Raw genomic sequence first — 44,949 nt, 5'->3', positions numbered from 1 at the left:
CAGACATTCACGGCGCGTTCCTCAAACTCGGTTGCTGTCTGATCTGCTGGAATACCCTTCGGCGGGCCGATCAGTCTTTATGAAACCGTCTCTAAGGGACAACTGTCACTGTCGTTCATGGCGGCTCCTGTACGGTGTTCCGGGGAACACGGTTGACCGCCGTCCGGCGTGCGGGCCGGCATTCGCGCGCCCGGGAAACGGATGCGCGAACGCGGCCGCCTGCCAGGCGGCGGTGAAACCGGACAACGCATGCGAGAACGCATCACGCTAACCGGCGCGAATCAGGGTGCACGTAGGGAGTTGCTGCGGAAATACTGCTGCGCGCACCGTTTGCCCGGGAGACAAACGGCGGCTTCGATGAGGCGCGGACGTCGGTCGCTCAGGCGGAAATTTCGTTCGAAGATCGACTACTGCAGGCGTCCAAGGCGGCGGCCCCAAGAGTGAAGATGGCGGATTCTATGGACCGCGCGAAAGTGAAGTCAACCCCTCGAAACCCCGTTTTTCGAAATAAATTTCCCGCATGACGCAACTGAAAGATTTGCCCTTGAATTGACGTACCGAAACCTTTCAGCGGGCGATGACGCGATCGCGCGCCGATGCGTGCAAGCAACGGTGCGGCGCAACGCGCAACCACCCGCTTTGCCGTTGCCGGGCGGGCGTGTGGCGGCCCTGGCCCGCCGCGACGCGCGCACCACACGGCGCAACCGTCATGCGTTTTCTACTTGCGCCGCAGCAAAAGTCGCGACTACAATCCGCCCCAATTCATCACGGGAGTCCCTCCGTGGATACATGCTCTAGTTGCAGTTCGATGCCGGTCCAGGCCGGCCAAGCCATCGCGAGATAGCAGCCAGACGCATGTCTTTCGCCGCTAGCTCGCACTCGTCGGGTTAGCGCGCCTCCATCCGGGCCGGCCATCGCCGGTTCGGCAGTCGCACGCTCCGTTATGTTCCATCCTCCGATCGCAGGCCGCGTCACGCACCCGCGCTCGATCACGTCGTCCGGCGTCCGCCGGACGGAACGGAGGCAGCGTCATGTTCGTTCAATCGTTCGCGGTCAAGCTCAAGCGCGTCGTACACGTCGCGTGCGACCGCTCTTTTTCCGGCCGCTCGCCGCTCGCCCGGGCATTCAGCCGCTGGCGCGGCCGGGCCCTCGCCCACGTGCCGACGGCGCCCCGCCCGCTCGATTGCGTGCTGATCGCCGCGACGGCGGCCGCGCTCGCGCTCGCCGCGCTGCTGTGCTCGGTCGCGCCGCGCGTCGGCTTCGCGCAGGTCTGGCGCGTCGGCGGCTGGCTGCCGTAAGCCCTGCTCCGTGCGGGCCGTCTCGCCATGCGTCCCGCATCACGTTCCCGTTTCTTCAGCCAAACTAATCAAACTGCCAACGGAACCCAAATGAAGAATCACCTCGCACCCGTCCCGCGCAAGCGCCGCCTCGATGCGCTCACCGCGCTGCTGCTGTCGCTCGCCGCCGCGCCCGCATTCGCGCAGGCATCGTCGCCCGCCGCTGCCGAACCGGCAGCCGGCGCGAGCGATGCCGCCGCCCCCGCGCAACAGGCCGCCGATGCTGCCGCGCCCGCTCCGACCGGCTTCTGGGAGCGCTCGAACCTGCTCGGCAACATGGGCGGCCTGCGTGACGTGCTCGACGAGCACGGCGTCACGCTGAGCCTGCAGGAGACCAGCGAGTACCTGTACAACACGTCCGGCGGCACGGGTCGCGGCGGCGCATACCAGGGGCTCACGCAATTCGGTTTCAACATCGACACCGGCAAGGCGGTCGGCCTGCCGGGCGGCACGTTCAACGTGTCGGGGCTGCAGATCCACGGCACCAACCTCACGCAGCGCTACCTGCAGACGTTGCAGACCGCCACCGGCATCGAGGCGAACTCGACCACACGCCTGTGGGAACTCTGGTACCAGCAGTCGCTGCTCGACGGCAAGGTCGACGTGAAAGTCGGCCAGCAGAGCGTCGACCAGGAATTCATGGTGAGCCAGAACGCGGCGACGTTCATGAACGCGACGTTCGGCTGGCCCGTGCTGCCGTCCACCGATCTGCCGTCCGGCGGCCCCGCGTACCCGCTGTCGTCGCTCGGCGTGCGGCTGCGCGTGAAGCCGGCCGATGCGTGGACCGCGTTGGTCGGCGTGTTCGACGGCAACCCGGCCGGCCGCAGCGACGGCGACGCCCAGGTGCTGAACGCACACGGCACCAACTTCAACCTGCGCAGCGGCGCGTTCGTGATCGGCGAGGTGCAGTACGCGCTGAACGCGCCGCCCGCCGACCCGAAGGCCCCGCAGCCGGCCGGCCTGCCCGGCACGTACAAGCTCGGCTTCTGGTATCACTCGCAGCATGCGAACGATCCGCGCTACGGCACCGACGGGTTGTCGCTCGCCGATCCGGCGAGCAACGGCACGCCCGCCACGCATCGCGGCAACTATGGGTTCTATGCGGTCGCGGACCAGATGGTGTGGCGGCCGTCCGCCGACAGCCCGCGTTCGGTCGGCATGTTCGCGCGCGTGATGGGCTCGCCGGGCGACCGCAACGTCGTCGATTTCGCGGCCAACGCCGGCGTGACGCTGAAGGCGCCGTTCGCCGGCCGCGACAACGACGTCGCCGGCATCGCGATCGGCTACGCGAAGATCGGCTCGCATGCGCGCGGCCTCGACGGCGATACCGGCGTGTACACGACGCCCGGCTATCCGGTGCGCCGCGCGGAAACCGTCATCGAAGCGACCTACCAGTACCAGGTCGCGCCGTGGTGGCAGGTGCAGGCCGACCTGCAGCACTTCTTCCGTCCGGGCGGCGGCATCCCGAACCCGAACGCGGCCGGCGCGCGCATCGGCGACGAGACGGTGGTCGGCGTGCGCACGACGATCACGTTCTGACGCGCGCCGCATGAAAACGCGGGCCGGACGACCGCTTGCGCGACGGTCCGGCCCGTGCGATTGCTCGCCGTGTGGGCACGCGGCCCGCACCGCGCACCGCACCTTACTCGCCGTACAGCCCGAGCAGTTTCAGCGTGACGCCGTTGGTCCAGCCGAAGCCGTCCTGCAACGGATATTCGCCGCCGCCTCCGCCGCCCGTGCCGGTACCCTCGACCACGTACTTCTCGACGAGCTTGCCTTCGGTCGCATACACATGCTTCACGTCGGACAGGAAACGCGTGCCGATGTCCTTCGCGAGCGCCGGTTCGCCATAACGGCGCAGCCCGTCGATCGCGATCCACTGCAGCGGCGCCCAGCCGTTCGGCGCATCCCATTGCTGGCCCGTGTTCTCGGTCGTCGTCGCGAGACCGCCCGGCTGCAGCAGCGTCTTGCGCACTTCGCGCGCGGTCGCCTTCGCACGCTCCGGCCACGCGACGCCTGCAAACAACGGATACAGCGCGGCCGCCGTCACGCCGTCGCGCGGCTTGCGCAACTGCCAGTCGTAGTCGCCATAGTAGCCGCGACGGTTCCACAGGTAATGATTGATCGCAGCCGCCCGCTTGCCCGCGCGCGCTGAAAAATCGGCCACGCATGCGATATCGCGCGTGACCGCACAGCCCTTCACGATCGTCGTCTCGAGATGGAACATCAGGCTGTTCAGGTCGACCGGCACGATCGACGTCGTGCGGATCGTCGCGAGCGTCTTGCCGTCGCCGAACCACCGCGAGCTGTAGTCCCAGCCGCTTTCGGCGCCCGCGCGCAGGTCGCGGTACACCTCGTTCGCCGGACGGGACGGCACCGACTTCGCGGTCGTCACGTCCTCCAGATACGACTCGTCGCGCGGCGTATCGCTCGCATCCCAGTAGCGGTTCAGCACGGCGCCGTCGGGCATCGCGACCACGTGGCGCGCCGCCTGCCCGCGCGGCGTCGTGGTCTCGCCCTGCATCCAGTACGCATGTTCCTTGCGCAGCGCCGGCAGGTATTTCTGGTAGACCTTGTCGCCCTCGACCTGCGCGGCGAGCGTGACCATGTACGCGAAGAACGGCGGCTGCGAGCGGCTCGCGTAGTACGTGCGATTGCCGTTCGGGATGTGGCCGACCATATCGATCAGGTATGCAAAGTTGTCGAGCATGTCGTCGACGAGATCCTCGCGCCCCGACACCTGCAACCCGAGCATCGTGAAATAGGTATCCCAGTAGTACCCTTCGCGGAAACGGCCGCCCGGCACGACGTACGGCTTCGGCATCGGAATCAGCGAACTGTACTGGGGCACCGTGACGCTCGTGCGCGTGAGCTGCGGCCACAGCCAGTCGATGTGCTGGCGCAGCGTCTGGTTCGGCGGCGGCGTCACGCCGCCTGCCGGGGGCGGCGTGAAATGCTGGTCGACGAACGCCTTCAGCGAGAAGCCCGGCTGCGATTTCTGTTGCTGATACAACTGCACGATCGTCGCGGGGTCGGTATCGGGCGTTGCGTCGACGAAGGTCTTCTGGTCGGGATAGAGCTGCGCGGTCTGCACCGCGACGAACAGATCGCCGTAGAGCTGGCTCGGCGGCGGCAGCGTGCCCGACGCGGGAGCGGCAGCCGCTGCGGTGGTAGCCGGTATCGCGGACTGGCCGGCCGCTTGCGCGGCGGCCTGGTTCGCATTGTCGGCCTGCGCGGCGCAGCCGGCGACGGCGAGATACGCGATGGCCAGTGCGGCGGCCCAGCGCAGACGCGGCGCGGGCGGTGACTGACGCGACGAGAAGCGAGATGCAAGCGGTGCGGCACGACGTGACGTCATGGCGTGTCCCCTCCTTTCGATGGTGAGTGGATCGGCACGAGGTCTCGTTCGCGCGCGCGTTCGTCTCGATGGCCTTCGATCGATACGCGTCATGTTGTGGTGCGAATGGGTCCGACTGTCGCACGAAACATGCATCTCAAGCAAGTTTCGATTCGCGCGATTCCCGGAGATAACCGCGCACCGCCCGCCACGCCCGCGCTTCGAGCGCGTGCGCATCGGTTTCGCCGCGCGCGCCCGCCGCATCGACGATGCCTTTCACGATCGCGAGCAGATCGTGCGCAATCACGTCGGGCGCGGCGACGCGCGGCGCATCGCGCAACCCGAGCGCATGCAGCAAGGTCGCGTGGATGCGGTCGACGACGCGCGCGTTGCGCGCACCGAGCGGCAGCCGCGCCTCCTCGAAATCGATCAGCCGCGCGAGCACCGGCCGGCGCATCTGGTGCGCGACGGCCCCGCGCACCAGCGTGCGCAGCACGTCGTCGCACGACGACAGCGCGGCCGCCCGGTCGACGTCGTCGAGCAGATGCGCACTCTCGCGCTCGACGAGCGCAGCGGTCAGCGCATCGCGGTTCGGAAAGTATTGATAGAGCGAGCCGATGCTCACGCCGGCCAGCGCGGCGACCGCGTTCGTCGTGTAACCGTCGAAGCCGTCGCGCTCCAGAATGCGCGCGGCGGCCTCGACGATCGCATCGACGGTGGCCACCGAGCGGCGCTGGCGCGGCGCCTTGCGGGGCGACAGCGGGATGCGCGAAGACGAGTCGGACATGGCGGGAATGCGAGTTTCGAATATGAGCAAACGCTCATATTCTAGAAACGCACCGCCACTCCGTCAAAAGGAATCGCCATACCGGGCAGACGTCGGTCCCGCTCATCGTGTTCATGCGCGTCGACACGCACGCCGAATGGCGAAAGCGCGGGCGACGCACCGCGCGAGAAGCCGTTCCCCGATCGCAATGTCGGGCGCGTCGACCGCCTGCCCGGCATCGAAAACGCACGCGCGCCCGGCAACGGCGATGCTGCGTCGTTCACCGGTCGGACAACGCATTCGACACGCACGAGCAATGCGCCGCTTGCCCACGCACAGTCGTTCTTTCCGCCCCATCCACAGGAAAAGACGACTGTTGCAACATGCGGAACAACTGTTGTCGTACGTGACGCAACGGTCACATTGTGGGCATAATGACGTCTTTACCGCGCGCCCAGCCCATGTCGCCCGTCTTTCTAGCACCGCTCATCGTTGCCTGTGCGTTGTTCATGGAAAGCGTCGACGCGAACATCATCGTCACCGCGCTGCCCGCGATGGCGAGGGACTTCGGGCACAGCCCCGTCACACTGAACATCGCGATCACGGCTTACGTGGTCGGCCTCGGCGTGTTCATCCCGATCTGCGGCTGGCTCGCCGACCGCTTCAGCGCGCGCGCCGTGTTCCGCACCGCGATCGGCATCTTCGTCGTCGGCTCGCTGATGTGCGCGGCGTCCAACTCCCTCGGCGTGCTCACGTTCGCGCGCTTCATACAGGGCGTCGGCGGCGCGATGATGGTGCCGGTCGGCCGCATCATCATCTTCCGCGCGGTGCCGCGCTCCGATCTCGTGCGCGCGATGAACTACCTCGCGATTCCCGCGCTGTTCGGGCCCACGGTCGGGCCGCTCGTCGGCGGCTTCATCACGACCTATCTGCACTGGCGGATGATCTTCTTCATCAACGTGCCGATCGGCATCTACGGGATCTACCTCGCGAGCAAGCACATCGCGAACACGCACGAGCCCGATCCGGGGCCGCTCGACTGGTTCGGCTTCCTGCTGTCGGCCAGCGGCGCGGCGCTGCTGCTGATGGGCCTCACGCTGATCGACGGTTCGCTCACGTCGCGCTCGAACGCCATCCTCATGTGCGCGGCCGGCGCCGCGATGCTCGCGCTGTACGTGCCGTACGCGCGCCGCAAGGAGCGCCCCGTGCTCGACCTCAGTTTCCTGAAGATCCCGACGTACCACGCGAGCGTCGTCGGCGGGTCGCTGTTCCGCATCGGCCTCGGCGCGGTGCCGTTCCTGCTGCCGCTCGCGCTGCAGGAAGGGCTCGGCATGAGCGCGTTCCATTCCGGCCTGATCACGTGCGCGTCCGCGCTCGGCGGCGCGGTCAGCCGCTCGACGGCCACCCATACGCTGCGCCGCTTCGGCTTTCGTACCGTGCTGATCTACAACGCGGCATTCGCGGGCCTCGCGATCGCCGCGTATGGCGTGTTCCATCCCGGCATGGCCACCTGGGCGATCTGGATGATCGTGCTCGTCGGCGGCATTTTCCCCGCGCTGCAGTTCACGAGCCTGAATTCGATGATCTACGCGGACATCTCGCCGCGCGACGCAGGCCGCGCGACGAGCCTCGGCAGTGTCGTGCAGCAGATGTCGCTCGGCCTCGGCGTGACGGTGGCCGGCCTCGTGCTGCACGTGTCGCACTGGCTCCAGGGCCATCAGGCGATGGTGTGGTCGGATTTCTGGCCGGCATTCGTGGTGGTCGGGCTGTGCTCGTTCGCATCGATTCCGATCACGCGGCGGCTGCCGCCCGGCGCCGGCGACGAGGTCGCGCGCGGCAAGCGGGCATAGTCGGCCAACGGCCGACGCAGCGAAATCATTTTCGCCGCAATCGATCGTCCGCGTATTGCATCGCTTTTATTTTTCAATTCCGAAATTTATTCAATCGCGCGAAACGCACGAGGCACTCGCCGAATCCGCATGTCGAAATAACCTCGGCCCGAAGATCGACTGCGCATCACCGCTTTCGATATCGGCAGACGCGCCGCCACGCCTGCTCGGTCGCTTGCGCTGGCGCGTTCCGATATCGGGCATGCGAACGACTTGAAAATCCGAAATCCATTGATCAATAATGATCACTCGCATCGGCGCCAATATTGTCCCCGCGCCGAATTGCAGCAGTCGTCATAACCTCCCATCCGCTGTTTCACGTTTCGATCGCTATCTCGCCTCGAAGGGGTCTCCATGACTCAAGAGCTGATTCTGCGCGCGCCGGAAACATTCATCACCGACTCGCCCGCTGCACTGGATACGGCCCGACCGCCATTGCCGACGCATCTCGCCGTCATCCTCGACGGCAACCGGCGCTGGGCGGACCGCCTCGGCCTGCCGGCCGCCGACGGCTATCGGGCCGGCGGGCGCAACGTGCACGCGCTGCTGTCGTGGTGCGAGGAAACCGGAATCCCGTTCGTGACGCTGTGGCCGCTGTCCACCGAGAATCTCCAGCGCGACGCCGGGGAATTGCGCGACCTGCTCGCGGTGATCGGCGACGTCTTCGACGAGCTTGCCGCCTGCGGCCGCTGGCGCCTGCACGTGATTGGCGACCTGACGCAGTTGCCGCCCGCCACCGCCGAGCGCATCCGCACCGCGCAGCAACGCACGGCCCACGCGCGCGGGCTCGACGTGAACATCGCGGTCGCGTACAGCGGCCGCCTCGACCTGCTGCACGCGGTCCGCTCGCTGATCGCGGAGCATGTCGCCGCCGGCACCGTCGAGCAGTTGCTCGCGCAACTCAGCCCGGAGCTGATCGCGAGCCGGCTCTACACGGCCGGCCAGCCGGAGCCGGACCTCGTGATCCGCACGTCGGGCGAGCAGCGCCTGTCGAATTTCATGCTGTGGCAAACCGCTTTCTCGGAGTTCTATTTCACGCCGACGTGCTGGCCCGATTTTGGACGCGACGATTTCGAACAGGCCATCGATGCGTACGGCAAGCGCGCGCGCCGGTTCGGCAAGTAGCGCCGGACCGTCCTTCATGACACCCGTTGTCACCCGCCATCCGCGAGGCACGCCATGTCCACCGTTGAAACCGTTACCGCCGAAGCCGCCGCGCCCGCGCTCGTGCTGCCGCACCTGTTCCACCCGTTCGACACGCCCGTGCATCCCGACGCCGACCGCGCCGAAGCCGACCTGCTCGCGTGGATGAACGCCCATGGCTTGCTCGACGATCCGCGCTGGGCCAACGGCATCCGTCACGGCAAGGTCGGCGAATACTGCTCACGCGTCTATGCGCACGCGACCTTCGACGGCCTGTGCACGACGAGCCGCGCGTATGGCTGGATCTTCGCGATCGACGACGGCCTGTGCAGCCTGCACGGCGTCGCGCGCGCCCCGGGCGAGCTCGGCGCGCTCTACCTGTGGCTGTACGAAATGATCGCCGACCCGACCGGTCATGATCCGGCGCCGCTGCGCGCCGCGCTCGCGGGGCGCCTGCCGCACCTGGCCGCGTTCCTGCCCGCCCTGCAACGGGCGACGCAGGACATTTGCGCGCGTATCGCCGCTGCATCCACACGCGTGCAGTACGCCCGCTGGGTGGCGGGAATGATGACGTTCCTGTTCTCGACGCTATGGGAAACCGGCCGGTTCGCGACCGACGTCGTGCCCGGCGAGGCCGAGTACCTGTCCGGTCGCACCTATAACGGCTGCGGCGAAGGCGCGTTCGCGCTGATCGACATCGCCGCGGGCTACGAAGCGCCCGCCGCGTTCTACGCAGACGAAGAAGTCGAGCGCCTGCGCAAGCTATCCGGCCTGATCCTGTGCCTGTGCAACGACATCTTTTCGTATCCGAAGGAGGCCGGCGAATCGAGCAGCAATCTCGTCTGCGTCCTGATGCACGAACGCGGGCTCGCGCCGCAAGCCGCGCTCGACGCGACGGCGGACATCCACAACGGCTGTCTCGCGCGTTATCTGGATCTGGAAAAAAAGGTGCGTGCGCGCACCGACGATCGCGCGTCGCTGCGCCTGCTCGACGAGGCCCGCACATACATTCGCGGCAACTACGACTGGCACTTCGGTTCGCCGCGTTACGGTGCGGCGAAACACTACGACCTGTCCCGTGCGCTGCGGCCCGGACAGACGAGCGCCGCGACATGACCTGTCGCTCGGCGACGGATGAAAACCGGAAAAGCAAAAAAATCAGCGAACATCCACACGGGGCCGGTGCACAGCCGCGTGGATGTTCGCTCAGGGCTCCGGGTCTCCCGATGGGGGTTGAGAGTCCCGGATTCGCTTCCTGCGTGCCATGGACATATGTGCGTCGGAAGCGGAATCGTTGCGCGCACTTGTCGTCGCGCCATGAACTGCACTATAGGGAAACTTGCGAAACGCATCTGTCAACCATTGTCAGACGCGTTGCAGCCGCACGTCGCACGCGCGCGCCGCTTTCGCGCTAAAGTGGTTCCCGATCGCCACCCTCGACCGTCCTGCCGATGCTCACGCTCTCGCCCGCCGCCGCCCGCGCACTGCATCTCGCCGCACAGGGCCTGCTCACGCCGCCCCGCCGCAAGGCCACCAAGTCCGACGTGCTCGACACGATCCGCCGGATGGCGCAGTTGCAGATCGACACCATCCACGTCGTCGCGCGCAGCCCGTATCTCGTGCTGTTCAGCCGGCTCGGCGATTTCTCGCCGCAGTGGCTCGACGAACATCTCGCCGAGGCGCGCCTGTTCGAATACTGGTCGCACGAAGCGTGTTTCCTGCCGATCGAGCAGTTCGGGCTGATGCGCTACAAGATGCTCGATCCGTCGGGGATGGGCTGGAAATATGCGGCCGAATGGCATGCGCAGAATCGTCCCGAGATCGAACGGCTGCTCGCGCGGATTCGCGCGGAAGGCCCGGTGCGGTCGGCCGATTTCGCGCGCGAGGACGGCGTGAAGGGCAACGGCTGGTGGGACCGCAAGCCCGAGAAGCGTCACCTGGAAGTGCTGTTCACGACGGGCGACCTGATGGTGTCGGAGCGCCGCAATTTCCAGCGTGTGTACGACGTGCGCGAACGCGTGCTGCCCGGCTGGGACGATACGCGCGACCTGCCGCCGCGCGAAGCCGTGCTGCCCACGCTGCTCGACTACACGTGCCGCGCGCTCGGCGTCGTGCGCGCGGACTGGGTGGCCGACTACTATCGGCTGCCGCGCCGCTCGTACCGCGCGGAGCTGGAACGGCTGGCGGAGACCGGCGACCTGATTCCGGTGCAGATCGACGACTGGAAGGAGCCGGCCTACGTGCATCGCTCGCTCGATGCGTGGCTGCCGGCCGCCGCGGCCGACACGTTGCGCTCGACGGTCACGACGCTGCTGTCGCCGTTCGATCCGGTCGTCTGGGACCGGCGGCGCGCGTCGACGCTGTTCGGTTTCGATTACACGATCGAGTGCTACACACCCGAGCACAAACGGCGCTACGGCTATTTCTGCCTGCCCGTGCTGCATCGCGGCCGGCTGGTGGGCCGCGTCGATGCGAAAGCGCATCGCACGCTCGGCACGTTCGAACTGAAGGCCGTGCACGTCGAGCCGGGCGTGCGCTTCGGCACCGGGCTCGCGGCCGACGTCGCGAAGGCCGTGAAGAAACTCGCGGCGTGGCACGGCACGCCGGAGGTGACGGTCAGGCATGCACCGCCGGAACTGGTGAAGGCGCTGGCCGACACGTAACGCGCACAGGTTCGCGCGGCCGGCCTGCGCGGCGGCGTACGCGCCGCCGGCCGCCGATCAGTCGCGCAGCTTGCGAAAACGCGGCGTGCCGTCTTCGAGACTGCCGTTGAACATGGCTTCCGGCCGCACCCACAGCCCGCGCGCATGCGGCCACAGATGCTCGTAGACGACCACCGATTCCTCGGTTTCGGAATGGCGGGCAACGCCGATGTAGCGGTACAGGCCGCCCTTGTAGTGGCGGTGCGTCGCGAGCTGTTCGGCTTCCTGTTCGGTCATGGTGTGCTTCTCTTCGGCAAAAACGGAAAGCGCGTATTGTATGCGCTGCGCCGCCCGTCAGCGTGTCGTGTAGATGTCGGGGCGGCGGATCTCCATCAGCCGCTCGGGGTTCGCCGGCGGGCCGAAACCGACCGGCCGGTACAGCGCGTGCGCATCGGTCGTCGCGAGCATGATGCGGCGCAGCCGCCGCACCATCTCCTGCGCGAATATATGGTCGATCAGCGCTCGGCCGTAGCCGTTGCCGCGTTCGGCCGGCAGCACAAACACGTCGCACAGGTACGCGAACGTCGCCTGATCGGTGACGAGCCGCGCGAACCCGACGAACCGGTCGCCGACGTACGCGCCGAAGCACAGCGAACCGTCGATCGCGCGCTCGACCACGTCGCGCGGAATGCCCTGCGACCAGTACGCGTCGCGATGCAGGAAATCGAAGATCGCGTCGATGTCGAGTTCGCGCTTGTCGGTGGAAAATCTCAGCGTGGCGGGAGTGGCTGCGGGCACGTCTGTTCTCCGGTCGGGACGGAAGGCGGAGCATCGACGATACCGCGCTGGCGAGTGGCGGACAAGGGGCGCCACGATCCACCGCGGACGAACGGTCGTACTCTGCCGGCTTCGATTCGGTGACAATGTCATCGCCCGATAAACCTGCCACGCTGCATCATGACCTACCGCCTCATCGCCTTCGACTTCGACGGCACGCTCGCCGATTCGCTCGACAGTTTTCTCGCCGCGCTGTCGGAAGCGTCGCGCCTGCACGGCTTTCGCGACGCCACGCCCGAACTGCGCCCGGCGCTGCGCGGCATGTCGGCGCGCGACATCATCCGCGCGCTCGACGTGCCGATGTGGAAAGTGCCGCGCGTGACGATCGACATGCGCCGCCTGATGCAGCCGCGTGTCGCGCACGTGCGGCTGTTCCCCGGCGTCGACGAAACGTTCGACGCGCTCGCCGCGCGCGGCATCCGCATCGCGATCGCCACGTCGAATACCGAGGCGATCGTGCGCGACCGGCTCGGCCCGCGCGCCGGCGCGCGCGTCGACCATTTCGCATGCGGGATTCCGCTGTTCGGCAAGGCGCGTCGTCTGCGCGCGCTCGTTCGCGAGGCCGGCGTGCGCGCCGACGAGGTGCTGTACGTCGGCGACGAAATCCGCGATGCCGACGCGGCACGGCGTGCACGGATCGCGTTCCAGGGCGTCGCGTGGGGCTATACGGCGCCCGACGCGTTGCAGGCGCATTGCGCGACGCCGTTGCTGCCGCGCCTCGACGTGCTGCTCGAACGCGTGTAACGCGTTCGCCGCGCCACGCGCGCATGCAGCCACGGCAGCCGCCACGACAACATCACGTCGATGAAATGCGGATGACACGCACCTGCATCTCATGCATTGCATGCGCCACGCGCGCGCAAAAATTGCCGCCACCGCACGCGCATCAGGTACGCGCTACCTGCCTGCGCGCATGCCCATCGATTCGTCTTACCAACCGTTACACAAGCCACAGCACGGTTGCACCTGCTACCCGAGCGCTCTCCTAGAATCAGTCGGGCCGGGAAACACTTCGAACGCCGCCGCGGCAGAGTGGCCATCGAATCCGGCCCGGGCGCGCCCGGTCTCTCGCACAGCGACGGATCACACGATCCGTTTTTCAACCAGAGCCCCGATCGAAAGGAGGTCCCATGAACCGCTTTCCCCCCATCTCGCGCCTTGCCTTGTCTGCCGCCGGCCTGCTTCTCGTCGCCGTGACGGCGACCGCGCAAACCGCGCAACCGGCCCCCGCCGCGTCCGCCGCGCCGGCTGCCACCGCGACGCGCATCCACGAAGCCGACCAGACCTTCATCACGGACGGCACGAAAACCGTGTCGACCCAGCACGACGCCGCGCGCATCGCCGATTCGCGCACGTCGGACAGCCAGGTCAAGGCCTTCGCGCAACGCGTGTCGACCGACGATGCGAAGATCATCCAGGCGATGCGCGCGGCGAGCCCGCGCGGCGTCGACGTGCCGGCCAACGACCCGGACACGACCGTGCTGAACAGCATCAAGAGCTTGCGCGGCGCCGACTTCGACAAGGCCTACATCGAACAGGTCGCGCTCGCCGGCCAGCAAAAGGCGATCTCGGCATTCCAGGCCGAAATCGCATCGGGCCGCGACACCAAGCTGAAGGAAGTCGCACGCCAGGCGCTGCCGATCCTGCAGGCGCACTATGCAGACGCGCAGAAGCTCGCGCAGCGTCATCACCTCGCATCGGCGCAGTAACACGATGCAGCGCCGCGCATCGTGCGCGGCGCACCGCCCCCTGTCGCGTCGCCGCCTCCCCTGCCGGCGGCGCGGCACACGTTACGTCGCCAGCTTCGCGTCGAGCCGCGCACGCACTTCCGGCCATTCGTCGTCGATGATGCTGAAGCGCACCGAATTGCGCTTGCGGCCGTCCGGCATGATCCGTTCGTGACGCACGATGCCCTCCTGTTTCGCACCGAGCCGCAGGATCGCCGCGCGCGATTTCTCGTTCAGCTCGTCCGTCGTGAACTGCACGCGTACGCATCGCATCGTGTCGAACGCATAGGTCAGCAGCAACCACTTCGCTTCGGTATTCGCCCGCGTACGCTGCGCCGATTCGCTCAACCACGTATGGCCGATCTCCAGCTTGCGATTCGTGCGATCGATCTTCCAGAAGCGTGTACTGCCGATGGCGCGACCCGATGCGCGATCGACGATCACGAACGGCATCACGGTGCCGGCCGCGCGGCCCCGCAACGCCGTGTCGATGTAGGCGTCGACCGTCTGCGCGCCCGGCACGACCGTGACCTTCAGGTTCCACAACTCGCCGTCGGCTGCAGCGTCCAGCAGCGCTTGCCGGTCGGACACGTCGAGCGGACGCAGGACGACACGTTCGCCGACGAGGGTCGGTTGTTCGAGGGAAGACGATGCGTCGGTCATGACGGGATTCCGGAAAATGAGGACGATGGCGGCGAAACGCCCATCATACGGTGCCGCTAGCCGAGGTGCGCGGCGAGCCGGCGGCGGATCGCCTTCGCTTCGCCGCGCAATGCATCGGCGAACGCATCGACGAGCAGGCTCTTCGGCCGGTGCTCGGGCACGATCACGCTGACCCGGTACGGAAACGAGCGCGTCAGCGGCCGCACGTGCAGATCGCGGCCGACGAAATCGAGCGCCGTGAGCGGGTTGACGATCGCGGCCCCGAGCCCTTGCCGCACGAACGCGCACACCGACACCGCCGATGGCGTATCGACCACCGAGCGCGGCGCGACACCGAGTTGCGCGAACGCCTCGTCGATCAGGATGCGGTACGGATCGTTCAGCGACAGGCTCACGAACGGGCGGTCGGCGAGATCGAGCAAGTCGATCGCGTCCTGCGCGAGCAGCGGATGGCCGTCGGGCAGCACGCACACTTCATCGACTTCGAGCAGCGGCGTGAGCACGGTGCCGGCCGGCGCGACGTCGTGCTCGGTCAGCCCGAGGTCGTAACGCTGCGCGGTGAGCCACTCCTCGAGCACCGGCGACTCCTGCGTCGCGACCGACACGCTGACACCCGCATGCGCATCGTGAAAGCGCCGGCACGCGCCGGGCAGGATCGCGTGCGAGAACGCCGGCAGCGCGATCACCGACAGTTGCCCGTCGCGGAATTCGCGCAGGCGCGCGGCCGTCGCCGCGACGCGTTCGAGCCCCACATACGCGAGCCGCACGTCGTCGAACAGCGTGAGCGCGGCCATCGTCGGGCGCAGCCGGCCGTGCGCGCGTTCGAACAGCGCGAAGCCGACGACCTGCTCCATCCGCGCCAGTTCGCGGCTGATCGTCGGCTGCGACGTGTACAGCATCTCGGCCGCGCGCGTCGTGCTGCCGGTGACCATCAGCGCACGGAACACCTCGATATGACGGTGCGTCAGCATGATCGTATATATCAGAAATGAATCGAATGAAGATAAATCTGCATTTTACTGTATAGCCGATCAGGCGCATCATCCCGCTATCCGTTCATTCCATCCGGTTCATCCGCCATGTCTCTCGATTCCCGCCAGCTCGCGACGCTCGCGCAGCAATACGGCACCCCGCTGTGGGTGTACGACGCCGACGTCATCCGCGACCGCATCGCCCAACTGCGCCAGTTCGACGTGATCCGTTACGCGCAGAAGGCGAATTCGAACGTCCATATCCTCAAGCTGATGCGCGAAGAAGGCGCGTGCGTCGACGCCGTGTCGCTCGGCGAGATCGAGCGCAGCCTCGCGGCGGGGTTCAGCCCGGCAGGCGAACCGGAAGGCGTCGTATTCACGGCCGACCTGATCGATCGCCCGACGCTCGCGGCGGTGCTCAAGCATGGCGTGACCGTGAACGCCGGCTCGCTGGACATGCTCGCGCGCATCGGCGAGCACGCGCCCGGCCACCGCGTGTGGCTGCGCGTGAATCCCGGGTTCGGCCACGGCCACAGCAACAAGACCAACACCGGCGGCCCGCAGAGCAAGCACGGCATCTGGATCGACGACGTACCGCGCGCGATCGAGATCGTGCGCCAGTACGGGCTGAAGCTGGTCGGCATCCACATGCACATCGGTTCGGGCGTCGACTACGGCCACCTGTCGCAGGTGTGCGATGCGATGGTCGATCTCGTCACGTCGCTCGGCCACGACATCGATGCGATCTCGGCCGGCGGCGGCCTGTCGATCCCGTATCGCGACGGCGAACCGCGCGTCGACGTCGGTCACTACTTCAGCCAGTGGGACGCCGCGCGCAAGCGGATCGAACGGCATCTCGGCCACCCGGTGCGCATCGAGATCGAACCGGGCCGCTTTCTCGTCGCCGAAGCCGGCACGCTCGTCACCGAGGTGCAAGCCGTCAACCGTCGGCCGAAGCACGATTTCGTGCTGATCGACGCGGGCTTCAACGACCTGATGCGCCCGTCGATGTACGGCAGCTATCACGCGGTGTCGGTACACGCGCACGATGGCGCGCTGCCCGCCGGCCGGCCGCTCGTCGACCTCGCGATCGCGGGGCCGCTGTGCGAATCGGGCGACGTGTTCACGCAGGATGCAGGCGGCGTGGTCACGCACCGCAAGCTCGCGCAGCCGCAGATCGGCGACCTGCTGTTCCTGCACGACGCGGGCGCGTACGGCGCGTCGATGTCGTCGAACTACAACAGCCGGCCGCTCGCGCCGGAAGTGCTCGTCGATCGCGGCACGCCGCGACTGATCCGCCGCCGGCAGACGATCGGCGAATTGCTCGCGCTGGAAACGTTCGAGTAACCCGCGCCCGGCGTGACGAACGCCCAACGGCCAGGCTTGCCGCTACCGGCAGCCTGGCCGTTTTGCCTTGGGCCGCGTCATCGGGTGCAGGATCGGGCGCACGTCGCGATCACGCGTATCGGCGGCAATCGGCTTACGGCCAGCCTCGCACCGGAGGGCGTCGGCCTGATGCGCGCCCCACCGCTGCCCCTGCGTCACCCCGCACGCTGCACGGGCGCCATCTTCGAGAAGTACTTCGCGCCCGCCACGCAGCCGACCACGACGACCGTCACGACCACCATCGACGGCGGCACCGTCTCGTGCAGCAGCCCGGCCGCGAGCAGGAGGCCGAAGAACGGCTGCAGCAGCTGCAACTGGCCGACGCCCGCGATCCCGCCGAGCGCCAGCCCGCGATACCAGAACACGAAACCGATCAACATGCTGAACAGCGACACGTACGCGAGCCCCCACAGCGCGGCGGCGTCTACTCCGTCGAACGACGCGGGCCAGGTCAGCCACGTGAGCGGCAGCATCAGCGGCAGCGACAACACGAGCGCCCACGAGATCACCTGCCAGCCGCCGAGCTGGCGCGACAGGCGCGCGCCTTCCGCATAACCGATCCCGCACGCGACGATCGCGGCCAGCATCAGCGCATCGCCGACCACCGACGCCTGCCCGCCGTTGCGCAGCGCGAACGCGGCCACCGCGCCGCTGCCGACGATCGAGAAGATCCAGAACGGCAGCCGCGGCCGTTCCCCGCCGCGCCACACGCCGAACAGCGCGGTCGCGAGCGGCAGCAGCCCGACGAACACGATCGCGTGCGCCGACGTCACGTGCTTCAACGCAAGCGCCGTCAGCAACGGGAACCCGACCACGACACCGAGCGCGACGATGGCCAGCGACACGGCCTCGGCGCGCGACGGCCGCCGCTGCTTCAGCACGACGAGCAGCAGCAGGCCCAGCGCACCGGCGATGGTCGCGCGGGCGAACGTCAGGAACAGCGGGTCGAGCCCTTGTACCGCGACACGCGTCGCGGGCAGCGAGCCACTGAAAATGATGACACCCAGCAGGCCGCTGAGCCATCCGTCGGTCGTCTTTTGCACGGTCGATCCTGAATGGGGAAATGGATGATGGATGACCGATGATCCGCCGCCGGCGAAAACGGCGTAAGCTACAGCCCAATACAATTCAGACAAACTGTACTGGACAACCGGCCGTACAGTTCATCGTTCGCCATGAACCATTCCGCCCCGATTCCCGCTCCGCCCGCGCCGTCGCGCACGCGCGTGGAAACCGTCATGGATACGTTGCGCGCGCGGATCTCGAGCCGCGCGCTGATGCCCGGCGCGCGCGTGCCGTCGATCCGGATGATGGCCGATGCGCTCGGCGTATCGAAATCGACGGTCGTCGATGCGTACGAACGGCTCGCGAGTGAAGGCGTGCTCGTCGCCCGACGCGGTTCGGGCTTCTATGTATCGGGGCACGCACCGCCGCTCGCGCTCGCGGAACTCGGCCCGCGCCTCGATCGCGCGCTCGATCCGCTGTGGCTGTCGCGTCAGTCGCTCGAAGCGGCGCCGACGTCGGTGAAGCCCGGCTGCGGATGGTTGCCGTCGTCGTGGCTGCCCGACGAAAGCCTGCGGCGCGCGTTGCGCGCCGTGTCGCGCGACGAAGCCGATGCGCTGACCGACTATGCGACCCCGCTCGGCCTGCCCGCGCTGCGCCAGCAGCTTGCGTGGCGGCTCGCGCAGCACGGCGTCCACGCGGAACCCGCGCAGATCATGCTGACCGACGGCGGCACGCACGCGCTCGACCTCGTGTGCCGCCTGCTGCTGGAGCCCGGCGATACGGTCGTGCTCGACGATCCGTGCTACTTCAACTTCCAGGCGCTGCTGCGCGCGCATCGCGCACGGATCGTCAGCGTCCCGTTCACGCCGAACGGCCCCGATCTCGTGCGCTTCGAGCAGGTACTCGCCGAGCACCGGCCGCGCCTGTACATCACCAACGCCGCGCTGCACAACCCGACCGGCGCGACGCTCGCGCCGCCCGTCGCGCACCGGCTGCTGACGCTCGCGGCCGAGCACGGGCTGCTGATCGTCGAGGACGACATCTTCGCGGATTTCGAGAGCACGCCCGCACCGCGCCTCGCGGCGTTCGACGGGCTGTCGCGCGTCGTGTCGATCGGCAGCTTCTCGAAGACGCTGTCGGCCGCGATCCGCTGCGGCTATGTCGCCGCGCGTCCGGAATGGATCGACGCGCTCGTCGACCTGAAGCTCGCGACGTCGTTCGGCAATGCACAGATCGGCGCGAACGTCGTGCACCGGCTGCTGATCGACGGCACGTACCGGCGCCATCTCGACAGCCTGCGCGCGCGTCTCGCGGACGCGATGGGCGAAACGATCCGGCGCCTCGCGCGGGCCGGGCTCGGGATCTGGACGGAGCCGCGCGGCGGGTTGTTCGTGTGGGCGCAATTGCCGGACGGGCTCGACGCCGCGCGCGTCGCGCGTCATGCGCTGGACCATGACGTGGTGCTCGCGCCCGGCGACGTGTTCAGCGCGTCGCGCAGCGCGACGTCGTACATGCGCTTCAACGTGTCGCGTTGCAAGGGTCCGGCGGTGTTCGATGCGCTGGCGCGGGCGATGGAGGCGGTGCGGGTGGTCGAGCGCGGCGGCGCGCCGGCGAATGCCGGCAGCCGTGTACTGGCCGGCAAGTGACGCGAACCTGCCGCGCAGCGGCGGGATGGCCCGCCGCCTGCGTCACACCTCCCCCGCATGCGCCCTCGCCCGGACCTCGGCGAACGACGTATCGACGAGCAAACGCCCGGTGTCGAACACCGTCTCGAGCGCCTCTTCCCATTCGCCTTCCAGCACGCGATCATCCCACGCAACCGGCAACGTCACCGTCCGATATTCCCCGGTGCGCCAATTGCGCAGCAACGTCAACCGCCCCTGCTTCGAGCGCTTGCCCCGATCGGTGACCGGATCCTTGCGAACGTCGTGCCATACGCCATCACGCCGGATGGCCGAACACTTCATCGCGAAGCGCTGCGTATCGCGGTTCACGCGCTGCAACAACGCACCGCCCATGCCGAACACCACGTTGCCGGCCGCATAGCCGGCATCGTCGAGCGCGGCGAGGATCGCCTCGATCGACTGCTCGTCGACACGGTCGCCCTGGATCACGCGCACGCGGTTCAGCACGCGCCGCCCCTTGCCGTTCACGGTCGAACCGAACGACGCGTCGAGCGCGCGCACGGTCTGCAGCACGATCGTCACCGGATCGCCGGAATCGGGACGCACGACGAGCGTCGCGCCCGAATCGAGCACCGCCTGCCGCAGTTCGCCACCCCATAGATCGAGCGCGGCGAACAGATCATAGGAGTCCGACACGACCGATACGATCGCACCCGGCAAACCGAAGCGCCTGATCATGTTGCGGTACGCATCGGCCTCGCCTTCGCGCCCCCACGACGTGATCGTGCTGTGCTCGGCCGCCGGCACCGAGTAGGCGGCCATCGGCTCGCGATAGAAGCGGTTCGCGGCCAGCACGCCGAGCACCGTGTCCGAGCCCATGAAGTTCACGAGGTGCGCGGCGCCGCCGATCGCGGCCGATTCCGCGCTCGACACGCCGCGCGCGCCGAAGTCGTGCAGCTTGAACGGCAGTTGCGCGAGATCGTCGTCGGTCCGTTCGAGGAAGCGGCGAATCGTCTGCCGCAGGTGCCAGCTGCGGGTCGCCACCGTCACCGGATACCAGATGCGCAACAGCATCGTCTCGAGATACGACGCGAGCCAGAACACCTGCGGATCGTCGCATTCGACCGTCATCAGCACGTTGTTCACCGGCACGATCGAGCCTTCCGGCACCGCGCGGATCCTCACCGGCAGGTAACCGTCGTAGTGCTCGACGACATAGCGCCATCCTGCTTCGTTGAACGGCTCGCCGTGCACCGTGAAGAAATCGCGCGCGTCGTCGATCATCGCGTGCGTGACCGGCTTGCACAGGTACTGCTTCAGCAACATCTGCAGGCCGAAGAACAGCGTGCGGTCGTAACGGCCGCCGCGCGATTCGACGTACGAGAACATCGCCGATGCGTCCGGCGGATACTGCAGGAAGTGGGAAGCCTTGTACGAATCCGTGTTGAGAATCGGATTGGCGAGAACCGCGGCAAAGCCGCCGGGATCGTTTTGCATGGCTAGAGCTCCTCTAGGCCGTTGAAGTGCCGCCGCGTCTGTCGCGGCGGACCGATGCGGGGAATCAGCGCGTCACAGCTTCCCCAGGAAGTGATACGCGATGTCGAAGTGATCCTCGAACATCACGTTGCGCATCTGCGCGAATTCGTTGAGCGGGACCCAGCGCGCCTTGTCGGCGTCGTCGCTGCCCTTCACGCGCGGCAACTCGCCGGTCGGGAAGTTGAACAGGCACGCATGCGTGATCGTGCGGCCACGCAGCGAACGCGTCGGGTGATCGAACACCTGGCGATCCTTGATCGAGCCGCGCAGCACGGGTTCCGGCAGCTTGAGGCCGGTTTCCTCGCGCAGCTCGCGGATGCACGCCGCATCGAGCCGCTCGTCCTGGTTCACGAAGCCGCCCGGCAGCGCCCACAGGCCGCGGCCCGGTTCGCTGCGGCGGCGCACGAGCAGGATATGCCCCGAGTGCACGACCACCGCGTCGACCGTCACGAACGTGACGGGATACGGCGCGGCCGCCCACGCCTTGCGATACGCGGCGATGAATTCGGCTTCCGACTTCAGTTGCGCGAATTCCGGCTGCGTGCGAAAACGCTCGAGCCAGCCGAACACGGGTTCCGGCACGGCCCACTGCACGAAGCTGTTGGTGCGTTCGGCGAAATACTGGTCGCGGATCTCGGTGGCGGAAATGTCTTCCGTCGCATCGACGTCGACGAGCTCCCATTGCGGGAACATCCGCAGGTAATACGAGGTGGCGTCCTTCTCGTGGCCGATCAGCCCGACCTTGCGTTGCGCGACGTCGCCGAGCGCGACGGCCACCGCATCCTGCACCCAGCGTACCCAGTCGCCGTCGTTGTAGGTCGAATCCTGCAGCGGGGCAATCGTCACGCGATCGCGCTCGGACGCGTCGAGCAGCGAAGCCAGCATCTGGCGACGCTCGTCGAACGAGAACGGATCCTTGATGGTGCGGGGCTTGTCGGTCGATCCGATCAGCACGCACACGCGCTCGGCCCGGCTCAGTGCCGACTTCAGCACGTTCAGGTGACCACGATGCGGAGGCTGGAAACGACCAATGAAAACGAGCGCGTCGAAGCGCCGGTTCTGTTGCGTACTCATGAGGCTCCCTCAAGAGATTGAAACGCTCCGGGTCTGTCCCGAAGGGTTGAGATGAATCCTAGGGGAATTCCCGAGGGACGTCAATCGAGCCGATTCGAGCCTGCGCTCGACTTGACGAAGTCTGACGAAACACGCGTTATTGGCGAGTTACACTCGATTTCATCCCAATCCGCGCCACGGCGCCCGCCCTCATGAGGATCTCCGTCAGCCGGACCGTCGGCGTCGATCGCAGACGCCTGTTCACGTGGTCGCAGGACTACGGGCGGCGGCTCGTCTGGGACAACTTCCTCATCGATGCCTATCTGCTCGACGGCACGACCGCCGACGTCGGCGTCGACGCGTTCTGCCGCAGCCAGTCGGGCGCGACGATGGTGTCGCGCTACATCTCGTACCGTCCGCCGCAGGTCGCCGCCGTCGAAATGGTCGAAGGGCCGAAGGTGCTCGAACGCTTCAGCGGCAGCTGGAACTTCACCGAGCGCACGGCCGGATCGACCGAGGTGAAGTTCACGTACCACTTCCGCGCCCAGCCGTCCTGGCTGCGCTGGCTGCTCGAACCGCTGATCGGCGGGTTCTATCTCGTGCAGACGCGCCGGCGTCTCGATTCGTTCAAGCGCTGGGCCGAAGCCGAAGCGCTGCCGCGCTGACCGGCGTAAGCCGGCTGCGCCATCGGCTATTTGCCAGATTCGCCGAAGCCGGGGAAACGACAGGCGGCCGCCACCCCGCCGCGCGCCACCTGCTGCCGGACCTGCGCGTGCGTGCCGAGCGCCGCGGCGATCGCATCGACCGCGTCGGCGGCACGCGCCGCGCCGCACATGAACGCATCGACGGCCGCGAAGCGATGCTCGGGCCACGTGTGGATCGTGATGTGCGACTCCGCCAGCAGCACGACGCCCGTCACGCCATGCTCGCCGCCGAAATGATGGAAATGCGCGCCGATCACGCGCGCGCCGGCCCGTTGCGCCGCGTCGGTGAGGATTGCTTCGAGCCGCGCGGCGTCGCGCAGCAGCGCCGCATCGATGCCGGCCAGGTCGGCCAGCACGTGCGAGCCGAGCGTCGCGTCCGGCGACACGCTCCCGTCGCGTGCGGTCATTTGTGCGACCCGTACGACGAGTAGCCGCTGCGCGCCGACGAACTGCCCCACCCGCCGCCGCCCGAACCGCTGCCGCCGATCGAAGAACAACTGAACAGCGTGACGACGATCAGGCCGTAGATGCCGTAGAGAATGTACCGGATCACGCGTTGCCCCCGTCCGGCGCAAACCGCTTCCACAGCCATTCCGGCAGCCACAGCACCAGCAGGCCGACCAGCACGTAGACGGAGCGGCCGGTGAACGAGAACAGCGAGCCCATGTTGAAGATCACGAGCAACGCGCTGAACATGAACGGCAGCGGCGCGAAACTGTGCGGCCCCTTTCGGCCGAACAGGCCCATCGATTCGGTGGCGCCGGCGGCCGCCGGCGTGGCCGCCGCGAGCGCGGGCGTGCCGAAGCGCTCGGCGAGCGCGCCGGCCGACAGCGGGCGCGCGCGCGACCAGACGATCTCCGCGTCACTGCGCTCGCGCGTGAGCTTGTCCTTCTGCCAGCCGTAGTCGATGATCGACGTGCGATCGCCCGCCTGCACGCGCCAGTTGAATGCACCGACCACGTAGACGACCTCCGATTCGTATTCCTCGCGCAGCCGGTAGGTCTTGCCGTCGTCGGTCACGTTGCCGGATTCGCCGCCGATCGTCGGCCAATGGTCGAGCACCTGCACCCGTTCCCAGCGCCCGTCGCTCTGCACGAGCCACAGGAAGCCGCGTTTCGGGTTCAGCAACAGGTACTCGTCCCACGTCTCGTCGTCGCCCGGCACGCGGCAGCGCATCATGCCGATCACCGTGTACTTCACGCCGTCGAACGTGCCGATCGCGCCGAGTTCGAGCGCGCCCTTCACCGATTCGAGCTTGCGCCGCGCCGCGAACACGGTCTGCTGCTCCGCCGTGCACTGCACGCCCGCGTGACAACTGCCGCACACAACGTAGTCGGCCACGTTCGGTGCATACGACAGCGGCGCGCCGCAGCTCGGGCACGCGAACGGCACCAGCTCCGCGCCGCGCTTGTCGCGCGTATCGTTTTCGGTGTCGCGCAGCCCGGTGAACGCGAGCGCGTCGAATTCCAGCGCCTCGCCCGCATAGACGGCCGGGATGCCGCCGTTCGGTTCGGCGTCGGAATAGTCGTAGGTCGCGAATGCATTGCCCGTGCGCAGGTCGGCGACGCGCGCCTCCCAGCCGGCATCGACGCGAAACGGCAGCTCGCCGTCGCCGCCCGTGCAGCGCGCGGTGCGCACGTCGGACACCAGAAACGCGCGGCCGCCGTGGTCGATCCGCATGCCCGGTTCGAGCGAGTCGAATGCGGGCCACGCGCGGCCCGACGCATCGTCGGGTTCGCGCACCGTGATCGCGTACTGGCCCGACGCATCCGACAGCCAGCCGAACGCGCCGTCGTCGAACACGACGTACCACTCGCTCCATGCACCGGCGTCGTAGGTCATCTGGATGCGCCCGAGCACCGTGAATGCGCGCTTGTCGTAGCGGCCGGCCGTGCCGATCTGGATCGGCGACGCATCGTCGAGCACCGTGGCCAGTTCGCCGATGCGCTCGACGTCGGCGCCGCGCTTGAGCAGCGTGCTGCGACAGAACGCGCAGACGGCCATTACCGCCGCGGCCGAGCGAAACTCGACCGGCGCGCCGCACTGGGGGCACGAGGTACGGAACATGCGCGACGCTTACCGGGTGAGCTTCGCGAGGATCTCGGCCTTCGCGCGCGAATATTCGTCTTCGGTCACGAGGCCCTTGTCGAACAGCACCTTCAATTGCTCGAGCCGCTGCACGTAATCGGTGCTCTCGGTCGGCGCGGCGGCCACCGGCGCGGCAACGGGCGCGGGCGGTGCGGCCTGTGCCGGTTGCGCGGCGCCCGCGATCTGGCCGGCCATCGCCTGCCCGATCGCCGCGCCCGCGGCGAGCCCCGCGCCGACCCCGGCGATGCCGCCCGGGTTTTGCGCGGCGAGCGGAATCGCCTGCGCGGTCTGGTATTGCGTGGCGCGCGCGAGATCGCCGGCCATCCCGGCACCGATCCGCAGGTCGAGCGCCTTCTGCAGTTCGGCCGGCAGCGACACGCTCTCGACCGCGAACGCGTCGAGCGCCAGCCCGTAGCGCGTGAACACCGGCACCAATGCCTCGGCGACACGCTGCGACAGCAGCGACTGGTTCGCGGCCATGTCGACGAACGGCACGTCGGCCGAGCCGAACGTGGTGCTCATCGCGGTGACGACCAGGTTGCGCAGTTGCTGCTCGAGATCGTCGACCGTGTATGCCGCGCGCGTGCCGCTGACCTCGCGATGGAACGCGGCCGCATCGACGATCCGATACGAGTAGATGCCGAACGCGCGCAGTTGCACGAAGCCGAATTCGCGGTCGCGGATCGTCACCGGCTGCGCGGTGCCCCAGCGCCGGCCCAGCTGCAGCCGCGTGCTGAAAAAGTAGACGTCCGACTTGAAAGGCGACTGAAAGAATTTGTCCCAGTTCTTCAGGTTCGTGAGCACCGGCAGCGTGCGCGTTTCCAGCGTGTAGAGGCCCGGCTGGAACACGTCGGCGACCTTGCCTTCGTTGACGAAGATCGCGACCTGCGTTTCGCGCACGGTCAGCTTGCCGCCGTACTGGATTTCCTGGTCTTCCATCGGATAGCGCCAGGCCAGCACGCCGTCGGTGTCTTCCGTCCATTGCAGGACGTCGATGAACTGCTTGCGGATGAATGAACCCAGACTCATGTCGGTCTCCTCGGAACGCGTGGCGCGTCAGGTCAGGCAGGCGGCATTGATGATGCCGACGACGAGCGACGCGGTGCCCATCAGGCCGCCCATCGCGACGTTGCGATCCTCGATCGCATGATTCATGCCGGGCATCACGCGCGTCAGCACCGCGTAGGCGATCAGTTGCACGATCATCGCGCCGATGGCCCAGATCACGACTTCGCCGAGCGTCGCGTTGTGCGCGATGCTGGACGCGAGCGTCAGGCAGAAACCGATCAGTGCGCCGCCGAACGACAGCGTCGCGGCCGCGTTGCCGTCGCGGATCAGCGCCAGTTCGTCGAACGGGGTGACCTTCAGGTACACTGCCGCGAACACGAGAAGCAGCACGAAGGCCGACAGTAAATGAACCGCATAAAGATAGGCACTATTCATTCTTTTCCTCGGATTTTGTGCTCGGTTCGCTGCCCCGTCGCCGGCCGGCCCGCACGGGGCCGCCAGACGAAAATCCGCGCCAGTATATCCACATTGCCGAACACTGCACAACGGATGCGCGATGCTGCATAAGCGCGCGCTCGTCCTGTCGATTCTCGTGCTCGCGTCCTGCGGGCTCGGCTACGAACTGATCAGCAGCGCGCTGTCGAGCTACCTGCTCGGCGACTCGATCCTGCAGTTCTCGTCGGTGATCGGCTGCTACCTATTCGCGATGGGGATCGGCTCGTGGCTCGCGAAGTTCGTCGAGGACGACGACGTGCTCGACCGCTTCGTCGACATCGAGCTGCTCGTCGGCCTGCTCGGCGGCGTGTCGGCCGCGCTGCTGTTCGTCGTGTTCGCCTGGCTCGCCGCGCCGTTTCGTGCGGCGCTTTACGCACTGGTGCTCGCGCTCGGCCTGCTGATCGGGATGGAGATTCCGCTCGTGATGCGCGCGTTCCAGCAGCGACGCCAGGCGTTCCGCCATACCGTCAGCGAGGTGCTGACCTTCGACTATCTCGGCTCGCTGGCCGTGTCGCTGATCTTCCCGCTCGTGCTCGCGCCGCGTCTCGGCCTGCTGCGCACGAGCTTCCTGTTCGGCCTCCTGAACGCACTCGTCGCACTGTGGACCACGCACCTGTTCCGCGACGAGATCCGCAACGTGCGCGGCAAGCTGATGCGCGCATCGCTCGTGATCGGGCTGCTGGTCGCCGGATTCGCGCTGTCGGACCGCATCACGCATTGGGCCGAGCACGGCGTGTACGGCGACGAGACGATCTATTCGGAAACGACGCCGTACCAGCGCATCGTGCTCACGCAATGGCACGACGACATGCGGCTGTACCTGAACGGCAACCTGCAATTCTCGTCGCGCGACGAGCACCGCTATCACGAAGCGCTGATCCACCCGACGATCGAGGCGCTGCCGTGGGCGAAGCGCGTGCTCGTGCTCGGCGGCGGCGACGGCCTCGCGGTGCGCGAACTGCTCAAGCACCGCAACCTCGAACAAATCACGCTCGTCGATCTCGACCCCGCGATGACGAAGCTGTTCTCGACGTCCGTGCCGCTCGTCAAGCTGAACCAGGGCGCGCTGAAGGACCCGCGCGTGCACGTGATCAACGACGACGCGGTGCGCTGGCTCGAATCGAATGCCGACGTGTACGACGCGATCGTCGTCGATTTCCCCGATCCGACCAACTTCGGGCTCGGCCGCCTGTACTCGGTGCCGGTGTTCCGGCTGCTGGCGCGCCACCTGTCGGAGAACGGCTACACGGTGATCCAGTCGACCTCGCCGTACTTCGCGCCGCACGCGTACTGGACCATCATCGCGACGCTGCACGAAGCCGGGCTCAACACGTGGCCATACCACTGCTACGTGCCGTCGTTCGGCGACTGGGGTTTCGTGATCGCCGGCAAGCGCCGCGACTTCACGGTGCCGACGCATTACTCGGTGCCGACGCGCTGGCTCGATGCGCAAACGGCCGCCGAGATGTTCCACTTCCCGGCCGACATGCCGGCGCTGTCGATGTCGCCGAACGAACTCAACGACCAGCCGCTCGTGCGCCGCTTCGACGACGACTGGAAGCACGTGCTGCGCTGATGGATCGCCGCACGTTCCTCGTCGCATCGGCGGCCGCGTCGCTCGCTGCATGCGGCCGCACCGGCTGGATCGAGACGACGCCGCGCGTCGACTACCCCGGCATGCGCGAAGGCCATGCGCTGCGCGACCATGCCGCGCTGCCCGCGCCGTCCGGCACGATCGACACGGATGTCGCGATTCTCGGCGCCGGCGCGGCCGGGCTGTCGTGCGCATGGCAGCTCGCGCGCGCGGGCCATACGCGCTTCACGGTGCTCGCCGGCCCCGAATTCGGCGGCAACGCGGCCGGCGGGCGTTTCGGCGCGCTCGGCTATCCGAAGGGCGCGCACTACCTGCCGCTGCCGTCGCTCGAATCCGCGCATCTGCGCGACATGCTCGCCGATCTCGGCGTGATCGAATCTGCGCCGTTCTCCGCGCGCCCCGCGTACGACGAGCGTGCACTCGTCCACGCACCGGATGAACGCCTGTTCATCGATGGACAGTGGCAGGACGGCATCGTGCCGGCCACCGGCCTCGACGCCGACGCGCTCGCGCAGCAGGCGCGCTTCTTCGCGTACACGGACGGGCTGCGCACCGCGCGCGGCGCCGACGGCCGCAAGGTGTTCTGCATCCCGATCGCGGAATCGTCGCGCGACCCGCGCTGGCGCGCACTCGACCGGCGCTCGTTTCGCCAGTGGCTGCACGACGAGGGTTACACCGCGAAGGCGCTGCACTGGTATCTGAACTACTGCTGCCGCGACGATTACGGCGCCGGCTACGAGCATGTCTCCGCCTGGGCCGGCCTGCACTATTTCTCGTCGCGCGGCGGCCATGCGGGCGATGCGAGCGACGGCGCGGTGCTGACCTGGCCCGACGGGCTGCACACGATGGTGACGAAGCTGAACGAGTCGATCGCCGCGCGCACCGGCTCGAACACGTGGTCGCGCGATGGCTTCGCGGTACGCGCGACCGAACGCGCGGGCGGCGTCGACGTGCTGTGCGCACGCGTCGGTCACGACGGCACGCTGTCGACGTTCACGCTGAAGGCGCGCCGTGTCGTATGTGCGATGCCGCTGTTCGTCGCGGCGCGCGTATTCCCGCAACTGCTTGCCGCGTATGGCTTCGAGCCCGCGCGCGACTTGCCGCCGCGCGCGCCGTGGCTCGTGTCCAACTTCCTGCTCGACGGCATGCCGGCCGAGGAAGCGGGCGTGCCGCTCGCGTGGGACAACGTCGTCTACGACGGCGCCGGGCTCGGCTACGTCGTGTCGACGCACCAGTTGATCCGGATGTCGCCGCCGACGCGCTCGGTGTTCTCCGCCTATCAGGCATTGAGCACGCAAACGCCGGACGATACGCGCCGCTGGCTCGCGCAGGCGAAGCCCGACGCATTGCGCGAGCAGGCGGCGATCGACCTGCAGGCCGTGTACGGACGCGAGCTGTGGAAGCATGCGACCGCGCTCGAGATCACCGTCCGCGGCCACGCGATGGCCACGCCCGACGTCGGCTTCCTGAGCCGGCCGGGGCTGCTCGCGCTGCGTGATGCCGACGGCCCCGTCGTGTTCGCGCATGCCGACCTGTCCGGACTGTCGCTGTTCGAGGAAGCGTCGTACTGGGGCATGCTGGCGGCACATCGCGTGCTCGCCTGACAACCGTCGCGCGTCATTGCGGCGTCGCCGCCACCCGCTATAATCGCGCGACATTCCGACTGCATTGAGCAGGCCGACGGCGGCGCGCCGTTCGACGCGCCGTCCGCCCTCTCGACAACAACAATGACGAACCGAACCTTCCGACGCCTTCGCCCGCTCGTGCGCGCCGCCGCGCGCGTGCTCGCGTGCGCCCCGCTGCTCGGCGCGCCGCTGGCGCTGCACGCGGCCGACACCGCCGCCACGACCGTTACCGAGCCCGCGTCCGGCCGCTACATCGTCGTCGACACCGGCCATACGCCCGCGCATCCGGGCTCCACCGGCGCCAGCGGCCGCGTCGAATATCTGTACAACCTCGACCTGTCCGGCGCCGTCGCCGACAAACTCGCCGCGCACGGCGACCGCGTGCTGCGCACGTCGGCGGACGGTCGCGAGATCGCGCTCAATCAGCGCTCGACGCAGGCGCCCGACGCGAACCTGTTCGTGTCGATCCATCACGACTCGATGCAGCAGCAGTTCATCGACGCGGGCCGGCAGCGCGAATTCCGCGGCTTCTCGGTGTTCGTGTCGGAGCGCAATCCGCACTATGCGGAGAGCCTGCGTTGTGCGAAGGCGATCGCCGAGCGGCTGGTCGCGGCCGGCGAACGGCCGTCGCTGTATCACGCGCAGCCGATCCGCGGCGAGAATCGTCCGCTGATCGACCCGCAACTCGGCATCCACCGCTTCGACGATCTCGTCGTGCTGCGCACCGCGCCGATTCCGGCCGTGCTCGTCGAAGCCGGCGTGATCGTCAATCCGGACGAAGAAGCGCGGCTCGCGCGCCGCGAGACGATCCAGCGCCTGTCCGCCGCGATCGCGGGCGGCATCGACGCGTGCACGACGCCGCAATAACGACGGTCTCGCCCGTCGCGTTCAACGGTTTTCACCCAGTCAGGAGCATCACCATGAAGAAAAAGAATCTGCTCGCAGCCTGCGCGTTGCTCGCGCTCGCCGTTCCGTTCGCCGCGCACGCGGCCGGCTGCGGAAAGCCGCGCAGCGCGTTCGACCAGGTCTATTGCACGAGCACGCAGTTCTCGCAGTCCGACCGCGATCTCAACGACGAATACGGCCGGTTGCGCAAGCAACTGAGCGGCGACCAGCAGGCGACGCTGAAGGCCGGCCAGCTCGCGTGGCTGAAGCAACGCGATGCGCAGTGCAGCGAAACGCGCGGCAGCAGCTACCTCGTCGACATCCAGTGCGCGAACGACATGACGCAATCGCGACTGTCGTTCCTGCGCGAGCGTGAGCGCGAATGCTCGAGCACCGGCTGCGTGACGTCGAAGCTCGGCGAATAAGGTCGCCACGCGTGCCGTGCCGCGAAGCACGTCGCGGCACGGCACGCTGCTCGAAAGGAACGACGATGCGGCATCAATTCGCCGAAGTCCTCAACGATCTGATCGACTACTTTCTCGTCGGCGATCTTCTGCTGCTGAAACGCTACAAGGACGAACACGGGCTGCCGGACGACGTCGCATCGGCGTTCACGACCGGCGACAGCGGCGACCACGCGGTGCTCGAAGGCATCGTCATTCCGCTGGCCGGCATCGAGAATCATCCATATACGGTCATCTTCACGCTGGACGACGGCACGCCCGAACTGTTGAAGACAGGCAGCCGCCTGCAGCATCGACGCGGCGGGTACGTATTGCGCGTCGCGCATCGTGCGGTGATGCTCTACACGTGGCGCATTCTCGAACGTTTCACCGACGACACGGTGAATGCGCTGCTTGCGCGCTATCGCGAACCAGGCAGGCCCGTCATTGAAATCGACAACGGCTGGTACGACGTCGAGATCCTCGGCGGAGAAATCGCACGCGACGGCTGGTTCGAACCCGCGTTCGAGTTCGTGCTGAAGAAAACCGACGCACCGGGCAACGCATCACACGTGGACATCCACTACCGTTTCGCCATCGACGCCAGCCTGGATCCGGCGACGTGAATCCGGCAGGCGGCAGCGCGGCAACCGGCAACCGGCCGCACGGAGGGCGCATGGCATCGAATACGACGACGATCGACATCCGCGCGGCCACCGCCGCCGATGCACCGACCATCGCCGGCATCCACGTCGCGTCGTGGCAAGCGACCTACACGGACATCATGCCGGCCCCGTTCCTCGCCGGCCTGTCGGTCGAAAAGCGCACGGCCGCGTGGCGCGCGGTACTCGACGCGGGCCGGCCATGCGTCGCGCTCGCGTTCGCGAACCACGCACCGACCGGCTGGATCGCGTACGGCCCGACGCGCGACGCCGACAAGGACCGGGCGTGGGGCGAAATCGAAGCGATCTATCTGCATCCTGCGCATTGCGGGCAAGGGATCGGTGCGCGGCTGGTCGACCATGCATGCCGGGCGCTGCACGACGCGGGTCATGCATGGGTGTCGCTGTGGGTGCTGGTCAAAAACCGTCGGGCAAGAGCATTCTACGAACGCGAAGGTTTCGTCGCCGAAGACGACATCAAGACCTTCGAGATCGACGGTACGCCGATCGAGGAAGTGCGCTACTGGCGCGCCCTACCGAAGCGGTCGCGATGACGGCAGCGCCTCCTCCGTCGCCAATCGTTCCTGCATCAGCTGCAGCAGCGCGCGAATCTTCGCGTTGACCGAATTCCGGCTCGCGTAAGCGGCATGCAGCTGCAGCGGCGCCGGCGCCATCTCCAGCGGCACGCGCACCAGCCGCCCTTCGGCAAGCTCCACCGCGCACGCGCGTTCGACCAGAATCGCGAAGCCGATCCCGTTCACCGCCGCGAGGCCCGCCATCTCGCCGCTATTGACGCGATACCGGCTCGCCACCGGAATCTTGTGAATCCGTCCGTCGCGATCGGCGAACTGCCACGGCTGCCCTTTCAGCGTGCTCAACGTCGTGATGCACGGCAACTGCCGAAGCTGCTCCGTCAGGCCGGGCATCCCGACCCGCGCGACCAGTGACGGCGCGGCCACGACGACGCTCGGCAAACTCGCGAGCGGCCTGACGACGAACGCACTGTCGTCCAGCTTGCCGCGATTGACGATGATCGACAGGTCGATATCGTCGCGCAGCGTCGACATGCCCGCGAGGCTGGTGTCGCAGTCGATCTCGACACGCGGATGGCGGCTCGCGAATTCCGCGACGATCGGCCCCAGCATGCGCGGCCCGATTTCGCCCGGGACGCAAAGCTTCAACACGCCGCGCAATTCCGTTTGCTGCGACGTCAGCTCGCATTCGGCCTGCGTCAGCGCGTCGAGCATCGGCCGTGCACGCTCGTGCAGCAACCGCCCGGCCTCGGTCATCCGCAGGTGCCGCGTGCTGCGCTCGAGCAAACGTACGCCGAGCCGCGACTCCAGTTGCGCCACATGACGGCTCACGTTGGAACCCGGCAGCGCGAGCATGCGTGAGGCGCCGGCAAAGCTGCCTTCATCGACGACCGTCACGAACACACGCACCGCATTCAGATCCAGCTTGCTACGCATCATTATCCCGTTTTAGGTATCAAAGCCTGCCGATTTCGATGGCTTATCCCGCCAGAGACCATAATTTACGATGCTCATCCCGTCAATGCGACGCCCGGGCACGCACCCGCGGCCAGCGAGCGTTCGCACGACACAGGCAAGGAGCGTCATGAACATTGCAATCCTGGGCGCCGGCGTGGCCGGCATGAGCACCGCACTCGCGCTCGCCGGGCGCGGCCACGAGATCCGGCTGTACGAACGCAGGCCGGCGGAATCGACGATGGGCGCAGGCGTGGTGCTGTGGCCGAATGCCGGCTTCGTCCTCACCCAGCTCGGCCTGCTGCCGGACATCGTCGAGGCCGGCGGCCGCCTGCATGCGATGCGGCGCATCGACCGGCACGGCACCCTGCTCAAGGCCACCGAGATCGGCGCGCTCGACCGCCGCATGGGCTTCCCGACGGTGTCGATCCTGCGGCGCGACCTGCAGGCCGTGCTGACCCGGCACCTCGCCGCGCGCGGCATCGAGGTCCGCTTCGGCCACGGCGCAACGGCCATCGATACCGGCGCGGACGGTCGCGCCGTCGTTCGCTTCGACAACGGCACGACGATCGCCCCCGATCTCGTGATCGGCGCGGACGGCCGCATGAACTCCGTCGCGCGACGTCATGTGGTCGGCGACAACACCCCCGTCTATCAGGGCTTCGTCAACTGGATCGGCGTCGCGCAAAGCAATGCGCCGCTGGTCGACGAAGTGTCGATATTCGATTACTGGGGCACGCGCGAACGCTTCGGCATCGTCGCGCTGGACCGGCATCGCGTGTACTGGGCGGCGGCATGGCCGGAAGCCGACAGGTGCGATACGGCGGAAGACGATCCGCGCGGGATGCTGGAACGGCGCTTCGCGCCGTGGCCGGAGCCCGTCACGGACGTGATACGTGCGACGCCAGCGGACACGCTCACGAAGATCCGCGTGCACGATCTGGACCCGGTCGACGCATGGCACCGCGGCAACGTACTGCTGATCGGCGACGCCGCGCACGCGCCGCTCCCGACCTCCGGACAAGGCGCCTGCCAGGCGCTCGAAGATGCGTGGCATCTTGCCCGGTGCCTCGACGAATACGATTCAGCCAACGGCGGCGATCTCGATGCGGCGCTTGCGGCGTTCACGCTGCGGCGCAGCGGGAAAACCGCCGCGATCACCGAGCGTGCGCGTGAATTCGCGCACCTGTTATTCAGCGACGACGTAAGCGACAGCGCTCGACAACAGATCGATCCGGTCGCCGAAATCGAAGCGCTGACGAACGCGTGGGGCGCGCACCTGCCGATGGAACAGGCGCGCGGACGATAAGCCGTGCGGACGGCGGCATCGGCTCACAGAAACCACCGATACTCCCGCGCGCCGATCTCGTTGCGGAAATCCAGCTCCTCCTGCCGCTTGTTCTCGCAATACACCATCACGAACTCGCTGCCGAGCCCGTCGCGCACGGCCGGATGATCCTGCATCGCGGCGACCGACGACAGCATCTCCTTCGGAAAATCGATCCCGCTGCCGCGATCCTCGTTGAGTGGCGCGATCGGTTCGAGGCGCGCATCGAGCCCGTGCTCCATCCCGCTGAGAATCGCCGCGAGCACCAGGTACGGGTTCGCATCCGCACTCGCGAGCCGGTGCTCGATCCGCAGGTTGCGGGCGTCCGACTCGGGAATGCGGATGCACGCGTCGCGATCCTCGAAACCCCAGCTCGCGCGGCTCGCCGCGTTGACCATCGACCCGTAGCGGCGGAACGCATTGTGATTCGGCGCGAACACGGGCATGCAATGCGGCAGCAGCGCGAGGCAGCCGGCCACCGCGTGACGCAACGGCCGCTGCCCGTCCGCCGCAAGCAGGTTGCGCCCCGCGTCGTCATACAGGCTCACGTGCACGTGCATGCCGCTGCCCGGCGCATGCAAATACGGCTTGCCCATGAAGCTCGCGCGATAGCCATGCCGCAACGCGACACCGCGCGTGCTGCGACAGAACAGCGCCGACCAGTCGGCCGCGCGCAGCGCGTCGTCGGTATGCCCGAAATTGATCTCGAACTGGCCGGGCCCGAGCTCCGCGGTGATCACCGTCGCATCGACGCCCTGCTCGCACGCGGCTTCGACCATCTCGTGCAGCACGTCGGAGAAACGCGACAGGCGCTCGATATGCATGTTCGGCTGATCGTCGCGGTCGTCGCTCAGGCGGTCGCGCGGATACTGCGGCATCCCGTCCGCGAGCTGCGCGGCGAACAGGTAGAACTCGAGCTCGAATGCGACGACCGGCCGGATGCCGCGCGCCGCGAAGCGCCGCAGCACGCGTGCGAGCACCTCGCGCGGCTCGAATTCGATCGGGGAATCGGTGCCATCGGAACTGATCAGCATCTGCGCGAGCGGTTGCCGCTCCCAGCGCACGGGCTTCAGCGTGCCGGGGATCAGGCGGCGCGGCGCATCGGGATCGCCGTCGTTGAAGCAGTAGTCGCCGATCTTGTAGAGGCCGCCCTGCGTGCCGAGCAGCACGCAGTTCTGCGGCAGCTTCAGCAGCGAGCCCGATGCGACTTTCTCGAGCGCATCGATCGGATAGCGCTTGCCGTAGAAGTGCCCGGGCAGGTCGAGGCAGATCAGGTCGACATAACGGATCTCGGGGTGCGCCTGCCGGAATGCGCGGACTTCACTGACCAGCGCGGGAACGACGTCAGCCATGTCTCATCCTTTCCATGTCTTGTATGGCGGTGCCGCGGCGCGGCGATCCGGATTCATGCGACGCACGGGGCAACACATGCCGCATGTCGATCAGTACTGCAAACAGGCTGCGCGGCGGGGCCGCCTCCAACACCGCCCGCCCCGCTGACTACTCAGGTGAATACCCAGATCACGCGCGTCGGCGCGTCGGTCAGGTTCGCGTAGCGGAAGCGCTTGTGCGCGGGCAGCTGGAACGCATCGTTCGGGCCGAGCGTGACCGGCGTGTCGTCGCCGTCGATCCAGATCGTCAGTTCTCCTTCGAGCACGAAGCCGCCCTGCTCGTCGCTGTCGTCGACCGGCCGCTCGCCGCTGCTCGCGCCCGGCCCGAGATGGCTTTCGAGGATCGAGAAACGCGACCGCATGTTCGGCGACACGAGGATGTCGGTAATGCCGGCCGCGTAATACACGGTGCGGCGTTCGTCGGGCCGCGTGACCCACGGCACGCTGCGCGGCTTGCTCAGGCTGTAGAAATAGGTGGTCGGCACGCCGAGCGCCTCGCCGATCGCGGTGAGATCCGCGACCGTCGGACGCGACAGCCCGCGCTCGACCTGCGACAGAAAGCCGACCGAGCGGCCGATCCGTTCGGCGAGATCGTTCAGCGTGACCTTGCGATGCTTGCGCAGGTCGCGGATCAGGATCGCCAGACTTTCTATCTCTTCCTGTTCGTTCATGATGGATTCCGGTGCAATCAAACGGTATCGCGCAAACGGTACCAGGCCTTGCCGATCGCCTCGAGCGGCGCGGCCAGCCGGCCGCCGCCGGGAAAGCGCGGGTTGCGGATGCGCTGGTACTGCGCGAGCAGACGGGTGTCGCCGAGCACGGCGTCGGCCACCGCGCGCGCCCCGGCGAGCGTCGGCAGCACGCCGTGCCCCGAAAAACCCTGCAGCCAGAAGCGCTGCCCGTGGCGGCCGATGTCCGGCGTGCGGCGCATGCTGATGTCGATGTGACCGCCCCACGCGTAGTCGAGCGGCACGCCGGCCAGGTGCGGAAACACGCGTTCGAGGTGCGGGCGCGTCGCCGCCGCGATATCGGCCGGCATGCCGCCGAGATACGTGCAGCCGCCGCCGAACAGCAGCCGGTTGTCGGGGCTCAGGCGGAAGTAGTCGGGCACGAACTGGTTGTCGATCACGCAACTGTTGCGCGGCAGCAGCGCACGCGCGACGTCGGGTGCGAGCGGCGCCGTTGCGACCTGATACGTGCCGACCGGCAGCAGCCGGCGCGCGAGATCGCGGTCGAGCCGGTCGACGTACGCATTGCAGGCGAGCACCAGCACGTCCGCGCGCACTTCGCCACGCGTCGTGCGGGCGACGTGGCCGCCGGCCGTCTCGCGGCAGTCGAGCACGCGACTCTGTTCGAAGATGCGGCCGCCCGCGCGCTCGATCGTCTGCGCGAGGCCGAGCGCGAGCTTCAGCGGGTTCAGGTGGCCGGCCTCCGGATCGTGAAGCGCGGCCAGATAGCGCGTGCCGCCGATCCATTCAGGCATCTCGCCGCGCCCGATCACGCGCAACCGATCGTAGCCCCAGCGCTCGGCCGCCTCGTCGCGCGCCTGCGCCAGCATCGCGACGCGCCGCGGCCGCACCGCGGCCCACAGGCTGCCGGGCCGGTAGTCGATGTCGAACCCGTGCCGCGCCGGCAGTTCGCGCACCTCGGCCGCCGCCCAGCGCATGCTGTTCCACAGCAGCCGCGCGCCGTCGCGGCCGAGCGCATCCTCGAGGGGCTGCATGTCGCACGACCAGCCGAGCAGCGCCTGTCCGCCGTTGCGGCCCGATGCGGCCCACGCGACGCGGCTCGCTTCCAGCATGACGACGCGCTTGCCGGCAAGCGCGAGCCGCAGCGCCGTATGCAGCCCGCTGAAACCCGCGCCAACGACCAGCACGTCGGCGTCGACGCGTTCGTCCAGCACCGGCCGATGCGGGATCGGCGCCGGGTAGGTGCCGGCGTAGTAGCTTGCGACGTGACGGTCGGACTGCACGAACATGCGGACTCCCGTGAAAATTACGCCGAGAAATTTCATGAAAAACTAGCATGACAATTTCACGAGAGCAAGCGTGAGACCGACGGTCTATCAGTCCGGCCCGACTGTCGAGATGCGTCCAACTTGGAATTTTTTCGTTCAAGTTGAAACCGACCCTAGCCTGGGTCCACAAGACTGTCCCGTTTGGAAGTGGAAAATTCCGGCATGACGTTGTCATCGAGACCAGGAGAGCATGCCGGCACGCCGGCATGGGCGCTGCAACCTAGGAGACCAGGTCGTGGCAGGTGTGAAGAAAGACGCGACATCTTCATCACCGATAAGATGCAACAGTTGCTTTGCTCTCGACAGCCCGACGTAACGCAGTTGCGATTCCCCGTGGGTCCGTTAATGCCGCGAGCTTCGTGTGTAGCGTCCTAGGCCTTCAATCAGCGGCGAACCACGTTGAAAACTCACTCAGACACCCGTGGTTAGCAGACTGCTTCGGCAAGCTCGACGTTCTTCGAGCTTGCCCAAAACCTCCACAGTGCCTTGCCTCGCGAATTTCTGACCTACACCATCGGCAACTGCCGCACCGACTTGCCGGTGAGTTGCGCGACGGCGTGCGCCACGGCTGGCGCGACCGGAGGCACGGCAATTTCACCGACCCCGGTCGGTTCGGCCGTGCTCGGCACGACGTGGATTTCGATCGCTGGCGCCTCCGCCATCTTCAAGACCGGATAGTCGGGGAAGTTGGATTGAATGACCCGTCCGTCCTTGATCTGAATCTGGCCGTACAACGCAGCGCTCAGCCCGAAGATGATCCCGCCTTCCATCTGCTGCGCGACGATGCCGGGGTTGACCACCGTTCCACAGTCCGCCACGCAGACGACGCGATGCACACGTGGCTTGCCATCCTTGAGCGACACCTCCACCACCTGTGCCACCACGGAGCCGAATGCGTTGTGCAGCGCCAGCCCGCGCGCACGCGGTGCGCCATCGGCGGCGGGCGCGAGCGGCTGGCCCCAGCCTGCCGTCTGCGCCGCGATGTCGAGCACCTTCCGCTCACGCGGATGCGCTTTGAGCAAGTCTCGCCGCATCGCCAGCGGATCGAGCTTGGCAGCGGCAGCCACATCGTTCAGGAAACCTTCGAGGAAGAACCCCGTGTACGAGTGGCCGACGCTGCGCCAGAACCCGATGGGTACCGGTAAGTCGACCACCAGATGCGCAATGTGTTCGTGCTCGATCTCATACGGTTGGTCGAACAAACCTTCGGCCGTATAGCGGTCAATGTCGAGCGACGGCGCACCGAACAGGCGCTCCAACTCGCCGGCCAGGATCGACTGGCCCGCACTGCGCGAGGCGATGGCCGTCACCCTGCCGTTCTCGACGCGAGCCTTCAGCCGTGCGATGGCCTGGGGGCGGTAGAAGTCGTGCTTGATGTCATCTTCGCGCGACCAGATCACCTGCACCGGGCGGCCTGCCGTCCTGGCGGCGATCGTCACCGCCTGCCCGACAAAGTCCGACTCCAACCGTCGCCCGAAGCCGCCTCCGATGAGCGGGATCTCGATGTGTACCTGGTCGCGGCTCACGCCTGCCGCGCGGGCTGCGACCAGTTGGGCCAGCGTGGCGACCTGCGTGGGTGCCCAAAGCTGCACTCGATTCTTGGTCACCTGCGCCGTGCAGTTGATAGGCTCCATCGTGGCATGCGCAAGATACGGCGCACTGTATTCGGCCTCGACAATGGTCGCACCCTGTGCATTCTCAAAGGCCTTCAGCCCATCACCCGTCGAACGGTAGGTGAAGCTCCCCTTGTCGCTGTTCAGCGCGCCGACGAGTTGTTGATGGATGTCAGCCGAATCCAGGGTGGCATGTGGGCCATTGTCCCACTCGGGTTCGAGTGCCCCAAGGGCTTGGCGTGCCTGCCAGTAATGGTCTGCCACCACGGCGACGCCCGGAGCGCCGCCCGTCGAGCCGTCGAACGGCACGACATACCGCACGCCGGGCATCACAAGGGCCGCTTTCGAGTTGAAGGTCTTGAGCTTGCCGCCCAATACCGGGCACATAACGACAGCGGCATACAGCATGCCGGGCGGCCTCACGTCGATGGCGAAGCGCGCGCTGCCATCGGTCTTGGCGGCGATGTCGTTGCGCGGCGCAGGCTTGCCCACCAGTTGATATTGCGAAGCGGGCTTGAGCGTGACATTGGACGGCGGAGCAATCTCGCGTGCCTTCTGCGCGACCGCGCTGAAAGGCATCTGCTTTCCGCCCGGCCCGATGAGTTGCCCTTCCCGCACCGTCACCAGCGTCGACTGCACGCCCCATTCGCGCGCGGCTGCCTCCACCAGCGTGGCGCGCGCGGTTGCGGCGGCCTCGCGCACGGGTTGCCACCCGTCGACCATGCTGCTGCTGCCGCCGGTGATGATGAGACCGATTTCGCGCGCGCTCTTGGCCATAATCCAATGCAGTGCGCGCGCCCAGAGCTTGTCCGCGTCGTCCGGATGCAGCGGCAGCGAGCTGTCGCCCATTGCGACGACATTACCGTAGATGCGTTCGATCGGCGATGACTCGATGCTCACCCGCGTCAGCGGAATATCCAGTTCCTCCGCGGCCAACATCGACAGCCCAGTGTGGATTCCCTGCCCCATCTCGACACGCGGCATGGCCAGGATCGCATTGCCTTCCGAGGTGATCTTGATCCAGCCATTCAGGGCAATCTGACCGGACGTTTCGGGAAACACCGCGGGATCACCGAGCCGGCTGCGTGGAGGCATCACGCCCCAGCCCACCACCAGCGCACCGCCAAGGCCAACCGCCCCCAGCAGAAATCGGCGCCGCCCAGGGCGTGCAATCCTGGTGTCGGCGCTCATGCGTGGCCGTCCCGCAGCACTTTCGCCGCACGCTTGATCGCTATGCGCACGCGCGGATAGGTCCCGCAACGGCACAGGTTGGTGATCGCCGTGTCGATATCGGCGTCACTCGGATCGGGCTGTCTCGTCAACAGATCTGCCGCCGCCATCAGCATGCCGGACTGGCAATAGCCGCACTGAGGTACCTGTTCGTCGACCCACGCCTGCTGTAACGCATGGCGTTTCTCCGGCGATTCCGCCAACCCTTCGATCGTGGTGATACGCTTGCCGGCGACCGCTGCCACGGGCAGGACACAAGATCGTACCGCCGTACCATCCAGATGCACGGTACACGCGCCGCAGGCAGCGACGCCGCAGCCGAATTTCGTGCCCGTCAGGTTCAGGTGGTCACGCAGCACCCACAGCAACGGGGTAGCCGGGTCGCAGTCGACGTTGACCCGTTGGTGGTTGACGTCAAGATCCATGTATCGCTTCCTTGCCTCGTATCACAATGGCCCAGCCTACTACCCGCACCTTAAGGTCAAACCAAACTTTAATGTCAAGCGCCCGGACGCAAATAACTTTTGGCTGGTCGCACGGTGACCGGCCAGAATACGCAATCCACAAGGACGCCAGCCGAGCAGACTGCGGCTCCTGATAACGGCAGACCCAGGCGGGCACCGCGTACTCCGGAAGGCGACTGTTGCCGTCCAGTGCCCGTCCATCGACCGCATTGCAGTTTGCACCGACGCTATCTGAATCGCACTTCCGCGTCGGCGCCTACGCATGATCGCCTTCATCGGTGCGTTCATGATGAACGACCTGGCGTGACGTCGGGAACGAAGCTCCCTGGACTCCTCAGCTCGCCCTCGACCGATAACGTGCACATGAGAGTCACGTGCTTGCATCGATACCGCCGAATGATGTGGTCAGCGCGAAGCACTGCTCAGCCGAAGGAACGCAAAAAAGCTTGACCATAGACTTAACTTGAAGGTTATGGTTTGCCATGGCATGCGCTACGAGCCCATGGTCACGCTTGTGGCATCAGGCAAAGGGCGACATGTTCGCGGCTATCGCCTGTGACCGATGAAGGGAGACTCACCATGACCAAACGCATACTTCACGTTGTCAGCAACGTCGCCAACTACGCGGATCAATCCGAGCCGACCGGCCTGTGGTTGTCGGAACTGACCCATGCGTGGCACGTCTTCGCCGAACACGGGTACGACCAGCGCCTCGTCAGCCCCAGGGGTGGCGAGTCCCCGCTGGAACCTCGCTCGCTGAAATGGCCGCTCGCCGATGCCTCGGTAAAGGAGTGGCTGAACGACAAGGACCGCCAGAAGCTTTTGGCGACGACGGCAAGCCCCGATCAGATCGATCCGGCGGATTTCGATGCGATCTATTTCACGGGCGGGCACGCCGTCATGTGGGACTTTCCCGACGATGCCGGACTTCAACGGCTCACGCGAGACATCTACGAGCGCGGCGGTATCGTGTCGTCCGTATGCCATGGCTACTGCGGCTTGCTGAATACGAGACTCGCCAACGGCACACTGCTCGTCGCCGGCCGCCGCCTCACCGGCTACTCGTGGGTGGAGGAGGTGCTTGCGGGCGTCGCGAAGAAAGTGCCCTACAACGCCGAGGAAGAGATGGTGAGGCGCGGCGCACTTTACGAAAAAGCGTTGCTGCCGTTCACGTCGAAAGTCGTTACAGATGGCCGCTTGGTAACAGGGCAGAATCCCCAATCGGCAAAAGCAACGGCCGAGCAGGTCGCGGCTCTCCTGTAACGGCAGGCAGCCCGGGACGCCAGCGGACATCCTCGCCTAGCCTTTTCCGGACGGTCGGCGGCGTCCGGCCTTGCCGGCGCCCTTCGTTCGGGCCGCACCGTCCAGTTCCCTCGACTGCATCTGCGACAACAGGCGCGTTGCATTGGCGCTGCAATCGATCTCGTCGGGCTTGGCCTCGATCTCGGCCATCAACGACACGAGATGCACCTTGTTCTGCGCCAGCTTCACCTGCATGGTCTCGATATCCCGCACCTTATGACGGAGCGCCTCGAGCAGCGCACCGCGCTGCCACTGCACGAGGTCGGGCGGCAACAACATGCGGATCTCGTCCAGGCTGAAGCCGGCCTTTTGTGCTGCCGTGACCAGACCGAGCACGACCACAGCGTCCGGCGAATAGATCCGATAGCCGTTGGGTTGCCGCTCGACGGCCGTCAACAGGCCGATGCGTTCATAGAAGCGGATGCGCGACGGCGTCAGGCCAGTACGCTCCGCCAGATCCCCTATCTTCATGTCTTGGGTGCGAAAGTGCCCAGACGGGTGGGCATGTTCAGGACCAGTTGCGCGTCCTTGACGACGTCCATACGAAGCACGGTGGACGCTCCGAGTCCGTCAAGCAGCTGACTCAACGGCCCGCCGTGCCGCGACAGTTCGACGTCGCGCGGAAAGAGTCGCTGCACGAACGACAGCATGTTGGTCTGCACCAGTGTCTGGTGCCACTCGCCGTCGATCCGGTTGATCATGGTTGCCGTCGCCATATGCGACTGCGACGGAACATTGCGCAACTCGGGAAGCGGCGCACGCAAGGTCAGGTCCGGCTTGCCGCCGGGACCGGCGATGCTGGCTTTTACGTCGGCGCCGATGTGCACGCCGATTTCCGTGCGCCATTTTGGCAACTGATATCCATACAGTCCGCGCACCCGCGCGATTTCCGTGGTCACCGGCAGCGCAAGAACATGCGCGTGGAAGCTGCGGCGTCGCATGGAAGCGAGCAGTTCCGGCGCATGGGGCCCCCGCGCCCCCGGCCGGCGGATCACCACCGCTACGGAAACTTCGTCGTAGGGGTCGTTATCGCAAACGGAATACGAGAAGAAGGTCAACGCCACGAGTCCATGGCCCGGATAGGCGCGCAGTGGCTCGAGAGGCGTCGGCAACATTGCACGCAATCGATCGGCAGGCGCCAGGAACAGCAGCTGAACGTTACTTGAGCGGTAGTAGAAGTTCGGCGCCCACGTCGGACCAACCGTGGATGTGACGAGCCGCTTCGGGATCCTGCGAAAAAAATCGATGTTTCCTGCGGCAGGGTCTCTCGCCACCTCATCGAGATCCGGGTTCATCCGGTAACGGTCATAGTAGCCGCCGGCAGGCACCTCGACCTTGTGCTCGCCAAACTCGACCTGAATGAACCGCTTATCCATATTCGTTGACCTTTCTCGGTGATTGAACCGGCAGGCGAGCCTGAAGAGGCATACCGATTAACAGCCGGCAACAATCACTCTAAGATTGAATATGACTTTAAGGTCAAGTACTTCGCAACGAATCGGAATGAATCGATACGCGTGGTCTACGCCGCAGCCGCTGGCTTATGCGAATCCCGAACCGAACGGACGACGGGGACCTCCGGCTGCGGCGTTTGGTCAGTCACTGACGGATCCGGAACGGATATCCCAGTCGGCGCGCTGGAAGGCAAGCGCGCTCGCCGCACGGCGCGCTTGCTCGGCAGGTGTGGGGATCAGCCGGTGGTGGAACCGTCGGGCTTGCCTAAATCAGGCGTAATTCCTGCTTCGCGGAGACGGTCCAGCACGCGCTTCTTGTTGTCGACACATTCAATTCCGTCCGGCCTGTCCTCGATACTCGCGATCGCGACGACAAGTTGGGCCCGGGTATGGTCGAGACGCTTGCGGATGCCATCGATCTCCTCCACCTTCTGCTTGAGTGCATCGAGCAATGCGCGATGATCCCATGCGCCCGGGCCGACCGGTAGCAGTTGTCGAATCTGCTCGAGCGTAAACCCCGCCTGCTGCGCGATCGAGATCAACCCCAGGAGAATTTCCGCCTCCGGGGGATACTCCCGATAGCCATTCGCTTGGCGCTCCACCACCCTGATCAATCCCTCTGCCTCGTAGAAACGAATACGTGAGGCCGTCAGACCACTGCGCTTCGCCAACTCTCCGATTTTCACGCCACACCCCAAAAAACTATTGACATTAACGTTGACTTTAATCCTAAAGTTGACCGGCGACTACATGGTGAAGCCCGACTGACTCGGGGGCAAGCGACCGCCTCGCGGCCTACCGAGTATTTCGAATTGTCTCAACAAACGGAGCGCATTGTCTCACCCAGGCCGCAAATGGTGACGTCGGCCTGCGCGTCGCCGGCAGAGTGACCGGATCCCAGCGCCATCGTCACGTTGCCGTTTCGTCAGTCACCGTCACAAAAGGAGTCGCCCGCTACCGAGCAGCAACGATCGCCGTACACGTCACTGGTTGTCAACTTGAATATCGAAAAGGAGTGCTGATCATGGGATACGTCACAACAAAGGATGGCGTTCAGATCTTCTACAAGGACTGGGGTCCGCGCGACGCGCAGGTCATCTTCTTCCATCACGGTTGGCCGCTCAGCGCGGACGACTGGGATGCCCAGATGATCTCGTACCGACTGTCAACGCATGTTCGCGGCTTCGGAGCAGGGCTCTACGCCGGTTCGGGCATAGGCTGGTTGCGGCGAGACTGGCGGACC

General features: G+C 66.8%; 43 protein-coding genes. 20 read left to right on the top strand and 23 right to left on the bottom strand.

From position 1 onward, the window contains the following. The first annotated feature begins 1,031 nt into the window (after positions 1 to 1,031). Together DFS13_RS36425 and DFS13_RS36420 are read left to right on the top strand one after the other, a co-directional pair. The gene (locus DFS13_RS36425) at positions 1,032 to 1,298 is read left to right on the top strand and encodes a hypothetical protein (RefSeq protein ID WP_006487869.1); all 267 of its coding nucleotides are present in this window, start codon (positions 1,032 to 1,034) and stop codon (positions 1,296 to 1,298) included. Positions 1,299 to 1,388: 90 nt separating this feature from the next. Beyond that, entirely contained in the window at positions 1,389 to 2,876 is a 1,488-nt protein-coding gene (locus DFS13_RS36420) for a carbohydrate porin (protein WP_111442784.1), read from the top strand. Between the two features lie 103 nt (positions 2,877 to 2,979). On the opposite strand, the gene treA is transcribed toward DFS13_RS36420, so the two are convergent. Both treA and DFS13_RS36410 read right to left on the bottom strand, forming a co-directional pair. Continuing rightward, positions 2,980 to 4,695 (bottom strand): alpha,alpha-trehalase TreA, encoded by a 1,716-nt coding sequence (gene treA / locus DFS13_RS36415; RefSeq protein ID WP_069353516.1) that lies wholly within the window; start codon positions 4,693 to 4,695, stop codon positions 2,980 to 2,982. Positions 4,696 to 4,831: 136 nt separating this feature from the next. Then, the gene (locus DFS13_RS36410; RefSeq protein ID WP_062910360.1) at positions 4,832 to 5,461 is read right to left on the bottom strand and encodes a TetR/AcrR family transcriptional regulator; all 630 of its coding nucleotides are present in this window, start codon (positions 5,459 to 5,461) and stop codon (positions 4,832 to 4,834) included. Positions 5,462 to 5,901: 440 nt separating this feature from the next. On the opposite strand from DFS13_RS36410, the gene DFS13_RS36400 reads away from it, so the two are divergent. From DFS13_RS36400 to DFS13_RS36385, 4 genes are all read left to right on the top strand, one after another. After that, positions 5,902 to 7,290 (top strand): MFS transporter, encoded by a 1,389-nt coding sequence (locus DFS13_RS36400; RefSeq protein ID WP_006491205.1) that lies wholly within the window; start codon positions 5,902 to 5,904, stop codon positions 7,288 to 7,290. Positions 7,291 to 7,683: 393 nt separating this feature from the next. Beyond that, positions 7,684 to 8,454 carry a polyprenyl diphosphate synthase gene (gene uppS, locus DFS13_RS36395; protein WP_048989431.1) on the top strand — a complete coding sequence of 257 codons (771 nt, stop codon included), beginning with the start codon at positions 7,684 to 7,686 and terminating at the stop codon, positions 8,452 to 8,454. A gap of 54 nt (positions 8,455 to 8,508) precedes the next feature. Beyond that, complete coding sequence (locus tag DFS13_RS36390; protein WP_111442783.1) at positions 8,509 to 9,588, top strand: terpene synthase; 1,080 nt, start codon at positions 8,509 to 8,511, stop codon at positions 9,586 to 9,588. Between the two features lie 335 nt (positions 9,589 to 9,923). Beyond that, a complete protein-coding gene (locus DFS13_RS36385; protein WP_077189481.1) occupies positions 9,924 to 11,135 on the top strand; it encodes a winged helix-turn-helix domain-containing protein in 1,212 nt (403 codons plus the stop codon). 57 nt (positions 11,136 to 11,192) lie between these two features. Here the strand turns inward: DFS13_RS36385 and DFS13_RS36380 are convergent, their stop codons facing one another. Both DFS13_RS36380 and DFS13_RS36375 read right to left on the bottom strand, forming a co-directional pair. After that, positions 11,193 to 11,411, bottom strand: coding sequence for a DUF1653 domain-containing protein (locus DFS13_RS36380; protein ID WP_048989428.1), 219 nt, complete (start codon positions 11,409 to 11,411; stop codon positions 11,193 to 11,195). A gap of 57 nt (positions 11,412 to 11,468) precedes the next feature. After that, positions 11,469 to 11,912: a GNAT family N-acetyltransferase gene (locus DFS13_RS36375; RefSeq protein WP_006491201.1), complete on the bottom strand. Its 444-nt coding sequence runs from the start codon at positions 11,910 to 11,912 to the stop codon at positions 11,469 to 11,471. A 159-nt stretch (positions 11,913 to 12,071) separates the two neighbouring features. Here DFS13_RS36375 and DFS13_RS36370 point away from each other — a divergent pair, with 159 nt between their 5' ends. Together DFS13_RS36370 and DFS13_RS36365 are read left to right on the top strand one after the other, a co-directional pair. Beyond that, on the top strand, positions 12,072 to 12,695 hold the full coding sequence (locus DFS13_RS36370; protein ID WP_060266289.1) for an HAD hydrolase-like protein: 624 nt from the start codon (positions 12,072 to 12,074) through the stop codon (positions 12,693 to 12,695). A 386-nt stretch (positions 12,696 to 13,081) separates the two neighbouring features. After that, positions 13,082 to 13,660 carry a DUF4142 domain-containing protein gene (locus tag DFS13_RS36365; protein ID WP_006491198.1) on the top strand — a complete coding sequence of 193 codons (579 nt, stop codon included), beginning with the start codon at positions 13,082 to 13,084 and terminating at the stop codon, positions 13,658 to 13,660. 81 nt (positions 13,661 to 13,741) lie between these two features. Here the strand turns inward: DFS13_RS36365 and DFS13_RS36360 are convergent, their stop codons facing one another. Both DFS13_RS36360 and DFS13_RS36355 read right to left on the bottom strand, forming a co-directional pair. Then, positions 13,742 to 14,341, bottom strand: coding sequence for a GNAT family N-acetyltransferase (locus DFS13_RS36360; RefSeq protein ID WP_034202103.1), 600 nt, complete (start codon positions 14,339 to 14,341; stop codon positions 13,742 to 13,744). A 56-nt stretch (positions 14,342 to 14,397) separates the two neighbouring features. Next, positions 14,398 to 15,312, bottom strand: coding sequence for a LysR family transcriptional regulator (locus tag DFS13_RS36355; RefSeq protein ID WP_012493476.1), 915 nt, complete (start codon positions 15,310 to 15,312; stop codon positions 14,398 to 14,400). Between the two features lie 108 nt (positions 15,313 to 15,420). Between DFS13_RS36355 and lysA the strand changes: the two genes are divergently transcribed. After that, complete coding sequence (gene lysA, locus DFS13_RS36350; protein ID WP_006491202.1) at positions 15,421 to 16,659, top strand: diaminopimelate decarboxylase; 1,239 nt, start codon at positions 15,421 to 15,423, stop codon at positions 16,657 to 16,659. A gap of 194 nt (positions 16,660 to 16,853) precedes the next feature. Here lysA and DFS13_RS36345 read toward each other — a convergent pair whose 3' ends face one another. Then, the gene (locus tag DFS13_RS36345) at positions 16,854 to 17,741 is read right to left on the bottom strand and encodes a DMT family transporter (protein WP_111442782.1); all 888 of its coding nucleotides are present in this window, start codon (positions 17,739 to 17,741) and stop codon (positions 16,854 to 16,856) included. Positions 17,742 to 17,873: 132 nt separating this feature from the next. On the opposite strand from DFS13_RS36345, the gene DFS13_RS36340 reads away from it, so the two are divergent. Further along, positions 17,874 to 19,349 carry a PLP-dependent aminotransferase family protein gene (locus tag DFS13_RS36340; RefSeq protein ID WP_034202102.1) on the top strand — a complete coding sequence of 492 codons (1,476 nt, stop codon included), beginning with the start codon at positions 17,874 to 17,876 and terminating at the stop codon, positions 19,347 to 19,349. Positions 19,350 to 19,391: 42 nt separating this feature from the next. Here the strand turns inward: DFS13_RS36340 and DFS13_RS36335 are convergent, their stop codons facing one another. Both DFS13_RS36335 and DFS13_RS36330 read right to left on the bottom strand, forming a co-directional pair. Further along, positions 19,392 to 20,825 carry a nicotinate phosphoribosyltransferase gene (locus tag DFS13_RS36335; protein WP_111442781.1) on the bottom strand — a complete coding sequence of 478 codons (1,434 nt, stop codon included), beginning with the start codon at positions 20,823 to 20,825 and terminating at the stop codon, positions 19,392 to 19,394. A gap of 72 nt (positions 20,826 to 20,897) precedes the next feature. After that, the gene (locus DFS13_RS36330) at positions 20,898 to 21,938 is read right to left on the bottom strand and encodes a bifunctional nicotinamide-nucleotide adenylyltransferase/Nudix hydroxylase (protein WP_012339666.1); all 1,041 of its coding nucleotides are present in this window, start codon (positions 21,936 to 21,938) and stop codon (positions 20,898 to 20,900) included. Positions 21,939 to 22,129: 191 nt separating this feature from the next. Here DFS13_RS36330 and DFS13_RS36325 point away from each other — a divergent pair, with 191 nt between their 5' ends. Then, entirely contained in the window at positions 22,130 to 22,582 is a 453-nt protein-coding gene (locus DFS13_RS36325; RefSeq protein ID WP_105866353.1) for an SRPBCC family protein, read from the top strand. 26 nt (positions 22,583 to 22,608) lie between these two features. Here the strand turns inward: DFS13_RS36325 and speD are convergent, their stop codons facing one another. Genes speD through DFS13_RS36305 form a run of 5 tightly spaced genes read right to left on the bottom strand, consistent with a single transcriptional unit; the run spans position 22,609 to position 26,152 of the window. After that, positions 22,609 to 23,028, bottom strand: a complete 420-nt coding sequence (speD, locus tag DFS13_RS36320; protein ID WP_111442780.1) for an adenosylmethionine decarboxylase — start codon at positions 23,026 to 23,028, stop codon at positions 22,609 to 22,611. Then, positions 23,025 to 23,174, bottom strand: a complete 150-nt coding sequence (locus DFS13_RS40490; RefSeq protein WP_006491192.1) for a hypothetical protein — start codon at positions 23,172 to 23,174, stop codon at positions 23,025 to 23,027. The genes speD and DFS13_RS40490 overlap by 4 nt, the downstream gene beginning before the upstream one ends. Further along, on the bottom strand, positions 23,171 to 24,688 hold the full coding sequence (locus DFS13_RS36315; RefSeq protein ID WP_111442779.1) for a DUF4178 domain-containing protein: 1,518 nt from the start codon (positions 24,686 to 24,688) through the stop codon (positions 23,171 to 23,173). The genes DFS13_RS40490 and DFS13_RS36315 overlap by 4 nt, the downstream gene beginning before the upstream one ends. Before the next feature lie 9 nt (positions 24,689 to 24,697). Then, on the bottom strand, positions 24,698 to 25,738 hold the full coding sequence (locus tag DFS13_RS36310; RefSeq protein WP_062910354.1) for an SPFH domain-containing protein: 1,041 nt from the start codon (positions 25,736 to 25,738) through the stop codon (positions 24,698 to 24,700). A gap of 27 nt (positions 25,739 to 25,765) precedes the next feature. Then, entirely contained in the window at positions 25,766 to 26,152 is a 387-nt protein-coding gene (locus DFS13_RS36305; protein ID WP_006490342.1) for a DUF350 domain-containing protein, read from the bottom strand. Positions 26,153 to 26,273: 121 nt separating this feature from the next. Here DFS13_RS36305 and DFS13_RS36300 point away from each other — a divergent pair, with 121 nt between their 5' ends. From DFS13_RS36300 to DFS13_RS36275, 6 genes are all read left to right on the top strand, one after another. Next, the gene (locus tag DFS13_RS36300; protein ID WP_060210888.1) at positions 26,274 to 27,788 is read left to right on the top strand and encodes a polyamine aminopropyltransferase; all 1,515 of its coding nucleotides are present in this window, start codon (positions 26,274 to 26,276) and stop codon (positions 27,786 to 27,788) included. Then, the gene (locus DFS13_RS36295; protein WP_111442778.1) at positions 27,788 to 29,410 is read left to right on the top strand and encodes an NAD(P)/FAD-dependent oxidoreductase; all 1,623 of its coding nucleotides are present in this window, start codon (positions 27,788 to 27,790) and stop codon (positions 29,408 to 29,410) included. The genes DFS13_RS36300 and DFS13_RS36295 overlap by 1 nt, the downstream gene beginning before the upstream one ends. 123 nt (positions 29,411 to 29,533) lie before the next feature. Then, positions 29,534 to 30,298, top strand: coding sequence for an N-acetylmuramoyl-L-alanine amidase (locus DFS13_RS36290; protein ID WP_111442777.1), 765 nt, complete (start codon positions 29,534 to 29,536; stop codon positions 30,296 to 30,298). Between the two features lie 53 nt (positions 30,299 to 30,351). Then, complete coding sequence (locus tag DFS13_RS36285; protein WP_006490376.1) at positions 30,352 to 30,741, top strand: lysozyme inhibitor LprI family protein; 390 nt, start codon at positions 30,352 to 30,354, stop codon at positions 30,739 to 30,741. Positions 30,742 to 30,806: 65 nt separating this feature from the next. Beyond that, the gene (locus DFS13_RS36280; RefSeq protein ID WP_034202095.1) at positions 30,807 to 31,385 is read left to right on the top strand and encodes a hypothetical protein; all 579 of its coding nucleotides are present in this window, start codon (positions 30,807 to 30,809) and stop codon (positions 31,383 to 31,385) included. 50 nt (positions 31,386 to 31,435) lie between these two features. Beyond that, complete coding sequence (locus DFS13_RS36275) at positions 31,436 to 31,975, top strand: GNAT family N-acetyltransferase (RefSeq protein WP_111442776.1); 540 nt, start codon at positions 31,436 to 31,438, stop codon at positions 31,973 to 31,975. Here DFS13_RS36275 and DFS13_RS36270 read toward each other — a convergent pair. Then, positions 31,955 to 32,890 carry a LysR family transcriptional regulator gene (locus tag DFS13_RS36270; RefSeq protein ID WP_048989462.1) on the bottom strand — a complete coding sequence of 312 codons (936 nt, stop codon included), beginning with the start codon at positions 32,888 to 32,890 and terminating at the stop codon, positions 31,955 to 31,957. The genes DFS13_RS36275 and DFS13_RS36270 overlap by 21 nt on opposite strands. Positions 32,891 to 33,038: 148 nt before the next feature. Between DFS13_RS36270 and DFS13_RS36265 the strand changes: the two genes are divergently transcribed. Then, positions 33,039 to 34,217 (top strand): FAD-dependent oxidoreductase, encoded by a 1,179-nt coding sequence (locus DFS13_RS36265; protein ID WP_111442775.1) that lies wholly within the window; start codon positions 33,039 to 33,041, stop codon positions 34,215 to 34,217. A 23-nt stretch (positions 34,218 to 34,240) separates the two neighbouring features. Here DFS13_RS36265 and DFS13_RS36260 read toward each other — a convergent pair whose 3' ends face one another. From DFS13_RS36260 to DFS13_RS36240, 5 genes are all read right to left on the bottom strand, one after another. Continuing rightward, on the bottom strand, positions 34,241 to 35,587 hold the full coding sequence (locus DFS13_RS36260) for a glutamine synthetase family protein (protein ID WP_006490374.1): 1,347 nt from the start codon (positions 35,585 to 35,587) through the stop codon (positions 34,241 to 34,243). 152 nt (positions 35,588 to 35,739) lie between these two features. Continuing rightward, positions 35,740 to 36,297 (bottom strand): helix-turn-helix domain-containing protein, encoded by a 558-nt coding sequence (locus DFS13_RS36255; RefSeq protein WP_006490367.1) that lies wholly within the window; start codon positions 36,295 to 36,297, stop codon positions 35,740 to 35,742. 17 nt (positions 36,298 to 36,314) lie between these two features. Further along, the gene (locus DFS13_RS36250) at positions 36,315 to 37,604 is read right to left on the bottom strand and encodes an FAD-binding oxidoreductase (protein WP_111442774.1); all 1,290 of its coding nucleotides are present in this window, start codon (positions 37,602 to 37,604) and stop codon (positions 36,315 to 36,317) included. A 545-nt stretch (positions 37,605 to 38,149) separates the two neighbouring features. Further along, positions 38,150 to 40,447 (bottom strand): molybdopterin cofactor-binding domain-containing protein, encoded by a 2,298-nt coding sequence (locus DFS13_RS36245; protein WP_111442773.1) that lies wholly within the window; start codon positions 40,445 to 40,447, stop codon positions 38,150 to 38,152. Further along, positions 40,444 to 40,911 carry a (2Fe-2S)-binding protein gene (locus DFS13_RS36240; RefSeq protein WP_048989390.1) on the bottom strand — a complete coding sequence of 156 codons (468 nt, stop codon included), beginning with the start codon at positions 40,909 to 40,911 and terminating at the stop codon, positions 40,444 to 40,446. Before DFS13_RS36240 ends, DFS13_RS36245 begins: the two co-directional genes overlap by 4 nt. Before the next feature lie 618 nt (positions 40,912 to 41,529). On the opposite strand from DFS13_RS36240, the gene DFS13_RS36235 reads away from it, so the two are divergent. After that, entirely contained in the window at positions 41,530 to 42,213 is a 684-nt protein-coding gene (locus DFS13_RS36235; protein WP_006490335.1) for a type 1 glutamine amidotransferase domain-containing protein, read from the top strand. Between the two features lie 36 nt (positions 42,214 to 42,249). Here DFS13_RS36235 and DFS13_RS36230 read toward each other — a convergent pair whose 3' ends face one another. From DFS13_RS36230 to DFS13_RS36220, 3 genes are all read right to left on the bottom strand, one after another. Continuing rightward, entirely contained in the window at positions 42,250 to 42,723 is a 474-nt protein-coding gene (locus tag DFS13_RS36230) for a MerR family transcriptional regulator (protein ID WP_006490276.1), read from the bottom strand. After that, positions 42,720 to 43,628, bottom strand: coding sequence for an acetoacetate decarboxylase family protein (locus DFS13_RS36225; protein ID WP_006492917.1), 909 nt, complete (start codon positions 43,626 to 43,628; stop codon positions 42,720 to 42,722). Before DFS13_RS36225 ends, DFS13_RS36230 begins: the two co-directional genes overlap by 4 nt. A 314-nt stretch (positions 43,629 to 43,942) precedes the next feature. Next, positions 43,943 to 44,392: a MerR family transcriptional regulator gene (locus DFS13_RS36220; RefSeq protein WP_012493480.1), complete on the bottom strand. Its 450-nt coding sequence runs from the start codon at positions 44,390 to 44,392 to the stop codon at positions 43,943 to 43,945. Between the two features lie 338 nt (positions 44,393 to 44,730). On the opposite strand from DFS13_RS36220, the gene DFS13_RS41005 reads away from it, so the two are divergent. Then, positions 44,731 to 44,949, top strand: a 219-nt coding sequence (locus DFS13_RS41005; protein WP_258399112.1) for an alpha/beta fold hydrolase, incomplete at its 3' end; no start/stop codon positions are given.

The organism is Burkholderia sp. 28_3 (assembly GCF_003253915.1).
Taxonomy (GTDB): domain Bacteria; phylum Pseudomonadota; class Gammaproteobacteria; order Burkholderiales; family Burkholderiaceae; genus Burkholderia; species Burkholderia cenocepacia.
This window is presented reverse-complemented; position numbering and strand designations above follow the sequence as displayed.

Coding starts and splice junctions, on each gene's coding strand:
- DFS13_RS36275 (WP_111442776.1), top strand. CDS start 31,436: ATGGCATCGAATACGACGACGATCGACATCCGCGCGGCCACCGCCGCC.
- DFS13_RS36360 (WP_034202103.1), bottom strand. CDS start 14,341: ATGACCGACGCATCGTCTTCCCTCGAACAACCGACCCTCGTCGGCGAA.
- DFS13_RS36225 (WP_006492917.1), bottom strand. CDS start 43,628: ATGGATAAGCGGTTCATTCAGGTCGAGTTTGGCGAGCACAAGGTCGAG.
- DFS13_RS36370 (WP_060266289.1), top strand. CDS start 12,072: ATGACCTACCGCCTCATCGCCTTCGACTTCGACGGCACGCTCGCCGAT.
- DFS13_RS36285 (WP_006490376.1), top strand. CDS start 30,352: ATGAAGAAAAAGAATCTGCTCGCAGCCTGCGCGTTGCTCGCGCTCGCC.
- DFS13_RS36300 (WP_060210888.1), top strand. CDS start 26,274: ATGCTGCATAAGCGCGCGCTCGTCCTGTCGATTCTCGTGCTCGCGTCC.
- DFS13_RS36295 (WP_111442778.1), top strand. CDS start 27,788: ATGGATCGCCGCACGTTCCTCGTCGCATCGGCGGCCGCGTCGCTCGCT.
- treA (WP_069353516.1), bottom strand. CDS start 4,695: ATGACGTCACGTCGTGCCGCACCGCTTGCATCTCGCTTCTCGTCGCGT.
- lysA (WP_006491202.1), top strand. CDS start 15,421: ATGTCTCTCGATTCCCGCCAGCTCGCGACGCTCGCGCAGCAATACGGC.
- DFS13_RS36330 (WP_012339666.1), bottom strand. CDS start 21,938: ATGAGTACGCAACAGAACCGGCGCTTCGACGCGCTCGTTTTCATTGGT.
- DFS13_RS36340 (WP_034202102.1), top strand. CDS start 17,874: ATGAACCATTCCGCCCCGATTCCCGCTCCGCCCGCGCCGTCGCGCACG.
- DFS13_RS36250 (WP_111442774.1), bottom strand. CDS start 37,604: ATGTTCGTGCAGTCCGACCGTCACGTCGCAAGCTACTACGCCGGCACC.
- DFS13_RS36280 (WP_034202095.1), top strand. CDS start 30,807: ATGCGGCATCAATTCGCCGAAGTCCTCAACGATCTGATCGACTACTTT.
- DFS13_RS36235 (WP_006490335.1), top strand. CDS start 41,530: ATGACCAAACGCATACTTCACGTTGTCAGCAACGTCGCCAACTACGCG.
- DFS13_RS36425 (WP_006487869.1), top strand. CDS start 1,032: ATGTTCGTTCAATCGTTCGCGGTCAAGCTCAAGCGCGTCGTACACGTC.
- DFS13_RS36365 (WP_006491198.1), top strand. CDS start 13,082: ATGAACCGCTTTCCCCCCATCTCGCGCCTTGCCTTGTCTGCCGCCGGC.
- uppS (WP_048989431.1), top strand. CDS start 7,684: ATGACTCAAGAGCTGATTCTGCGCGCGCCGGAAACATTCATCACCGAC.
- DFS13_RS36270 (WP_048989462.1), bottom strand. CDS start 32,890: ATGCGTAGCAAGCTGGATCTGAATGCGGTGCGTGTGTTCGTGACGGTC.
- speD (WP_111442780.1), bottom strand. CDS start 23,028: ATGACCGCACGCGACGGGAGCGTGTCGCCGGACGCGACGCTCGGCTCG.
- DFS13_RS36380 (WP_048989428.1), bottom strand. CDS start 11,411: ATGACCGAACAGGAAGCCGAACAGCTCGCGACGCACCGCCACTACAAG.
- DFS13_RS36385 (WP_077189481.1), top strand. CDS start 9,924: ATGCTCACGCTCTCGCCCGCCGCCGCCCGCGCACTGCATCTCGCCGCA.
- DFS13_RS36260 (WP_006490374.1), bottom strand. CDS start 35,587: ATGGCTGACGTCGTTCCCGCGCTGGTCAGTGAAGTCCGCGCATTCCGG.
- DFS13_RS36420 (WP_111442784.1), top strand. CDS start 1,389: ATGAAGAATCACCTCGCACCCGTCCCGCGCAAGCGCCGCCTCGATGCG.
- DFS13_RS36265 (WP_111442775.1), top strand. CDS start 33,039: ATGAACATTGCAATCCTGGGCGCCGGCGTGGCCGGCATGAGCACCGCA.
- DFS13_RS36400 (WP_006491205.1), top strand. CDS start 5,902: ATGTCGCCCGTCTTTCTAGCACCGCTCATCGTTGCCTGTGCGTTGTTC.
- DFS13_RS36335 (WP_111442781.1), bottom strand. CDS start 20,825: ATGCAAAACGATCCCGGCGGCTTTGCCGCGGTTCTCGCCAATCCGATT.
- DFS13_RS36255 (WP_006490367.1), bottom strand. CDS start 36,297: ATGAACGAACAGGAAGAGATAGAAAGTCTGGCGATCCTGATCCGCGAC.
- DFS13_RS36290 (WP_111442777.1), top strand. CDS start 29,534: ATGACGAACCGAACCTTCCGACGCCTTCGCCCGCTCGTGCGCGCCGCC.
- DFS13_RS36315 (WP_111442779.1), bottom strand. CDS start 24,688: ATGTTCCGTACCTCGTGCCCCCAGTGCGGCGCGCCGGTCGAGTTTCGC.
- DFS13_RS36240 (WP_048989390.1), bottom strand. CDS start 40,911: ATGGATCTTGACGTCAACCACCAACGGGTCAACGTCGACTGCGACCCG.
- DFS13_RS36325 (WP_105866353.1), top strand. CDS start 22,130: ATGAGGATCTCCGTCAGCCGGACCGTCGGCGTCGATCGCAGACGCCTG.
- DFS13_RS36310 (WP_062910354.1), bottom strand. CDS start 25,738: ATGAGTCTGGGTTCATTCATCCGCAAGCAGTTCATCGACGTCCTGCAA.
- DFS13_RS36230 (WP_006490276.1), bottom strand. CDS start 42,723: ATGAAGATAGGGGATCTGGCGGAGCGTACTGGCCTGACGCCGTCGCGC.
- DFS13_RS36305 (WP_006490342.1), bottom strand. CDS start 26,152: ATGAATAGTGCCTATCTTTATGCGGTTCATTTACTGTCGGCCTTCGTG.
- DFS13_RS36355 (WP_012493476.1), bottom strand. CDS start 15,312: ATGCTGACGCACCGTCATATCGAGGTGTTCCGTGCGCTGATGGTCACC.
- DFS13_RS36245 (WP_111442773.1), bottom strand. CDS start 40,447: ATGAGCGCCGACACCAGGATTGCACGCCCTGGGCGGCGCCGATTTCTG.
- DFS13_RS36410 (WP_062910360.1), bottom strand. CDS start 5,461: ATGTCCGACTCGTCTTCGCGCATCCCGCTGTCGCCCCGCAAGGCGCCG.
- DFS13_RS36390 (WP_111442783.1), top strand. CDS start 8,509: ATGTCCACCGTTGAAACCGTTACCGCCGAAGCCGCCGCGCCCGCGCTC.